We start from the raw sequence: 51201 nt of genomic DNA, 5'->3' as shown, positions 1-51201 counted from the left end.
CCGCAGCAGCGTGGTCTTGCCGCTTCCCGAAGAACCGATGATGGACAGCACCTGCCCCTTCTCCAGGGAGAAGCTGATATCCTCCAGCACCCGGGTCCTCTCAAAACTTTTATTCAGATGTTCTACTTCCAATATCGCCATCATTTCCACCTCCTACCTGAAATAATCCAGCTTTTTCTCCAGCCGTCCCAGAAGCACGGTCAGGATCCCGTTGAAGATCAGATAATAAACCGCAGTGAAGAACAACGGCCAGATCACGCCGGCGATCCCCTGGGATCCCTTCAGGAAGGCCTGTCCGGCCCAGATGATCTCCTGCAGGGCAATGATCCTGGCAAGGGAGGTGTCTTTCACCAGAGTGATGATCTCATTGGACATAGGGGGAACGATCCTCTTGATCATCTGAAGCAAAGTGATCTTGAAGAAGATCTGACTTTTGGTCATGCCAAGCACCAGTCCGGCCTCCTCCTGTCCGTGGGGAACCCCCTGGATCCCTCCCCGGTAGATCTCAGAAAAATAACAGGCATAGTTAAAAATGAAGGCAACAGAAGCCGCCATAAAGCGCCCCGCTTCTCCGCCTCCCCAGATTGGATTGTCCAGCACCAGCCCCGGGAAAAAATAGATAATCAGCAATTGGATCATCAGAGGAGTCCCTCTGATGATCCATACGATGATCCTTGTAAAATAACGCAGTGGCCGGAACCGGGACATGGATCCAAATGAGATGATCAGTCCCAGCGGAATGGCTCCTAAAAGGGTCACCGCAAACAATTTGAGCGTCTGCAGGAATCCCACGTTCAGGGACTGGATCACGATTGGAAATTGTTCTAATATCTGTTCCATGTTACAGCTCCATCTTCCTTTTCTTTTTTACTCATTTATTCTTCTGTGGCATCCATGGCGATCAGGGCTGCCTGCACGCCATACTGCTCCGCGCATGCATCCATGGTCCCGTCCTCATAGCTCTGAGCGAAGAAATCATTCAACTCTTCCGCCAGGTCGGAACCCTGCCGGAAACCAACGCCATACTCTTCCGTGTTCAGGCTGATAGTGTAAGTCAGATCCGCATAGCTGGTTCCTTCTCCGATCATGGCTGCCGCCATCAGAGAATCGATCACAGCCGCGTCGCAGGTTCCGCCTGCCACTTCCATCAGCGCGTCCGCCTGAGCGGTCACCGCCGTATAATTCAGCTCTCTTGCGCTTACTTCCGCCTCGCCGGCGCTTCCCGCTTCAACAGCAAAGTTCAGCTCGCTAAGGCTTTCTTCATCCTGATACTGATCCGCCACGTCCGCAGGCACCACTACCACCTGGGCGTTATTAAGGTAAGCGTCTGTGCAGGCCATGGAACTGGTTACCTCGTCGGTAAGGGTCATGCCGTTCCATACGCAGTCAATAGTCTTTCCGTCCAGCTCCAGGATCTTGTTGTCCCAGTCGATCTCAACGAACTCGGCCTCCACGCCCAGGCTCTCGGCAAATGCCTTTGCCATGTCAGCGTCAAATCCGATCCAGTCGCCGTTCTCATCTTTATAATCCATAGGCGCAAAATCAGTGATCCCGATCACCAGTGTCCCTTTGTCCTGGACATAAGCCTTATCACTCTCACTGGAAGCGTCCCCGCCCTCGCCGGAATCTTTGGAACCACAGCCGGCAAGCATTCCCAGGGTCATTGCGGCGGTAAGCAGCATTGCAAGCATCTTTTTCATAATCGTTTCCTCCTTCACACTCTCAGGTCTCCTGGCGATCTATTCACTGCACCGTTGTAACAATTCATCAATTGATTACTTTACCATGCTAAATCGCCCTGTTATCGTATCATATCCCCTGATTCTTGTCAATCCTGCGATACTCTTTTTTCCAGATTTCCAGCTGTTCCGGTGAAATATCCGGATCTGTGTCCTCATGGATCTTCGCCAGTTCCTCCTTCAGTTTCCGGTCCAGGCTTAAGTACACCGGATTGCCGGAGAGAAGCTTCATATAATCTTCCTGTGGATAAGCCCTGGAGTAACTGTAGAGGAAGGCCTTCATCATATCCCGGTCCTCGCACAGGCTGCAGGCTTCCCGGTAGGCCCCCGCCGCCTCCTCATACAGGAACAGCCGCCCATAGGCCGCTCCCAGATTGGCATACACCCGGGCATAAAAGGTCTTGTCCACCGCCTCATCCTGTTTGCCTCCCAGGATAGACTGATAGGTCAGCACCGCCGCCGAGTATTCCCCCCGCTCCATCAGGCTGTCCGCTTTGTATTTCTGCTTTTCCACCTCCCGCTGGTTCCCAAGCCGCTCCAGGATCCCCTGGATCTTGTTGATCTCCGCGGTGTCGTAGATCACTGATTCTCTTAAGAGGGTCAGGACAAAGTCCTTCTGGGTACAGTCCCCTTCCAGTTCCTCCTGCAGGGCCTGCGCCAGCCGGGGAAGGGAAAGCTCTGTCCCGATCCACTGGCACAGCTGCAGATTCATGATGGTATGGTCAATAAGATACAGATTGTTGCAGACATAGTAGCAGAGCTCTTCAATGGTGTAGACCCGGATATGTACTCTTGTGATCTCATAGGGCTGTTTGGCCCGCTTCTTATGACATAGAATTAAACTGCCCATGGATTCCTCCTAACTGTATGGTCTTCTCCGCCAGGAAACCAGATGGCGGGAAGAATTCCCCGAATCCCACATCCCGGAACGTCATCCGGCAGGTCCGCTCATCCAGGAAGAGAAGTTCGATCCGAAGCCGCAGGGAATAATCCCGACGGTCCGGCAACCCTTCCAGGGAGACGGTCTCTACATGCAGTTCATCCCCTGCCAGCGTCTCCACATGGATCTCGATATCCGAGGTGTCCTCCAGGATCACCTCCCACTGTCCGTCCGCCTCGTACCAGTGAGTCCCCCAGGCCACCACCGGATACCAGCCTTCCTTGCCGGCCACCCGCATGCGCAGGGAGATCTGTTCTGTCATCCGGGTTTCGTCCAGATAGATGGGCCCCTCTTCATATTCCAGTCCTTTGCGCATGGAATGATAACAGGCCCCCCGGCTGTAGAGATTGTCCCCCACAAACGCCCTGCGCCCGTTGCACAGCACCTTCAGGGAAGCCGGATACCAGTTATTTTCAAATCCCTCTCCTGTAAGATAAACAGAAGAGATCACCTTTTTGTCAAACACATTCTGGATAAAAGACTTGAAACTTTCATCCGCATCCTTTGCCTTCTCCGCGTTCAGCACCGGATAGATGGCTTCCAGCTCCTTCATATGGGCGCTGGCCACCTCCTCCACTGTCACAAACATTTCCTTGCCCTTCACATTGGCCGGGTTCAGCTTGTGGAGCATATAAGCCCGGATCCGCTGTCCGTCGCAGAAAAACAGGGCGGATTCATACTGCCACAGTTCTTTTGGCTGATCGAACATATACTGGCAGAAGCTTTCTTTATAATCCTGCACGCAGATCCGGTTTTTGTCGATGCCCAGATGCTGGCCGATGCTTTTCAGCAGCTTTGATGTATCCACATTCACCTCGGGGACCGAAAATGTGATCTCCTCGATCTCCTCAAAAGGCTCCAGCGTCATACGGATGAATTTGGCCAGAAGCCACACCCCGTCGTAGACCTTTCCTGCGATCTTTGCTTTCTCCCGGCGCATGGCCTTCCCCAGGAGATCGCCCACCGTATTTTCCGCCCCGGCGATCTGAAGCCTTTTGGCCTCCCGGCCGTAGATCCAGTGGTCCTTGAAATATCCCAGCACAAGGGGGATCTGGCTTGTCCCGGAGGCTGTCTCCAGCGTCTGGGGCTCGTCTTTCGCCGTATCATAATAACTGATCTGGCAGGTTTTCTCATTCAGGTCATATCCAAGAATACCGCCGTTTTTCATATCTATTCTCCCTCTTTTTGCTTAATATTTCCTGAAGATCTGCCGGGCGGCCGTCTCCTCCTCCTGGAACCGGATCATGGCCTGCTTCCTCCTTGCCGGCATCATCTTGACCATCTCATTAAGCCTGCTGTATTTCCCGCTGCTGGCTCTGTGGGGCGGCCCCACTTTACGAGTCTTTGTCACGTGCCGCTCTTTCCCTTTTATCTCCTGGAAATAATAACTTACCGTCTCGTCCCGGTATAAGACAAACTGTTTCACATACAGGTTCTCATATACCGGCATCAGCGTCTCCTCATGGTATCCCAGTTCTTCCCGCTCTCCCCGGCGGACCTTGTAGAACAGGGTAACTTTCCCCTCCGGTCTCCCCTGGTAGGCCACCATGGTCTTGTCATAGAGCTGCACTTCCCGCAGCCAGGCCTCCCGATACCGGAGATATTCGGGGAAGATCATCTGCTTCTCGCACATCTCGCACAGAGTCGTGTGAAGGACCTCCTCCATCTCTTCCGGGTACTCCCGGTTTGAATAATAGATCAGAAGCGCCGCCTTGCAGATGTCCGGCAGATCTTCCTTCTTCTCACAGTCGTTGGCGATCATCTCAAAGATACAGGGATCCAGCTTTCTCTCCCGCACCACGTATTCCCTGGAGACAAAGGCCAGATAGGCCTGCCGGATCCGGAAATACACATTTCTGGACAGGTAGTAATCCTCGAAGATCTTCTCCTCTCCAAACATATCCTCAGTAAAGACCATCTGCGTGATGATCCTCTCTCCCAGTTTGTCCGAGGGGATCCCGTACTCCCGCAGGGCCTTCCACAGCCGCTTCATATCCGCCGTGGCGCCGTAATAGTAATCTGACAGATAGAGGAGGGTAGTCTTGTCATACTGCCCCCGGCGGAACAGTTCTATGCAGAGGTAGGTAAGGAACTCATCCTCCTCATAATTCTCCTCCCGGATCCGCCTGCTGCACAGCCGGAACACTTCCCGCTCATCAAAGAAATTCAGTCCCTTGCGCTCAAGATTTTCAAAGGTCACCTCTTCTTTGGGCGTCTCTTCTTTCCATCTGCCCACCGCAGCCCCGTATTTCCGGCACATTTCCACAAAATGAGGCTCGTAGAACAGCCGCTTGGTCTCGTAGGGGATGGAATCGGTATAATACCTGCCTTCCTGGGATTCCCAGATGATCCGGGATTCCTTGTCGTACAGGAACACAATGGTCTGTCCCTCTTCTCCGTTGTAGGGCACTCTCTGCTCCACCGCGCCGTCTTTCTCGATCACCAGGACGCACTTCATCCCCGGCACCTTGGTGGTGATGGCATAGGCAAAGCAGATATCCCGCATGGCCTCCATCCGCTCCGCGTCCATCTCCGCTTCGCTGCAGAACCGTTTATACAGAAGCCGGAGAGGCTCTGTGATATGGCGCTTCAGAAGCTGATCCCAGGCAAACGCCGCCATCTGCTCCCGGTAGGCCAGGTACATTTCCTCTCCCCCCACCTCATAAGTCAGAAGATTGGCGTACAGGAACGCCTCCTTTTTGTAATCCAGGTTGTTTCCATGAGAAAAGTACAGGAAAATCGGACGGGGAAGCGGGCCTTTCTGCCGCTCCATGTCCAGGGTGATCATATAGTATTCATAGAGCTCCGCGATCTTAAGCTCCTGGGCCACGCCCTTCTCATACCACGGGAAATACCGCTTCTGAGTCTTATTTCCCTTGATCAGCAATGTACAGATGGTATTCAGGATCATGGGCTCGCTGTACATGGCATAGAGCCGCTCCAGGATCCGGAACAGGTTCTCGCTGTACCGCTTCTGCTGGCTGGCGAAATTGGCGATATAAAGGGCCAGTTCCCTGGTCATCAGCCGGTACTTGGTGGCGAAATTCAGCACCTGCATCTCAAATTTTCCAAGCTTCTTCAGAAGCGTAGGCTTTTCCTGATAACACAGGTAAGCCTCCAGATAGAACAGCACCTGACAGGTGCCGAACTCAAACTGCTGCTCCAGCACCTCCAGCCGTTTATAAGGATTCCGGTAATGAGGATCCAGCTCCAGGATCATATACAGAAGCGCCCAGGAATCCTGCCGGCGCATGTAGGCTTTGCCAATCTCGTCAAGGACCCGGTCCGTGTAGCTCTCCACGCCCCGGATCAGGGCGGTCAGATACAGATAATAGCCGTTGGTCATGGGGTTCTTGCCGATGGCAAACCGGTTATAGTTATAGTTTTCCAGGATCCATTTTGCCTCTTCCTTCTTCCCCCCGGTGAGATAAATATGGGCCAGAAGAAGCTGGTAGAATTCATTCTGGGGATCGATCTGGCGAAGCCGGGTAGCCCGCTCAATGGCGTTCTCTACCCAGGTGTTTTTCTCCACCCGACCTGCCACATAACCGATGTATTCTTTCAGCATCTGGGCGAAAAGAAGCTCCGGGAGATGATGGTCTTCGTCATACTCCTGGTTCTCCATCACTTCCACCTCGTAAGTCAGGGTCTCATAGGGCGTGACAAAGCGGACCGCCCCAAAGTTGCGGCCGCCGTGGAGGAATTCCGGACGGATCAGATACTCCACCTCATACCCGTTGCCCACGAAATCTTCCGTGGTGATCTCCGTACGGGTCACCTTCAGGAAATCCCCTTCCGTCACGATCCGGATGGGCATATATCCCCAGGTGTTCTTCATCAGGGAGATCACGCCCTTGGTGGGTTCGTGGATGTCCTCATAGAGCATTCCCTCCCCGGGAAGGGTCAGGAAGATACATTCCTTCTGCTTGATCCCCACCAGGAATTCTTCCAGGGCCTGCTCGCCCAGGGACCATTTGCGCATATTGTCATAGAGGTAAAAGATCCGCTCGTTCTCATATTTCAGGATCTCATAGAAATCGGTGGAACGGAACAGCCGCCCCGCCTCCGAAAAATCTTTGATCGCCAGCTTGCGGAAGTCATCTGTGCTCTGCACCTTCCCGTAAGTAGTCATCACATAGGGCCGCTCGATGATGGCAGTGAACGCAAGCTCGTACTCCCCGCCGGTGCACACCACGGTAAATTTGCCCTTCTCCACATGTCCGGGCGGAAGCCCTGTCCCGTCATAGGTGAACTCCAGCCTTACCTGCCGGCCTTCGAACCCCGGCTTCTTAAAATGAACACGAAAAGAAGACGGGTAAACCAAGCCCCGCACCGTACTTTCATTATTACTCTTTATCCCCAAACTGCCCCTGTATACTTCCCCTTCTCCGATTATCAGGACCAGATTCGTTTCCTCAAACACGACTTCCGGCTTTGGCTGCCTGAAATCGCCTTTGGAAAATTTCTGAATCTTATTTTTCAAGTCTGACACCTGCTTCTTTCGTTGCTTTTTCAAAAAAACATATTATAATGAATTATAGCATTGAATCCGCGTTCATGGCAATGCCGGAAACGCAAAATCTTCGAAATACGAACGAAAGGAAACCGATTTATGGATAAAAGACCAGAATTTCACGGAAGTGACCTGGAGAAAATTGAAGAATATTATCATATTCCCAAGGAAGAGATCGTCTGCTTTTCTGCCAACGTCAACCCCCTGGGGCTCTCTGAGGCGGTGCGGCAAAAGCTTTGCGATCACCTGGATGTGATCTGCCGCTACCCGGACCGGGCCTACACAAGCCTTCGTCAGACCATTGGCACGTACTGCGGCGCGGATCCCGCCCACATCGTTGTAGGAAATGGCTCCACCGAGCTTATCTCCCTTCTCATCTCCCAGCGCGGGCCGAAGAAAGCGCTGGTGCTGGGGCCCACCTACTCGGAATACGCCCGGGAACTGTCCCTGGTGGGCGGCTCCATGGAATATTATCACCTCCGGGAAGCCGATGATTTCGTTCTGGATATCGATGATTTCCTCTCCCATGTGACCGGGGAAGTGGATATGGTGATCCTGTGCAATCCCAACAATCCCACCTCTTCCGCCATCCCGCGGGAAGATATGAAACGGATCATCGCACAGTGCAAAAAGCAGGGCGTCTTTGTGATGATCGACGAGACTTATGTAGAATTTGCCCCTGACGTACAGGCGGTGAGCGCCATATCCCTGGTGCCGGCCTACGATAATTTCATGGTCATCCGGGGCGTTTCCAAGTTTTTCGCCGCTCCCGGCCTCCGGTTCGGCTACGGCATCACCAGCAATCAGACCTTCCTTTCCGCGCTTCTCACCCATCAGAACCCCTGGAGCCTCAACAGCATCGGGGCTTTCGCCGGGGAGGAGATGCTGAAAGATACCGACTATATTCAGAGGACCCGCGCCCTCGTCTCCAAAGAGCGGGCGAAAATGCTGGCCCGGCTGGCAAAATCCTCCACCTACAAGACTTATCCCGCTTACGCCAACTTCATTCTGGCCCGCATCCAGAAGGAAGGCGTCACCTCCTTCGATGTGTTCGAAAAAGCCATCCACCAGAAGCTGATGATCCGGGACTGCTCCTCCTTCCAGGCACTGGAAGGCGAGTATATCCGGTTCTGCGTCATGGATCCGGCCGATAACGACCGGCTGATGGACTGCCTGCTGGACGTGTAGGAATGCATTTGGGTACACCCCAGATCGCATTTGGGTACAGGGCAAAATGCATTTGGGTACACCGTAAAATTAAATTGAGGACGTAGCCTTTTTAAACTTTGCTACGTCCTCAATTTAATTTACTTTTTCAGGATCAGCGCCACGAACGTCAGATCTTCCGTTCCTTCATTCTTTATTCCGTGTCCGTCTCCATCTTTGCAGAAGAACACATCGCCGGGTTCTGCCGGGATTTCTCTGCCATTGTCATCATAGATTCCTTTTCCTGATAAAATGTAATAAGTCTCTGTCTCGCCATGGTGCTCATGATGGCCCAGCTCACAGCCCGGACATAAGGTTACTTTGCTGAACATCTTACAGTGCTGCCCCAGTTCCTCGCCCGTGATCAGCGCCTCCTTCATGATAAATCCGGCTCCGCCGTTCACATGCTCCACTTTTTCTACCGCGCGTTCTCCCGCCTTTGTCATAATCGTATTCCTCCTGCATTTCTTGATTATAAAAATTCCTATAAAAACAATACATCCCGAAGGAAAAACTGTCAACTGGGTACAGGGCAAAATGCATTTGGGTACACCCCAGATTGCATTTGGGTACAGGGTAAAATGCAATTTAGGACGTAGCCTTTTTAAACTTTGCTACGTCCTCAGTTAATTAATTCACAATCCGGTAATACTCCCGCGCCGTCACCGCGAACACCACCACGTAGAACACAGCGAACACCCCGCCGGTAATGACCGTGCAGGCCGCATACAGCGGCTCGTTTGTCATATTGAAGGTGATCAGCAGTTTTGTGATCACTTTGAATGCCACCGCGATGTGGACAAATGCCACCAAAAGGGGCAGGAAGAACACGGTGAGCACCTGGCTGCGAATGGAGCGCCGGACTTCCCGTTTATCCATGCCTACTTTCTGCATGATCTGGTACCGCTCCCGGTCGTCATACCCTTCTGAGATCTGCTTATAGTAAATGATCAGCACGGTGGCCATCAGGAACATGACGCCCAGGTAGAGGCCGATGAAGAAAATGCCGCCGTACAGCAGGTAGAAGCTCTCCCGGCTCAATTCCCGGCTCTCGCAGTCTACTCCCGGAAGCCCGGAATCCGCAAGCCGCTCTGTCAGTTCTTCCGCCACTGCCGCCTTAGTCTCATCGGAACCGGAAAGGTCGAAACTGTCCACGTATTCCACCTGGGTGATGGATTTAAGGTATTCCTCATCCATGCCGCTGGTGTTATTCTCCCGCACATAGGTAAGCACATCTTTGATCTCCTGCACATCCGGGAAAATGAGATACACATCCTGGGTGGTCTGGGATCTCTCACTCTCTGCCGCCTTTGGCCGTCCGATTTCCTTTCTGACCTTCCAGGTCTTCCCGCCGATCCCAACGGTACCGCTGTCCCAACCGCCCCGGGAGTCGTAGACCAGAACCTCCCCCTCTTCCAGGGTCTCCTGGCTTCCTTCCATCTGGTTATAATCTTCCAGCGGGATCATGTAGGCTTCGCTTATTTCTGCCATGCTGAAATCCGCGTCCGGCCCCGGCGTCGCTTCCAGCACATCTCCTTCTCTGAGGACCGCCGTTTCCCCCACATGGTGAGCGATCTCATGGCTTATCGTCACTTCATATTCCGCCGTCACATCCTGCAGGATTTCCTGCAGATCTTGTTCCTTCCCGGCGTCCGCGGCCATCCTTACGGAAATCTCTCTGGGGAACCGGGTGTGTAGCACATCCTCCATCCCCGCGTACAGAGACACCGTACTGGAGATCACCACCAGCACCATGGTGCTTAAGATACAGATATTGGCAAGCCCCACGCCGTTTTGCTTCATCCGGTAGATCATCCCGGAGACCGTGGTAAAATGGCTGGGCTGATAGTAAAAGCTTTTCCGCTTCTTCAGGAATTTCAAAAGGGCGATGCTGCCTGCCACAAAAAGGGCATAAGTCCCGATGATCACGCAGATCACCGCCACGAAGAAGGTCTGCAGGGCTTCCAGCGGCTCTTTGGTGATCACCGCCAGATAATAGCCGATCCCCACCATGACCAGGCCAAAACTGGCAAGAAGCCACCGGGTCCTGGGCTCTTTCTCTCCCTGGTTCCCACCCCGGAGAAGCTCCACCGGCCGGGCTTTACGGATCTGCAGCAGGTTGTAGGCAAGGGTCATGGCGAAAATCGCAAGAAACAGCGCCAGGGTCTGGACCATGGCCGCCGGAGACACCGCAAAGGACATCCCCACGTCATAGTGCAGGATCTTCAAAAGCAGCAAATACATCAGCTTGCCAAAGACAATCCCCAGCACCAGGCCTGATCCGATGCTCGCAAGCGCCGTAAGAAGGGTCTCCAGGCAAAGCATTTTCCCGATATGCCGCTTCCCCATGCCCAGGATGTTGTAAACCCCGATCTCTTTCTTCCTGCGCTTGATGAGAAAGCTGTTAGTGTAGAAAAGGAAGATCACCGAGAAAAGCGCCATGACTCCCGCCCCAAGACCCAGGCAGGTGTTCAAAGGACCGTCCTTCGGGATACTTTCGCTGCGGCAGAGGGCCCCCATGATGTAGTACATCATCACCGTCAGCGCCCCGGTGAGCAGGTAGGGGAGATAGGTCTTCCGGTTGTTTCTCAGATTGGTCAGGGCCAGCCTTCCATAAATAGAACTACTCAACCCTCTCACCTCCTGTTGTCAGCACCGTCAGCGTATCCGCGATCTTCTGGTACATCTGCTCGTTGGTAAGATTTCCCCGGTACAGCTGGTGGAACACGATGCCGTCCTTGATGAACAGCACCCGCCTGGCGCTGCTGGCCGCCTTCACACTGTGGGTCACCATCAGGATGGTCTGCCCGTCCTGGTTGATGGCGGCAAACAGCCGCAAAAGCTCCTCCGCCGCCCGGGAATCCAGCGCCCCCGTAGGCTCGTCCGCCAGGATCAGCTGGGGCCGTGTGATCAGCGCCCGAGCGATGGCCGCCCGCTGCTTCTGCCCGCCGGAGACTTCGTAGGGGTATTTCTCCAGGATCCCCTGGATCCCAAGCCGCTGGGCGATGGGGACAAGCCTTTTCTCCATCTCCGGGTATTTCCTGCCGGAAAGCACCAGCGGCAGGAAGATATTATCCTTAAGAGAAAACGTATCCAGAAGATTAAAGTCCTGAAACACGAACCCCAGATTCTGCCGGCGGAACGCGGCGATCTCTTTCTCCTTCACCCCCGAGAGATCCCTCCCCTTCAGGTAGACCTTCCCGCCGGTGGGCCGGTCCAGGGCCGCCAGGATATTCAAAAGAGTGGTCTTGCCGGAGCCCGACTCCCCCATGATAGCCACATATTCCCTGGGCTCCACAGAGAACGTCACGTCCCGCAGGGCCTCCACCTGATTGCCGCCAAACCGGGTGGTGTAGATCTTCTTTACATTTTTCACATCCAGTAATGCCATAGTTCTTCCGTCCTTTCCTTGTTGATTTCTCTTTACAAGGTCATTATAGAAAAAGGGAAAATGTACTGCCATCGATTTGGATTACATTTTCCCTTCTAATCTTACAAAACTGTACGGTTCCTATTCCGGGCGAAGTTCCTCCCGTTCCAGACAGAGAAGGACTTTCGTCCCCCGTCCCACCTCCGACTGGATCCGGATCTTATGTCCCAGCCGGTCCAGCACGGACTTGCAAAGATACAGGCCGATCCCGGTGGATTTCTTGTCCCGGCGCCCGTTGTAGCCGGTAAATCCTTTCTCAAACACCCGGGGCAGGTCCTCCGGGGAAATGCCAATACCCGTATCCCGGATCGCCAGCTCGTCCCCCTCCATGTAAATAGAAATGCTCCCTTCCTTCGTGTATTTCAAGGCATTGGACAGGATCTGTTCCAGCACGAAGACCAGCCACTTCTCATCGGTGAGGACGGTCCGCCCGGTTTCCGTGAAATCAAGCCGGATCCTCTTCAGGATAAACATCCGGGAATATTTGCGCACCGCCTGGCGGATCACATCGTCCAGAGAATACTCCCGGAAATCCAGGTCCGAGGACATCTCCTCCATCCTGAGGTAAGCCAGGACCATCTCCACATACTGCTCGATCTTAAAGACCTCCAGCTTCATTTCCCGGATAAAGACAGCGTCCTGCTCTTCTTCCTCCTCCCGGGACTGAAGCAAAAGCCTTGCCGCTGCGATGGGCGTCTTGATCTGATGGGCCCACAACCCATAGTAATCTACCAGCTCCTGCCGGGAAATGCGCCCCTTTGACTCCACTTCCAGCTTCTCCTCATAAAGCCGGCGCAGCAGCTCCTGATAATCCTCCTCGATGAGCGTCGCCGGCTCCGGAAGGCCGTCAAGCTCGGTCAGGATCTTCCGCTCACTCTCCAGAATCGTCTGATGGCGCCGGTAATACCGGGCAAACCCCACGCCGCCGTAGACAAGCACCCACACAAAGGTTAGGAGAAAGGCGTAGCGCACCGCCTCCAGCGGGATCCCGTAGAGATAAAAGACCACCAGAAAAACACCGACGAAACCGGCATACAGACAGATATTTTTGATATGTTCCCTGCAAAATCTTCCCAGTATCCTGATCATTCTTCCTGCCCTTTCAGAAAATAGCCGATCCCCTTCCTGGTCCGGATCAGATCTCTTGCCCCCAGGCTTTCCAGCTTCCTGCGAAGCCTGGCCACGTTGACGGTCAGGGTGTTGTCGTCGATAAACTCATCGCTCTCCCACAGTCTTGCGATGATCTCATCCCTGGGAACGATCTTCTCCGCATTCTCCATCAGGATCTGCAGGATGCGGAACTCATTTTTGGTAAGCTCCAGCCGCTCCCCGACAAACTCCACGGTGGCGTCCCCCAGATTCAGCGCCAGTCCCTGGTACTCCATCCGATTCACCACTCCCTGCAGGGAATAAGCCCGGCGCAGCACCGCCTGCACCTTGGCGGTCACCACCCCCAGGTCAAACGGCTTTTCAATAAACTCATCCCCGCCCATGTTCATGGCCATGACGATATTCATGTTGTCATTGGCGGAAGACAGAAAAATGACCGGCACATTGGAAGTCCTGCGGATCTCCTGACACCAGTAAAACCCGTTATAAAAAGGCAGCATGATATCCAGAAGCACCAACTGCGGGTCAAAGCTTCGGAACTGGTCCATCACATTTTTAAAATCTTCCACACATGCCACCTGGTAATCCCACCGCCCCAGATGGGCGGCCAGCGCCCCGGCGATGGTCCGGTCGTCTTCTACGATCAGGATCCGGTACATTTCTTTCCACCTCCTGCCGGTACATTTCAGCCAAATTTGTCTCTATGGTAACGATTTCTCCCTCATTTGTCAAATACAAATACGAAGGAGCCCGGTTCCTGATCCCGCCCCGGCTAGTGGAAGGAGTGGGCCCCGATCCTTTTGCCCTGGCTTCCCTGATCAAAATACAGACAATCTCCAATGGGATTGGCTCCTGCCAGCGCGTCCTTTGCCGCCTGCAGGGCAGAGTCCGTGTACCCCTCGCTTGCAACCACCCGGTCCAGCCAACCTGTTCCCGCCGGCGTAAACTGTCCCTTCTGATAGATCACCTCCCGCACCGTGTCCGGGAAGGCATCGCTTCGCACCCGGTTCATTACCACCGCACCCACCGCCACCTGGCCTTCATAAGGCTGATTTCCCGCCTCGCAGAAAATGATGGACGCCAGAAGCTTTAAGGTGCTGTCTGAGTACTCCGCCCTCTCCCCAACGTTCGCCGCTTCCTCTGCTGCGGCGAACACTTCCTTTGCCGCAACACTTTCTCCCGCCTCCGTCACCGTCCCGGAAGACACAAGAAGCTGCCTGCAGGCAGCAGGCCCGGAAAGATTTCCCTCCAAAAGAACATCCTGCGCCTGGCCCAAAGTCTCCAGAACGATCACCTCATCCGCCCTGGAAGGATAAAAAAGCTCCGCCCGCCGGGCAAACCCCGCCGTAGATAACACCCCGGCTGAAAACAACAAAAAAGCGGCATACCTTTTTCCACGTTTCCCCATCATATCCCTGAACCTCCTGTCCACTCCCCGCATACGCCGGAAGTATCCTTCCATAGAAGTATATTCAAAAGTTTCAATTCTATTACAAATATTACAGAATTGTTACATTTCAAAAAGGTACAGGGCAGATTGCATTTGGGTACACCCCTTCGCGCATTTTGGTACACCCCGAAACGTAATTCAGGACGTAGCCTTTTTGCAAAAGGCTACGTCCTGAATTTAAAATAAAAAATTAAATCTTCGCAATATCGATCAACGTCAGTTTCTTGATATCTGTGTTCTCCAGGCTGGTGATCAGCGCTTCCGCTGTATCAATGGCGGTCAGCACGTTAACGCCGGTCTCGATGGCGTTGCGCCGGATCAGGAATCCGTCTCTGGCCCGCTCAGCTCCCTGAGGCGGGGTGTCGATAACCAGATCGATCTTATGGCCCAGGATCAGGTCCATAAGGTTAGGCGACTCCTGCTCGATCTTGTTGACCGTGTTCACCTTCACTCCGGCGTCACGAAGAGCGTCCGCCGTGCCTTTGGTGGCGAAGATCCGGTAGCCGATTTCGGCGAACCGCCGTCCGATCTCCACTGCCTCGGGCTTATCTGCATCCCGCACGGTCATGATCATATTCTTATGCTTGGGAAGCTTGATCCCAGCACCCAGGAAGGCTTTGTAGAGAGCCTCGTCAAAGGTCCTGGCAATCCCCAGGCACTCGCCGGTGGACTTCATCTCCGGTCCCAGGCTGATATCCGCCCCCCGGATCTTCTCAAAGGAGAATACCGGCATCTTGATGGCGAAATACTCTGCTTCCTTCTGCAGTCCCGGCGTATATCCCATGTCTTTGAGCTTATGGCCCATGATCACCTTGGCCGCCAGCGGCACAATGGGGATCCCCGTTACCTTGCTGATGTAAGGCACGGTACGGCTGGACCGGGGATTGACCTCGATCACGTACACGTCCTCGCCGCACACGATGAACTGGATATTGATCAGTCCGATCACGTGGAGGGACATGGCCAGCCTCCGGGTATATTCCTCAATGGTCTTCTTTGTCTTCTCGGAAATGCTCTTGGCCGGATATACGGAGATACTGTCGCCGGAGTGGATACCCGCCCGCTCGATATGCTCCATGATACCCGGGATCACAATATCCTCACCGTCGCAGACCGCGTCTACCTCGATCTCCTTGCCCTGGAGGTACTTGTCCACCAGGATGGGGTGATCCTGGGCGATCCGGTTGATGATTCCGATAAACTCGTCGATGTCGTGGTCGTTGATGGCGATCTGCATACCCTGGCCGCCCAGCACGTAAGAGGGCCGTACCAGCACCGGATAACCCAGCCGGTTGGCCACTTCCTTAGCCTCCTCCGCGGTAAATACGGTTCCGCCGGTAGGTCTTGGGATCTCGCATTTCTCCAGGATCTCGTCGAACAGCTCCCGGTCCTCGGCAGCGTCCACATTCTCCGCAGAAGTTCCCAAAATTGGCACGCCCATCTTCATCAGGGCTTCCGTCAGCTTGATGGCCGTCTGTCCGCCAAACTGCACCACCGCTCCGTCCGGCTTCTCCAGATCCACGATGCTCTCCACATCCTCCGGAGTCAGAGGCTCAAAATACAGTTTATCCGCAATATCGAAGTCCGTACTTACGGTCTCCGGGTTGTTGTTGATGATAATGGTCTCATATCCTTCTTTGGCAAATGCCCAGGTACAGTGAACCGAGCAGAAATCGAACTCGATCCCCTGGCCGATCCGGATGGGGCCGGAGCCAAGCACCAGCACCTTCTTCCGGTCTCTGGTCTCCTCCACCTCATTGACACTGCCATAGACAGAATAATAGTAAGGCGTCTCTGCCGCGAACTCCGCCGCGCAGGTGTCTACCATCTTGTATGCCGCATGGATCCCGTACTCATGGCGCATATCATGGATCTGACGCTCCGTGTTGCCGGTCAGCCTTGCGATCACATTGTCCGGAAATTCCATCCGCTTGGCCTCTGCCAGAAGCTCCCGGCTAAGAGGCGTATTCTGCAGCTTCTGCTCCATTTCCACCAGAATGGCGATCTTGTCGATGAACCACAGGTCGATCTTGGTGATCTCATGGATCTCTTCATAGGAAATGCCCTGGCGGAGAGCCTCCGCGATCTTCCAGATCCGGCGGTCATCCACCACCGCCAGGTCTTCCAGCAGCTCCTCCCTGGAAAGGTGGGAGAAATCATAGGACATCAGGCTGTCCACATGCTGCTCCAGGGAACGGATGGCCTTCATCAGCGCTCCCTCGAAATTATCGCAGATACTCATCACCTCGCCGGTGGCTTTCATCTGGGTGGTCAGGGTCCGCTTGGCGCTGATAAATTTATCAAAGGGAAGCCGCGGGATCTTTACCACACAGTAGTCCAGCATAGGCTCGAAGCTTGCGTAGGTCTTCTTGGTCACTGCGTTCTTGATCTCATCCAGGGTATATCCCAGGGCGATCTTAGCCGCCACCTTGGCGATGGGGTAACCGGTCGCTTTGGAAGCCAGCGCGGAAGACCGGCTGACACGGGGATTTACCTCGATCACACAGTATTCAAAGGTCTCCGGGTGAAGGGCGTACTGCACGTTACAGCCCCCGGTGATATTCAGCTCGCTGATGATGTTAAGAGCGGAGGTCCGCAGCATCTGGTACTCCTTGTCCCCCAGTGTCTGGGAGGGAGCCACAACGATACTGTCGCCGGTGTGCACGCCTACCGGGTCGATATTTTCCATATTACATACGGTGATACAGTTGCCCTTGCTGTCCCGCATCACCTCATACTCGATCTCTTTCCATCCGGCGATACACCGCTCTACCAGCACCTGTCCCACACGGGAAAGCCTGAGGCCGTTCTCCAGGATCTCCACAAGCTCATGCCGGTTGTTGGCGATACCGCCGCCGCTTCCTCCCAGGGTATAGGCCGGACGCAGCACCACCGGATAGCCGATCTTCTCGGCGAACTTCACGCCGTCTTCCACCGTCTCTACTACAAGAGAAGCTGCCACCGGCTCTCCGATCTTCTCCATGGTGGACTTGAACTCCAGACGGTCTTCCGCCTTCTTGATGGTCTCAGCCGTGGTTCCGATCAGCCGCACGTTGTTTCTCTTTAAGAATCCATTTTCCTCCAGCTCCATGGCCAGATTGAGGCCAGCCTGGCCTCCCAGGGTTGGAAGCACGCTGTCCGGCTTCTCCTTTAAGATCAGCTGCTCTACCACTTCTACCGTCAGCGGTTCAATGTATACCCGGTCCGCGATGTCCTTGTCAGTCATGATGGTGGCCGGATTGGAGTTTAAGAGCACCACTTCCAGCCCCTCCTCTTTCAGGGAGCGGCAGGCCTGGGTTCCCGCGTAGTCAAATTCCGCCGCCTGGCCGATGACGATCGGACCTGAGCCGATCACCAAAACCTTCTTGATCTCTTTCTGTCTGGGCATGTTTAAACTCCTTTCATCATATCCATAAACCGGTCAAACAGGTATCCGGAATCCTGTGGCCCCGGACACGCCTCCGGGTGGAACTGAACGGTGAAGATCCGTTTCCCCACATAGGACAGTCCCTCGTTGGTCCCGTCGTTGACATTGACAAATGCCTCCTGGGCCACAGACGGATCCAGGGTGGAAGCATCCACCGCGTACCCGTGGTTCTGAGAAGAAATGTAAACTCTTCCGGTGCTCAGATCCTTCACCGGATGATTGCCTCCCCGGTGACCGTATTTCAATTTATAAGTCTTTCCGCCCCGGGCCAGAGCCATCAGCTGATGTCCCAGGCAGATCGCGAAGATCGGAATGTCTGTCTCATAGAGCTTGCCCACTTCCCGGATGATGGAGACACAGTCTGACGGGTCTCCAGGGCCGTTGGAAAGCATGATCCCGTCGGGATTGCTCTTGATGATCTCCTCCGCGGAGGTATCCGCCGGGTAAACCGTCACCTGGCAGCCCCGCTGCTGAAGGGAGCGGACGATATTGTTCTTGGCGCCAAAATCCATCAGCGCGACCTTGGGCCCGTTCCCCGGGAGTACCGACGCTTCCTGGCAGGTCACCTTGGACACCACATCTCCCACCCGGTAAGCTTTCAGTCTGGAGATCACTTCCTCAAGATCAAAGTCCTCCCTGGTGGTGATCATTCCGTTCATGGTTCCCTTCTCTCTCAGGATCTTGGTCAGCGCCCGTGTATCAATCCCGGCGATCCCCGGTATATCCTGTTCTTTCAGGAAATCCTGGATGCTTCCCTCACAGCGGAAATTGCTGGGCATCCGGGACAGCTCCCGCACGATGTATCCGTCCGGCCACGCCCGCTTGGACTCCATGTCCGGCGTAACACCGTAGTTCCCGATCAGCGGATAGGTCATTACCACTGCCTGTCCCGCGTAAGACGGGTCTGTAAGCACTTCCAGATAACCTGTCATGGACGTGTTGAACACGATCTCGCTGATCACTTCCCGCTGAGAACCAATACTGGTTCCGGTGAAGACGGTGCCGTCTTCCAAGATAAGAAATGCATTCATATTTTACGTCTTTCCTCCCTGATTGTATTGGCAGATTGCCGCAAAAAAAGCAGTTCGCGCAAACACGAAACCGCCTCTGTTCCCAGAATCCATCCTGCCGACAAATTCACGTCTGCCTAAATTGTAAAAATTATACTACAAAAGAAAAACCATTTCAAGATTTTCTTCAAAAACAGTTCCAACAGAACCAGACAATGAGCAAAACCTGCTGCGCAGGCAGCAGATAAGCCCCGTCAGGGGCGGGTTTTGCGAATGCCCGACTGGCACGGGCGAATGTCCGGCTGGCGCGCCAGCCGTCCTACCCCACATACCACCTCCACAGCGCCTCTCCCCACCAGCAGGCGATCCCCATCCCCGCCGCAAGAAAAGGCCCAAACGGGATCTCCTCCCTGCCGTACCGCCGGCTGTCCCGGCGGCGCACCACGCAAAAGCCTCCCGCCAGAAGCACACCGGACACAAAGGCCACAGCCGTCCCCGCCGGCCCCAGGAAGATCCCGCCGGCTGCCAGGAACTTCACATCCCCGCCGCCGAAAGCCCCGGGCCAGATCAGGAGAAGAAGAAGGAAGATCCCGGCGCCCGCAAGGGCTCCAAGCGCCCCTTCTCCCAGGACCGCAAGCCCTTCTTCAGATCCCTCAAGGACCCTCCACACTCTCGCAGCCAGTCCAAGAACTGCCAGCGCCTTTACAAACCCGTCCGGGAGCTTTCTCTCCCTCCCGTCCCTCCATGCCGCCGCTGCCGCAAGGAAGCAGAACCCCAGGTTCAGACAATACCTTTCAAACTCCATATCCTTTTCTTATTCGTACTGCCAGTATATGGTGATCTTGTTCTGGCTCTCCTGGTCCAGATAGCGGTAATGCACCTCTGTAAGATCATACCACCTGCCCAGATTGTCCGCCGCCCGTTTGATCAGATCACCCAGGATCCCCTCCCTGGCCTGCTCATAGATCTTCTCATCTGAGAATTTAAACACGGAAGGATTTCCTCCCTCCGAGATCACCTGATTCATTTTCTTCAGGATCTCTTCCCTGTCATAGTCCGTATAATACATTCCATTTACCACATAGTAATTCCAGTCCATGCTGGTGCACCTGGGAAGCTCCACCTCTCCGTCCGGGGTGTGGGTCCGGAACAGTTCCTCCTCACTGCAGCACAGATAATCATAATTGATATAGCCCTGCTGCTCCTCTCCTTCCTCCGACTGGAACACCGGATCTCCCCAGGTGGTATCCACGTAATAGTAATCCCCCTCACAGAGCACCAGATTCCAGGCGTGGCTCTCCCCCTCCCTGGTCTCTCCGGTCACATAGGTACAGAAGACCCCCAGCCGCTCCAGAAGGTACTGGGTAGCCTTGGCATAGCCTGCGCACACAGACCTCCGGTTCACCAGCACACTGTAAATGTTCTGGCCGTCCGGGGCCTCTGCCTCATACTCCACCTGATCCACGATGGTCTCATACACGTACTGGATCTTCTCAAAATCCCCGGCATCCGCCGGCGCCCCGGCAAGCCACTCCCGGGCTTCTTCCTGGATCTCCTGCTCCCGTTCTTTCTGCTCTTCCGCTCCACAGAGATACCGGGGTTCCAGCACTGTATAAGGTTCACCGCCGGAGTAAGCAGTGGCCGTCACCCGCCCGTCGCACCAGAAGATCTCCGGGAAATCCTTCAGCACCAGGACAAACAGCTCATTGGCCCTCTCAGCCTTCTCACAGTGGACATAGATCTCCTCTTTGTGCTCCCTGAGCCCTTCCAGCACCTCCTGATAAGCCTTCTGGTCCTCCTCCGGAATCTGCCCGTAGTAATATTTATCCTCAAGGCTTCTCTCTTCCAGGGAAACCTGCTGATAAGGCACCTCTTGCTCCTGTGCGGGAAGCGCTCCAAAAAACCCTTCCCCTTCCTGCCAGACAAAAAACAACATGGCGCCAAGAAGGACTGTAGCAAGAACTGTCAGCCCCGCCACGGTAAAACAGCTTTTCTTCCTTCTCCTCGGTCTTCGCCTCATGTCGACTCCTTTCGGCTCTTTTCTACATTATAAATCCCGGGCATGGTTTTCTCAATACCGGGCACCCTTTTCCTCCTCCCGCATAGGATAAGGGGAAGAGATTTTTTCTGAGGTGTTTCATGAACGGAACCAATCCTTCTTTGACAGAGGCCTCCGCACGCGGGCGCCTGAAGGTGAATGTCGTCTCCCAGGCCACTTCCCGGCCCGTCCCGGAAGCCAAAGTCTCCATCTCCTATACCGGCGTCCCGGACAGCCTGGTGGAACAGCTTAGCACAGACTCCTCCGGCCAGACTTCCTCCCTGGAGCTGGAGGCCCCGCCTCTGGAATACAGCCTGGAAGAATCCAGTGAACAGCAGCCCTACGCGGAATACACCATCCAGGTAGAGGCGCCGGGTTATGAGCCCGTCAGCGTGGCAGGCGCGGAGATCCTCCCGGACGTCACCGCTCTCCAGAACATCGCCCTCCCTCCCCGGTCCGGTTCCGACCCTGCCGGGGAAGTATTTGTCATTCCCGCACATACATTATATGGGTCCTACCCTGCCAAAATACCCGAGAGCGAGATCAAGCCCGTCACCGAGACCGGCGAGATCGTCTTAAGCCGGGTGGTTGTCCCGGAATACATTGTGGTCCACGACGGAAGTCCCCGGGATTCCACTGCCAGGGATTACTATGTCCGCTACAAGGACTACATCAAAAATGTGGCCTCCAGCGAGATCTACGCCACCTGGCCCGCGGAGACCATCCGGGCAAATGTACTGGCCATCATGTCCTTTACCTTAAACAGAGTATACACCGAATGGTACCGGAACATGGGATATGATTTCACCATCACTTCCTCCACCGCCTTTGACCACAAATGGATCCCGGAGCGGAACATCTACGACACCATCTCTGTCATCGTAGACGAACTCTTTGCCTCCTATCTCTCCCGGCCCAACGTGCGCCAGCCTCTCCTCACCCAGTACTGCGACGGCAGGCAGGTCCGGTGCCCCGGCTGGATGACCCAGTGGGGCAGCAAATCCCTGGGCGATGATGGCTACCGGGCTATTGAGATCCTGCGCTCCTTCTACGGAGAAGACTTGTATATCAACACTGCCCAGTCCATCTCCGGCATCCCTGCCTCCTGGCCGGGATACAACCTGGAGAAGGGCTCCACCGGAGAGAAGGTCCGCCTGCTCCAGGAAGAGATCAACGGCATCCACAAAGGTTATCCCGCCATCCCGGAGGTGGCGGTAGACGGCATCTACGGTCCCGCCACCCAGGCTGCGGTGAAGAAGATCCAGTCTGTCTTTGGCCTGCCCGCCACCGGGATTGTAGACTATCCCACCTGGTATAAGATCTCGGAAGTCTATGTAGGCGTCTCCCGGATCGCCGAGCTGGATTAAAAAAAGGAACATCCCCATGGGATGTTCCTCAGACTGTAGACAAAGTTGGTGCTGGAGCCTAGCTCCAGCACCACTCTTTTTGCCAAAATGCCAACTCCCATATTTTTTTATAAAAGATAAAAAAGAATCCTGATTTTTTGTCCTGCCTTTCCCTTACATCCAGAATCTTTGCCAGCTTTTTCAGATTCATGCACGCAAAGGTCAGCCCGGCTTTCATTCTCATTCGGGCGTTGCCGATATATTGTGTGTAGCGAAATCCATGCTGTTCTTTTGCACTTCCGAACAATCTCTCAATGGTTTCTTTTCTCAACATATAGATCTCTTTGTTCCCGAGAGTATAGCGGATATCCTCGCTGGTTTCCAGATACTCTTCCCAAATGTGGCGGGAGATCGTTTTTATAAGTAAGGATCTGATCCTCCGGACAGATATAGCAGTCATAGTACTCATCGTAGACATACTCATATTTCTTGAAGAATCCATCTTTTGTCATGGGCCTTTTATACGGAAACAGAGGCTGTATCCCGTCTTTTAACAATTCTCGGGCGATTGCTGGAGTCTTATATCCGGCATCCAATACCATCATCTCCATATCCAGGTCTTTCAACTTGTCGTACAAAGGCTTCCATGTCCTGCTGTCATGTTCATTCCCTGGATGCACAGTATAACCTACGATCCACCCGTGCTTGTCACATATAAAGAAAAATGTGCAACCAGTTTCATGGCTGATTTTGTTTTCTGAATCTGTTTGACAGTATTTCCCTGCTGTTATATGATAGAAGAAGATTGAATGTAGCGAGGTGCCTGCCTTTGGCAGGGTAACAGACAAGCTGGGTCAAAAGCCCACACGGTCCCGCCGCTGTAGAGGAAGAATGATGCTTCATGATGTCACTGGGAAACTGGGAAGGCGAAGCATCGTGTTGAAGCCTGAGTCAGAAGACCTACCCGCTGCAGACAGTTTACACGTGGCCGCGAAGGACGGTCAGGTGTCTTTTTTGTGTACCTTTTTTGCACACCCAGAGAATCTTTTCTCTGAGAACGATCAATCTAAAGGAGGAGTTATGATGACTCAAAACCAAAAGAAACTCATTGCCGCATTGGCTGTATTTGCCGCGGCAAACGCGGTCGTTCCGGCCGCTAACGCTATGCACATCATGGAAGGGTATCTTCCGGCAGGCTACTGTATCGCATGGGGGATCTTATGTCTTCCCTTCCTGGCCGCCGGCTTTTTGTCTATCCACAGGACGCTGTCCGAAAACCGCAGGGCTGTCACACTGCTTGCCATGTCCGGCGCTTTCATCTTCGTGATCTCGTCTCTGAAGATCCCTTCTGTCACCGGAAGCTGCTCCCACATGACCGGAACCGGGCTTGGAGCCATTCTATTCGGGCCATGTTCCGTCAGTATCCTGGGGATCATTGTCCTGATCTTCCAGGCAATCCTGCTGGCTCACGGAGGATTGACCACATTGGGGGCCAATACATTTTCCATGGCTGTTGCCGGCCCTCTTCTTACATATGGAATCTACAGACTCTGCCAGAAACCCTCCATAAACCGCAGATTTTCCATTTTTCTGGCAGCGGCTTTGGGCGATCTTTTTACTTATTGCATCACCAGCGTGCAGCTTGGCCTGGCCTATCCTTCTGAGGCCGGAGGAATTCTGGCTTCTGTCGTGAAATTCCTTGGCGTTTTCGCGCCTACTCAAGTGCCTCTCGCGGTCATCGAAGGGCTCCTGACCACAGCCATCGTTGTTTTTCTGGAATCTTTTGCTCTTCCAGAGTTAAAATCCATCGGATACCGAAAGGAGGCGTAAGAAATGGAGACCAAAAACAAGAAATTTGCGGCCGCGCTGATCCTTGCGGCCATCCTGATCGCGGTCATTCCCGTGATCGCCTTGAAAGACGCGGAATTTGGCGGCTCTGATGACGCCGGAAGCGTCATGGTAGAAGAGATCCACGGGGAATATACGCCCTGGTTTTCTCCCATCCTGGAGACATTCTTAGGCGGAGAACTGCCTGGAGAACTGGAAAGCTTGATCTTCTGCGTCCAGACGGGCATCGGGGTAGGCATCATCGCCTTTTTTATGGGACGGCTCTATGAACGGAAAAAGCTTGGGAAAGAGCAGGAGCAGCTATGATCCTGATCGACCAGCTTGCTTACCGCTCTAAACTTTGCTCTGTCAATGGAGAGGAAAAATTTGTTTTCACTCTGCTGACTCTGCTGTTTTGCGTCGTCATCCGTTCCATTCTCCTTGCGGGAATCGTCTTTGCCTCGACAGGGATCCTCACCATCTGTGTCGGCGGGATCCCTGCCTCCCGCTATTTCCGGCTGCTGCGGGTTCCCTTGGTCTTTCTGGCCTTAAGCACTGCCGCGGTGGTGATCAATATTTCCAGGATTCCTCTTGACGGGTTCGCAGTCCCCATGGGAGGCTTGTATCTTACCGGGAGCATCGCTGGACTTACGCGGGGGATACGGCTGTTCACAACGGCTCTTGCCAGTGTTTCCTGCCTGTATTTTCTCTCCTTGAGTACTCCTATGCCGGATCTTCTGGAGGTGTTGAGAAGGTTCCATGTGCCAGATCTTCTGCTGGAGCTTATGCTTTTGACTTACCGATACATTTTCCTGCTCCTTAAGACAGCCTCCTCCATTACCGCGGCCCAACATTCCCGGCTGGGGAACCACAGTCTGTCTGCCGCCCGCAATTCCTTTGCCCAGATGGCCGGCTCTGTGTTTCTGCTGTCATTAAAACGGTCCGGCGCCCAGTATGACGCTATGGAGTCCCGGTGCTACGACGGCGTGATCCGCTGCCTGGCGGAGCATCATCCCGCAAAGCTTCGCGAGATCCTTGCCCTTGTATTCTTTGAAACCGGACTTCTTCTGATCACGATCTTGACTTGGAGGTGAAAATGGTGAATGATATCTTGTTAAAAGCAAAACAGCTCAGCTATACCTACGAAGGCAGCGATGTCCCCGCCCTTAACGGACTGAGCCTGGAGATCCGAAGAGGGAGGAAGGTTGCGTGCATGGGGGCTAACGGCTCCGGGAAATCCACCTTCTTCCTGTGCTGCAACGGCATCCGAAAACCCGACTCCGGCCAGTTGTATTTTGAAGGCCATCCCTTAGACTACTCCAAAAAGGGACTGCTTTCCCTCAGAAGCAAAGTAGGCGTGGTATTCCAGGACCCGGACAACCAGCTTTTCTCCGCAAATGTCCTCCAGGAGATCTCCTTTGGCCCTCTGAATCTTGGCCTTACCCAGCAGGAAACAAGACGGCGGGCAGAGCAAGTGATGGAACGCCTTGGCATCGCCTCCTTCGCCCACCGTCCGGTACACGCCTTAAGCGGAGGGCAGAAGAAACTGGTGGCCATTGCGGATATTCTGGTGATGGAGCCTTCCCTGATCCTGCTGGATGAACCGGCGGCGGCTCTAGATCCTATCCACACCCGGATCGTTCGGGAGATCATCGATGAGATCTCCGCAAGCGGCATCACCGTAGTCACAGCCACCCACGATGTGGATTTCGCCTGGAGCTGGGCGGATGACGTGCTTCTCTTTCATGAAGGACAGCTCTTGGCTTTCGGCTCCCCAAAGGACGTCTTTACTCAGAAGAAACTGCTTGAGACCGCCAGCCTGGAGACTCCTTGCGTACTTAAGATCTTTCAGGCGCTGCAAAAAGGAGGGTTCCTGCCGGAATCCCTCCCTTGCCCCAGGACAATAAACGAACTGGAAAGTCTTTTGTCTTCGCAGCGTCCCATGAATAAATCGCAGCCATAAATCGATCGGCTCTCCGGCAATATCCGGGCATATCTTTCCCCCAAGCCGGATCTTAAGCGTTGTTCCCACGCCGCTGGAACTTGCCTGCTCGACCGTCTCCGGATCATAAATAATCACCGCCGCTACTCCTTCTACCTTTCGCTCCAGAAGACGCCGCAGCATGTGAGTACCGTCACCTGTCGCGCCGGAGCCAGGATTATCAGAAATATCCGCAAACACTACCGGAGCTTCTCCTTTTTCCTTCGCATCGTCAATGGCCTCGTCAATGGTCCAAAAGTTTCGCCGCAGATTCTCTCTATCCTTCCAAATCTCATTCGCAAGTTCACTGCTGATCTTCTGTGCTTTTCCAAGATCTCCATCTGTCACCGCAACCACAGACAGGCAGGTTTCTTCAATATCAGATGCAAAAAAGCCGTGCAGCACATTTACATTGATAATATTTTCTTTTCCTCGCATCGCCTGTGCTTTCGCCACGTACTTTTCCATACATGGTTCGGCGGTAGGCATATAGGAGAGCAGAAAATCCAAAGGCCATACGCCATGACCGGATGAATCCGTCCTTCCAATGTGTCCCACATACATTTGGCCGCCCGAATACCGGCTTCATAGGTGTCTGTATGGGGATAGTAATCATATGGGAAAAACGCGTCCGCATACTTCACCATCTTTTTGGTCAGGTTGCAATGAAGGTCCAGGGAGGCAATGATCGGAACCTCCGTTCCCACTTTGTCTCTAAGCGTCTCCAGCAGCGCTCCTTCTCCATCCGGGTATCCTTCTGCCACCATAGCGCCATGGAGAGCCAGCAAAATACCATCCACACGCTCCTGCTTCTCAATCGCTTCCAGAAGCGCGTCCCGGGCGCTCTGAAATACTTCCCGCGTTACAATTCCTCCTGGCTGCGCATTAAATGCCATCACCGGGACCAGCCGACAATTCTCTATCGGACAAAAATAGTCAAGAATTCCCCCTAATTCGTTTCGAACTCCTTGAAAAACTTTAAAGATTTCTTCTCCAAAGAAATAGTCTCTTGCCATGAATGCTTCCACGCCTGATTTCTCCGGCATAAAACTATTTGTTTCATGCTTAAACTCCCCGACTAAAATTGTCTTTTTCATTTCATCTTGTCTCCTTTTTTGATTTTTTATTTTTTCATCCTCGAATGTCCAAATAGGATAATTATACCATGTGCAGGGAACGCACCGCTTAACTTTCGAGTTGATAAGTAGGGGATTTTTCTTGATAAAAACCGGAAGAATCATTGAAATGTTGATAACTGCAATAGAAAAGCCCCGTTGTAAACCGGGGACTTTGTCTACAGTCTGAAAGGAACATCCCCATGGGATGTTCCTTTGTTCTATCAGAAAAACACTCTCTGAATATCGTTATACATGACAAATACCATCAGCGCCATCAGAAGCACGATGCCTGCCAGGTGCACATACCCTTCCTTCTCCGGGGGCACCCGCTTTCTGCGCACCGCCTCCACCAGGAGAAATACCAGTCTGCCCCCGTCCAGCGCCGGAAGGGGCAGCAGGTTCATCACGCCTAAGTTGGCGGATAGAAGCACCGCCAGGTAAAGAAGCTGGGCAGTCACGGCAAAGCCTCCGTAGACCTTAGCCTGCTGGTAGCTGTCGTCCACCACGTCTACGATCCCCACCGGTCCGGACAGCTGATCCACGCCCACCTGCCCCGTCACCAGCATTTTCAGAGAATCGATGGTGGTGCAGATCCAGAACTTCACTTCGTAAACTCCGTACTGGAGCGCGGTAAGGGGCGTGGCCTCCCGGGCCGGAGAAGAATTAAAGCCAAAGCGGTAATAGCCCAGCTCTTCATCCAGTTCCGGGTCCAGGGTGGCCGTCTTCTCCTCCCCGTCATGAAGGAAGGTGATGGTAGTCTCTTCTCCCTGGTGATACTGATTGTAGAAAGAAATCTCCCGGAAGATATTGATCTTCTTGTTCCCCATCCTTAAGATGGTATCCCCCTCCTGGATCCCGGCCTGCGCCGCCGGGGAGCCGCTGTCCACGCTTCCCACCACCGGGGCGTCGTAGCCGGTCATCCACACCAGGATCACGGAGAAGACAAAGGCCAGAATGAAGTTGAACACCGGACCTGCCGCGATGACAGACATCCGGGCCCACACCGACTTATTATTGAAATTGCCGGGAGAGTCTGTGGCTTCATCGTCCTCCCCCATGGCGCAGAACCCGCCGATGGGGAAGATCCGGATGGAATACCAGGTACCATGGTATTCTCTGGAGAAAATGGCCGGCCCCATGCCGATGGCAAATTCCTCCACATCAACCCCGTTCTTCTTCGCCAGCACAAAATGTCCCAGCTCATGGAAGAAAATGATAAAACTAAAAAGCAGTATTGCCAAAATAATACCCAAGTTTTTCTCTACCTCCTGCTTTCGATCCGCTCATAAGTGGCCGCTTCCGCTTCCAGGATCTCCTCCAGACTGGGGTTGGGCCGGTTCTTGTGGGCCCGCATACAGTCTTCAATGATCTCCATGATCTCCAGATACTTGATCTCCTTCAAAAGGAACTTCTTCACCGCCAGCTCATTGGCTGCGTTAAATACGGTTGGCAGGGTGCCGCCCGCTCTTCCCGCCTCATAGGCCAGAGCCAGGCAGTAGAAAGTATCCAGGTCCGGTTTCCCAAAATCCAGATGGGAAAGAGTCCAGAAATCCAGCCGCTCTCCCGGAAGATACCGTCTGTCCGGATAATACAGGGCATACTGGATGGGCAGCTTCATGTCCGGCGTCCCCAGCTGGGCCATCACTGCTCCGTCCTCATACTCTACCATGGAATGGATCACGCTCTGAGGCTGGATCACCACCTGGATCTGGTCCACGTCCACCCCGAAAAGCCATTTAGCCTCGATCACTTCCAGCCCTTTATTCACCAGCGTGGAAGAATCAATGGTGATCTTGCGCCCCATAGACCAATTTGGATGACGCAGGGCGTCCTCCACCGTCACATTTAAAAGATCCTCCTGCTTCTTTCCCCGGAAAGGGCCGCCGGAAGCAGTGAGAAGGATCTTCTGGATCTTATTTCCCTCATTTCCCTGAAGGGACTGGAAGATGGCGCTGTGCTCGCTGTCCACCGGAAGGATGGACACCTTGTGCTCCTTTGCCAGCGGCATGATGATGTGGCCGGCAGTCACCATGGTCTCCTTATTGGCAAGGGCAATGTCCTTCCCTGCCTTGATGGCCGCGATGGTAGGGCGAAGTCCGATCATCCCCACGATGGCAGTCACCAGGATCTCCGCCTCTTCCAGCACTGCCACCTGGATCAGGCCCTCCATGCCGGAGACGATCTCCACAGGAAGATCCGCCGTGCGGATCCTGAGTTCCCTTGCCTTCTCCTCGCTCCAGACTGCCGCCAGCCGGGGACGGAACTCCCGGATCTGCTGTTCCAGCCGGGCAATGTTGCTCCCTGCCGCCAGCGCGCACACCTCAATATCCTGATTCTCCCGGACTACTTCCAGGGTCTGGGTCCCGATGGAACCAGTGGAACCCAATATGGCTATTTTCTTCATAATGTCTCCTCTTTATTCTATGTCGCCTGCAGGCTTCTCATTATCCAAACTTTTTCTAAAGCGCTCCGCCCAAAGCCGCCGCCAGGTAATAGATCACCGGCGCGGTGAAGATCACACTGTCAAACCGGTCCAGGATCCCACCGTGGCCGGGGATCAGCTTTCCGTAATCCTTGATATCGTGGTTCCGCTTGATGGCGGAAGCCGCCAGATCCCCGATCTGGGAGATCACGCCGCCGGCTCCGCAGATCAGCGCGTAATGGGCCGGATTTACCTGGACGCCGCCCCACTGGTTCATGGCCAGCGCGAACAGCGCTCCCAGAAGCGCCGCTCCTGCCACGCCGCCCACGCCTCCTTCAATGGATTTCTTGGGGCTCAGCTTTGGCGCCATCTTATGCTTCCCGATCAGCATTCCCACACAATAAGCGCAGGTATCGCACCCCCAGGAGCTTAAGAAGATGAGCCAGACGATCACGCCCCCCTCTTCCGGCAGCATCCGGGTCTGATAGATATAGGACAGCATCACCGCCACATAGAACAGGCCGAAAAATACGGTCATCACCTGCTCCGCACGGTATCTGGGGAAAGAGAACACATAGACCGCCATCAGAGCCACCAGGAACAGGATGGTCAGGAGCATCAGATACTCCGTCTCCCCCACGTACAGGAAACGATAATAGAACGCCGCCGCAAGATAGCCTGCGACGCCCAGCAGCGTCTCCCTTGCCTCTACCACCTGATAGAGCTCTGTCATGCCGATCAGGCTCACCGCCAGAAGCAGGGCAAAAAGGACGTTTCCCCCAAGCCCCACGGTGGCGATCAGGATGATCACCAGCACGATCCCGCTCAAAAGCCTTGTCTTAAACATCTTACTCTTCCTCCTTTACCCCGCCGTATCTCCGGTCTCTGGCGTTGTACTGTTCCACTGCCTTCAGAAGTTCTTCCTTGGTAAAATCCGGCCAGGGCACATCGGTAAAATAGAATTCCGTATAGGCCAGCTGCCACAGAAGATAGTTGGACAGCCGCTGCTCCCCGCTGGTCCGGATCAGAAGGTCCGGATCCGGGATGTCGTGGGTATCCAGGTACCGGTCGATCACCTGCTCGTCGATCTCCTCTGCCACAAGGCGCCCGTCCCTGCAGTCCGCGGCGATCCGACGCACCGCCCGGGTGATCTCATCCCGGCTCCCGTAGTTGATGGCGATCTGGAAATTCAGCCCCCCGTTGTCCTTAGTGGATTTCTCCAGCTCCTCTATCCGGCTGCGGATATCCTCGTCCAGCCGGGTGATATCTCCGATCACACGGATCTTCATATCATTCTTCGCCGCCGTCTTAAGACAGGTCTTCATATAATTGCGCAGAAGCTTCATCAGCGCATCCACCTCGTCTTTGGGGCGGTTCCAGTTCTCTGTGGAGAAGGCGTACACAGTCAGGTACTTGATCCCCATCCGCCAGGCCTCCTCACAGATCCGCTCCACGTTTTTGCTCCCCTGGGCATGGCCGTAATTGCGGGGCATTCCCTTTGCCTTCGCCCACCGGCCGTTCCCATCCAAAATAATCGCGACATGCCGCGGCATATTCATAACAATTCCCTCCACATACACACAAAGACAGACCCCTTATCAAAAGGGGGTCTGTCCCCTCCTCATCGTTAAGACCCTCCAGCGTCTGACTTATACCGTCATAACCTCTTTGGACTTCACTTCCACAGCCTTGTCCACCTCTTTGATGAACCGGTCTGTGGTCTTCTGAAGCTCGTCCTCCATATCCTTGATCTCATCCTCAGAGATCTCGGAGCCTTTCAGCTTCTTAAGCATATCGTTGCCGTCCCGGCGGATGTTGCGCACCGCCACCTTGGCAGCTTCGCCCTTCTTCTTTACATCCTTGACAAGCTCCTTCCTTCGCTCCTCGGTAAGCTCCGGGAATACCAGGCGCACGGTGGTTCCGTCGTTGGTGGGATTGATCCCCAGGTCGGAAACCTGGATCGCCTTCTCGATCACCTTCAGCATGCTCTTCTCCCAGGGCTGGATCTGGATCATCCGGGCCTCCGGAACAGATACGTTGGCTACCTGCTGGATAGGCGTAGGTGTTCCGTAATAGTCCACCACGATCTTGTTCAGCACGTTGGGGTTGGCTCTTCCCGCGCGGATCGCAGCCAGTTCTCCGTCCAGATTGGCCAGCGTCTTGGTCATCTTCTCCTCATAGATCTTCAGCTTCTCATGCATAATGATATCCTCCTTATTCTGATACAGTCACTTTCGTTCCTGTGAATGTCCCTGACATGGTATTGACGATACTGTTCTCCTCGTTCAGCCCGAAGACCAGCATAGGCATCTTGTTCTCCAGGCACATGATGGAAGCCGTCAGATCCACTGCCATCAGCTTCTTGTCGATGATCTCCTGGATAGAGATCTCATCATACTTCTTCGCCTGGGGGTTCACCTTGGGATCACTGTCATAGATCCCGTCGATGGCCTTGGCAAGCAGCATTGCGTCCGCCTCGATCTCAATGGCCCGCAGCACCGCTCCTGTATCGGTAGAGAAATAAGGATGTCCGGTTCCTCCCGCGAAGAAGATCACCTTCCCCGCCTCCAGGGCTTCTACCGCCGCATCCTTGGAAAACAGCGTGGTAAAGGATCCGCACACAAAGGGAGTGAACACCTCCGTCTTCATCCCCGCATAGCGGAAGATGTCTGACACGTAGATACAGTTCATCACCGTGGCCAGCATTCCGATCTGATCCGCCTTCACCCGGTCAATGGTCTCGCTGGTCCTGCCCCGCCAGAAGTTGCCCCCTCCGGTCACGATGGCTACCTGGATCCCTTCCTCTGTAAGCTTCTTTACCTGTCTTGCCACGCCCAGACAGGTCTCCTCGTCAAAACCTGTCTTCTTGTCGCCGGCAAGCGCTTCTCCGCTGAGTTTCAATAATACCCTTTTCATCCTGTCATGCTCCTTTCGCATACTTAGGTAAAGTATACCATAGGGATGAAAAAAATGGAATACGCAACTAACATTCCTGCAAAAGCTGCCTGGCCTCCTCTGCCGCCGCCATGGTCCCTCCCTGCTGTTTCACATAGGCCAGATACATACCGGCGCTCTTTTTCTCCCCCAGTCCCAGACAGATCCTGGCCATCCACATGCTGTAGGTGACCTGAGCCATCTTCCAGGAGACAGTACCTGTCCCGGTCCTCCTGGTGGCCTGCAGGAAAAGGAATGCCTTTTCATAATCCCGGTTCTCCACCGCCCGGAACAGGTTGTTGTTGGCACACACCAGGGCAAACTGCTGCTGCCACCTGGGCTTTGGCCCAAGCGCGAGACGGCAGGCCTCCTCCAGAGCTGCCACTTCCCCGCCCCGCCCCTGCTTAAAGCAAAGAGCGCACAGACACTGATAATACCCCGGGATCAGGTTTTTCCGCAGTTTCTGCACCGGAACACTGGCAAGGGTATCCTGCGCCCTGCCATAATCTCCCTGCTGATACTGAGCTATGGCCAGATTGCAGGCCTTCCATCCCGGCTGCAGGAAGAAATGAAGTTTCAAAAGGCAGGCTTCATAGAGAGCCGGATCACATTGCTCCTGATAGACCCGGTTCAGAATCATCCCGCCGCTTTGCTTCACCAGGACGGCTGCCACCGCAAAAAGAGCGAAGACCACATAGGCGCTAAATAAAAGCGCCGTCATCGCCAGCCCTCCCAGTTCTTCCGCCGCAGGACCTTCCAACACTCTGAAGACTATATAGAAGAGATACACGATCCCCACTGCCAGGATCATCCAGGCCAGACCCTTCCGTTTCCGGTAAGCTCTTACCAGTTCTCTTGCCCGCGCTTCCATTTCCATATGCCGCACCTCCGTCTTTTTCCCTTCTCTTTCCCTGATTTTACCACAAAATAGATCTTTAAATCATAAAAATCAAATTAAAAACGGCGCGGATCTCTCCACACCGTTCTGACATCTGGTCTATGCTATGCTTCCCCGAAATATTCCCTGATCTCCTCCATACGCCTGCTCTGGGCCACGCCAAACGGACACCGCCGGTCGCAATGCCCGCAATGAAGGCAGTCGGACGCATGCTTTTCCAGCTTGGCATAGTGGTCGGCAGCCATATCATCTCCGATCCTGGCCAGGTCATAATACTTATTGATAAGGCCGATATTCAATCCGGCCGAACAGGGCGCGCAGTGATTACAATATACGCAGGTCCCGGTCACATCTTTGGGCGTAAATGTGCCCAGCACGGAATAATCCCGTTCCTTTGACGCGGCTTCCAGCCAGGACAGCGCCTCTTTCATCTCATCCAGATTGCGGACTCCGGGCAGTACCGTCAGCACCCCCGGCTTATCCAGCGCGTACTGGAGACACTGAATCTTGGTCAGCGCCCTGCCAAATGGCGAAGTACGGTCATCCAGCAGCTGCCCGCCGGAGTAGGGCTTCATCACAGAGATCCCGACTCCCTCCGCCTCACAGCGGCGGTAAAGGTCCATGCGCTCGCCGGCGCTTCCGGCGGCATATTCTCCATGCTGATAATCATACGCAGGATTGATGGAGAACATCATCTGCTCCACGATCCCACTGTCCAGGATCCTCCCCGCCAGTTCCGGCGTATGCGTGCTAAGGCCAATGTGCCGCACCACGCCTCTTTTTTTCATCTCCAGCAGATAATCCAGCACACCATTTTCCTGATACTGTTCCCAGTCTCCGGCAGAATCCAGGCAGTGGATCATGCCAAAGTCAATGTAATCGGTGTTAAGCTGGGACAACTGCCAGTCTATCTGCCCTTTTACCTTGTCCAGGTCTGTGGTCCACCCATATTCCCCGGTTTCATAGTTCGCCCCGAAATGGACCTGGTAAAGCAATTCCCTTCGCACAGAGGCAAAGGCCAGCCCCGCATAGCGGAAGGTTTCCGCCCCGGCGGTGGCAAAATCCACATAGTTGACCCCATGTTCACAGGCATAGCTCAGTGTTTCCACCGCTTCCCGCTCCGGTGCTTCATAGATGGGCCCGGTTCCAATGCCGATCACACTGATCTTGTCTTTTGTTCTGGGATGAATTCTATATTCCATTCTGACACCTCTCTAGTTTCCCTGCAGACTCTCCTTTAAAATTTCCACGATCTCTTCCAGCTTCAGCACCTTGTAGCCGCCCTCCATGATCAGCGTGCCCTTTGCGATGCCTTCGATCATCTCTTCTGTAACACCTAGGTCCTTAAGGTTCATCACCAGACCCAGCTCTTTCATCCAGTTCTCCATGCCCTTCAGACCTTCCCGGGCCACTTCTTCCTCGCTCTTCCCCGCCGGGTCTACGTCCCATACATTGACTGCAAACTGTTTAAACTTCTCCACGCCATACGGAAGGATATACCGGTAATAGGGCAGAGACACTGCCGCCAGAGTCATGCCGTGAGTCGCGTCTGTATAAGCCCCCACGGACTGCCCCAGCATGTGGACCATCCAGTCTGTAGTCTTGCCCCTGGAGATCAACGTATTGAGCGCCCAGGTGGCTGTCCACATCAGGTTGCTGCGCGCCTCATAATCCTGAGGATCCTTGTTGGCGATCCGGCTGGCATGGAGCACAGAACGCATCAGGCCCTCGCTGATATAATCACTGGTATTGTCATCCTTTCCGGAGAAATACTGCTCACAGATATGGTTGAAAATATCATAGATCCCTGCCACCATCTGATAATGAGGAAGGGTCAGGGTATATCTGGGATTCAGGATGGAAAACCGGGGCATGATCTTCTCATCCGCAAACACATGACCGATCTTCTGTTTCGTCCCGTGATTGGTGATCACCGCTCCCGCATTCATCTCAGAACCGGTGCCCACCATGGTCAGCACGCAGCCCACCGGCAGCGTCTCGCACTCTGGTTCTTCAAAACGCAGATAATATTTCTCCCAGGGATCTTCCTCACAGTTCACGGAGACAGATACTGCCTTGGCATAGTCGCAGACGGAGCCGCCTCCCACTGCCAGCAGAAGATCCGCCTTGTGGTCCCGGGCGATCTTCACGCCCTCATACAGCTTATCTACAGTGGGATTGGGCATAACCCCCTGGATCTCGGCCACATTTTTTTCATTCTCCTTCAGGATACTCATCACGTCGTCATAGATCCCATTCTTCTTGATGGAACCGCCGCCATAGATCAACACCACATTTTTCCCGTACCTGGGAAGTTCTGTGTTCAGATAATTCAGAGAGTCCTCTCCAAAGTAAAGTTTTGTCGGGTTACAGTATGAAAAATTTCCAAGCATGCTAATTCCTCCTTGATTAAGTTAACTGTCTTTACACACCCAGCAGTTTCCTGGTCTCCCCATAGACAATCTCATATACCGTCTGCTTCCGATAAGAGATCCCCGCCTCATCCATGGCCCGGCGCTGCTTATCCGTCACCACCGTATAAGGATAGACGCCAAACAGGAAGGGGAAGAACAGATAGAGAAAATCCTGCCGCTCCTCTTCTGTCATCTCCGGGAAAAACTGTTCCAGGCAATTCCCCACTTCCGCAAGCGCCCTGCCATAGACCACCTTGAACTCCACCAGCCGCTCAAACCGGCAGTTTTCCTCCAGGTCGTAGAGATTCATGGAAAGAAGCTTCAGAAGCTGCTGCCGCTCCTCCAGAGAGCGGGCCAGTTCCCCGGCGAACTCCTCCCGGCTCATCCTCTCATGGTCTTCCCTTGCTTTTTCCAGCCGGGCGGTCCACCGCTCATATTCCCGCTGCAGAAGGGCCAGAAAAATCTCTTCCTTGGTCTGAAAATAATTGTAGATGGAAGCCCGGGTAAGGGAGATGGCCGAACTGATCTCCTTCATGGTGATCTCCTTAAAGCTTACGGTCTCATACAGCCTGGCGCAGCCTTCTATGATCTCCTCCCTGCGGGCGTTGGTCAATGCTTCCGATCCTTTCGGCACAGGATCACCCCCTCGCTTAGATGATGTCTCCTGTTACCTTCCCGTGAAGGAGCTTTCCGGCCTTGATGTCAAGCCCTGGATACTGCTGCTGCAGGCTTCGCACTGCCGGCTCCAGACGGCTGCCCCCGGAGGTGGCGAAGACCACAATCTCTTTCCCGGCAAGGTCGTTATTCTCTATAAAGGTATTCACCGCATGAGGCGCCACAGCCCACCAGATGGGGAACCCTACGTACACTCTGTCGTAGCCGGAAAGATCCGTCTTCTCCTCTGCCAGTTCCGGCCGGGAGGCGGGATCATTCATCTCCACAGAGCTGCGGCTTTTGCTGTTGGTCCAGTCCAGATCCGCCCGGGAATACTCCCTGGCCGGCCGGATCTCGTGGAGGTCCGCTCCCACCGCCTGGGCAAGCTGCTCTGCCGCCCGCTTTGTCACACCGCTTGCAGAAAAATACGTTACCAATCGTTTCATCATAAATCCCTCCCGAAAAAAATATTCTGACACCGTGTCAATTTTTTACGTCCCTATTTTGACACAATGTCAGAATAAATTCAAATACTTTTTTTACATATCTTTCCATGCCTTTTGGGCATAAAAAAGTCCTCTGGCGCCGATTGCCAGAGGACTCTCTTTTTCGTCTGCTCTATTTTGCTTCGGATCCCACACCCAGACTGTCGATGATGGTGATAACCAGCCCCCGGATGCTGTTTTCCGTGGTCCGGTAAGGCGCAATACGCAAGGTATAGTAGCGCCCATTCATGGCTGTCACCTCCCGGTCAATAGGTACCAGGTTCTTCAGTACGTCTTTCGCGTCTTTGATGATGTCTTCCTCCGGGAAGCTGTGGGCAAAGATCTGGAAGGAACGTCCCACATCATGCTCCATCAACTGGAACTCTCTCCCCACATATTCAGTAAATTTCCGGATATTCAGATTGCTGTCCACAAACAGGATCCCGATCATCGTGGAGGACAGGAAGTTGGACAAATCGTTAGTCAGCATCGTCAGTTCATCCAGCTTCTGCTGATACTCTGTATTCACTGTGTATAATTCTTCGTTTACCGACTGCAGCTCCTCATTGGAACTCTGAAGCTCCTCATTGGCTGTCAGCAGTTCCTCGTTAGCTGCCTGCAGCTCTTCATTGACCGTCTCCAGTTCTCCGATGGTGGATTTCAGGTCGTTCTGTGACTCATGAAGCTCCTGCTCCAGATCTGCGATCCTTCTGGCCGCCGTAGTATCCACGTCATATTTCTCAGTCACTCCCTGCAGCTCGATCTCACGATTCTCGTTAAACAGTACCGCGATCAGCCCGGTGTCCTCCCTGTCCCTTCCGGAAATCGGGCTGACTGTCAGATCAATGGTCCTGCGGCCGGAGACACAATCTACCGTAATGCCGGTGTAAGTAACTGCAACATGCTCAGACCTGCACCGGTTCAGCGCAGTGGATGCCACAAGACTGATATCCTTATTGACCATACTGAAGAAATTAAAGGTCGCTTTCCCCGGCGCGATAGCCAGATACTCCTGATAATCTCCAAAGAAATGGATCACCTGGTTCCCCTCGTTGACCACAACCGTCGCCGGGAGGAACTGCTCCAGGAAATGCACATATGTATTCTCCAGTGTATAATCTACTGCTTCCCGGTCCGCCGCGCTGGCAGTCCTGGGCAGGACTGTCTGTACGTTGGGAATGTGGAAAGCAGGCGGTAAAAACTCATCCACCTTTCCTTCTCCTTTGTGAACATAGATTTTCTCCAAATTGCAGACTGGCGTGAACACATTCACATATTCGCCTGCCGTCTCGCTCTTGCCAAGGAACAGATAGCCTCCGTTCTTCAGTGCGGAATGGAAAATCCCAAACAACGATCTTTGCAGTACCGGCTGGAAATAGATCATCACATTCCGGCAGCTGATCAGATCCAGCTTGCCAAACGGCGGATCTGAAAGCATATTATGGGGAGCAAAGATGATCATCCGGCGGATCTCCTTGGAGATCATATACTGATCGTTTTTCTTGGTAAAAAACCGGGCCAGACGCTCGCTGGAAACATCATCCAGGATACTCTCTGTATAGATGCCCTTTCCTGCCTGTTCAATGGCCTTGGTATCCACATCTGTGGCAAAGATCTTGATATCCCGGTGTACATTCAGCTCCTCCAGTACCTCCCGGAACAGGATCGCCAGAGAATATGCCTCCTCCCCTGTGGAACAGCCCGCGCTCCAGACACGGATAGGCTCTTTTTCTTCTGCCCGCTCTACGATTTCATAGATCACTGTGGATTTTAATTTCTCAAAATATTCCGGATCCCGGAAGAAATTCGTCACTCCGATCAGGATTTCCTTCACCAGGATATCTGCCTCTTCGATCTGATGTTCCAGAAGATTCACATAACCCTGGAGATTCTGGCTGTGGGTGACCACCATCCGGCGTTCGATCCGCCGCAGCACCGTAGTCCGCTTATAATTGGTGAAGTCAATCCCGCTTGCCTTCTTCAGGATGGCGTAGATCCTGGGAAATGTTTCCTCGTCTGTGAAAAACTCTTCCTGCTCCTGAGGCTGAAGCAACGTAGGATAATTGGAGAAGTTCAGGATCTCATCTACGATCTCTTCCGGAGAGAGGACAAAGTCCGCAAGCCCGGTATTGATGGCGCTTCTTGGCATCCCGTCGAACTTCGCCGTCTCCGGGCGCTGAATGATAACCAGCCCGCCGTTTTCCTTCACCGCCTTGATCCCGCTGGTCCCGTCTGAACCCGTTCCTGACAGCACCACTGCGATGGCTTTCTCCTTCTTCTCCACGGCCAGCGACGCGAAAAATATATCGATGGGGTGATTCAGGGTCCCCTGGACATAATCTACCAGCATCAGCTTTCCCTGCCGCAGGATCAGATTTTTCTTGGGCGGGATCAGATATACCGTATTTTCCTGGACTTCCATCTCGTTTTCTGCCTGGATCACCATCATTTCCGTATGTTTCCCCAGGATATCCGCCATCAGGCTCTTATAATCCGGAGACAAATGCTGGATCACAACGAAACTCATCCCGCTGTTTCCCGGCATATGCTGGAAAAACTGCTGAAGCGCCTCCAGCCCTCCGGCAGAAGCGCCGATCCCCACCACAAGCGGGGATTGCTGTTCTGTCTCCGGGGTATATTCCATCCTGTTTTCTTCCGACATCTTACAATACCTCCTCCGCATTTTCCTTACTTTTCTCTAACTCAAATATTGCTTTTCAAATTCCTGGGACGACAGAGGTCTGGCATAATAATACCCCTGTCCGTAGATACAGCCCGCGGCCAGAAGCGCGTCTCTTTGCTGAACGGTCTCTACTCCTTCCGCCACACATTTCATATGGAAATTCTTACAGATCTCCGTAATGTTCTGCACCAGCATCCCACTGATCTCATTTCCGGGAAGATCGTTCACCAGACTGCGGTCCAATTTCACGGTGCTGAACTGGATATTGCTGAGTACCGACATATTGGCATATCCTGTACCAAAATCGTCCAGTTCAAACAGGATCCCACAGTGTTCGAAATCCCGCACGATCTGTGCCAGGGTGGCATTCTCCATATCTCCGGCCGTCTCTGTGATCTCCAGTTCGATCTGATCTGCCGGGATCTCCGGATAGCGGCTCTGGATCGCCAGTACGGAAGCCAGCGCCGTGGGATTAAACAAGGTAATCCGGGATATATTGATGGAAACTTTCGGCAGAGGAATGCCTCTTCCCTTCCAGTCGCTCAGCTGCTTCATCACCGCTTCCAGCATGAAAAGATCCAGTTCCCGCACAGAACCCGTATGTTCCAGTTCCTCGATAAACTGGGCCGGCACAAGGATCGTTCCATCCGGGTCCACCCCTCTTGCCAGCGCTTCCGCGCCGGTCATCTGGCCGCTTCTCATATCGATCTTCGGCTGGAAATAGGGAACGAACCGGGTATTGGCATACTCCTGATCCTCCAGGGTAAGCCCCTCGTCCGCATTTGCCGTCCAGTCATCGGCTTCCAGCCCATTCTTGTCGTTTATCATGATCTTCTGGGCTTCCCGCACCATATTGCTGGCGGAAAAGATCCCTTCAGCCCAGACATAACCCATCCGCACTTTTCTCGGATATCTGCGCTGGATCACAGTCCGCAGTCTGTTGCAGCGGGCTCCGAACACTTCCTGGGTGGTATTGGGGAAAAGCACCACAAATTCCGTATCCCAGGTTCGGAAGATATAAGCTCTTCCGAAGATCTTCGCCAGCATCTCAGACAAATACAAAAGAAGCCTCTTGCCGTATTCAAATCCAAACCGGTTGTTAAGATCTGTAAAATACGGCACATCCATAGCCACCGCCCCCATGGAAGTATAAGAATCTGAATTCAGGGAATAGATCACATCCAGATAAGAACTCAGATTGGGCAGACTGGTAAGGGTATCGTGATCCGGGATCGCCGCCCGCTCTTTCTGAAGCTGGAACCGCCGCTCTTCATTCTGGATATAGGGCACCAGGGTCTCCAGAAGGGTAACATCCCCATGCAGTTTCTGAGGATTCTCCACACAGAGGAACCCTTGTGTCTCTTCATCCCGCCTGATCGGGAACGCGATGAAATGCCACCGCCTGTTGACGCCGCCTTCTTCCGATGCCAGATTCGGCGTGTCTGTGGAGATAGCTTTTCCCTCTTTCAGGCATCTTTTCAACAGTGGGATGTCATTTACCTTCATCCCGGACATAATATTACGGATACTCTGCTTGGAATCACTGGTCCACTCATGAGCCATTGTCAGTGTCTGTTCATCTTCTCCCAGTACCAGGAAATACACTCTGGAAGCCTGATAATATTCCCCAATGGAAGAAAGCGCGCTTAAAATGGACGCCTCCATGGTTCCCGCCGTCAGCATATCGGTCACACAGTGGAAGGCAGTATTCTGCTCTTCTTTCGTAAGTGGGCGCTCTGGTTTTTCTTTCTGCACCTGGATCTCTTCCTCTTTGTTCTCCCTGCGCAGCCCCACCCAGCTCCAGTCTTCATCTTTGCCGGGAAATACCACGGTATCCACCGCCACATCCTTCCAGACCTCACACAGATATCCGGCCTTAAGCCTCAAAATCTCGTAATCCACTTCATTCATCTGGCCCGCCACGGTTCCTGCCACAAAACGCGTGGCCACAATGTCGATAATATTTGGCATGGAGATCCGCAGATAAGCAAAAGCATCTTCGATTCTTCGCTTCCCATCAAACTTCGTCCCGATCTGAGGGAAGAAGACCATCATGGAATCCTGCCGGTACTGCCCCAGGATACAGTCGGCTCCAAGAGCCAGGGACAAAGCCGCTGCCACAAACTGCCGGAGATCTCTGTTCTTCTCTTCGTCATTCCACGGCTCTCCGATCATACGGATCATCGTCAGCGCACAGTTCCCCTGCCCGCCTCCCTGGAGCAGCTTCTCCACGATCCTGGCAAAAGTCTCTTCGGCATAGAGCCCGCTTACCGGATCCCTTTTCACCGGCTCTTCCGCCATCTTCTCCCAGTCGTGCCGCTTCTGCATATCACACAGACAGGCGTACATCCGAATATCTTCTGTCTTGGAATCTTTCACAAGGTTAACGGATGCCGACATCCAGCGGATATTTCCGCCTTCATCCACCCTCTGATAATCTGTTCTCGACCAGTATTCTCCCCGGTCATACGCCGCCAGCAGATTCTCCCGGTCAAACTGTTTCCCAAACTCCTCTTCCTTGGTTTTGGTAAACATCTGGATCTGACCGGCATGTAAAAGTTCTGAATAGGTCTTTCCCCACGTCCACGCCGTTTGATCGATCCCGCCGATCCAGACTTCATCCATAGAGTCCGCGGTAAGATTGACCTTCATCCTAAGCAGAAGACTTCCAAATACCGCTTCCGGCAGCGGGCGCCTCTGGATCGCATCGCTTCCAAGTCCCGCCATGCTGGGAAGCTTTGACTGCACGCCGATCGCCTTCACCGGAAGCCCGTCCCGGTCGTAGGTCATACGGTAGGAAAGGGACACCCATCCATAACAGTTGTTGACTCTGTCCCGTATGATGAAATTCCCGCTCCCCGCGGCCTTCCCTGCCAGCAGATTCTCTGCGAAATCACGAAAATCCGCGGCAGAATCCGTATGAATGATCCCCTGGTCCAAAAAAGACCATGGAAAATCTTCAATCCCGGTCTCCTCCAGACAACATTGTTTTTCCACATTATAGGTGTTAAATGTCCGGGTTCCCAGATCCACCTCCCACAGGATATGCGGCATCTGCCGGAAGGCGACCCGCAGTCTTTCGTTGCTCTCCTGAAGCTGCCTGTCTTTCTCGATCACTTCTGAAATATCGGTGGATATTTCCAGCATAACAGGATACAGACTTCCGGGATATGCCACTTTTGTCAGACGAACATGACGCCAGCGCCAGTGTTTTCCATCGCCTGACGCCCGGTGAACGTGATCGGAGGGCTCTTCCTTCTGTGCGCCCTCCCGGATCATCCGGATATAATCCTCCCTATAGTCCGGATGAATTACCACCTGATCCAGATCACAGGGCAGAGATAACTTCTCCGGTTCGATCCCCAGCATATGATAAAAACCCTGGTTCGCATAGATCACTTTGATCTCCGGTCCAACCTCCAGAAGACTGACGCCCCCGTCCAGATATTTCAGCAGCGTATCCAGAGAGATCGGCTCGCTCTTATGCCGCCCCCCTGCCCTATCACTGGCGCCAGCTTCCGATTGATCCGTAAATACACAGGAACTCCCCCTGCCATTATTCTTCGCTTCATAAAGAGCCGCGGCCGCCTGGCCAAACAATTTCTCAAATGTTATCTCATCACCGGAAGCCACATAGGCCCCCACACAGGCAGTTACACAAACCTCTGACTTTTCTCCCGTTTCAAACCGGACTCCTTCACAGATCTCCCTGGCCTTTTCAGTTGCATCCTTTACAGAAAATCTTCCTGACATAAAAGCCAGAAATTCCTTTTCTCCGATCCGGCTCACAAGATCCGAGGCCTTAAAAAAGGCCGAAAGCCGCTGTCCGGCACAATGCGCCAGATGCGCTTTCTCCTTCTGTCCCAGTTTCTCCTTCGCATTATACGTATCGTCAAATTCGATCATAAATACAGCGCAGAGATCTTTTTCCGACATCTGCTCCAGGCACCATGTAATATGTTCCCGGATCGACGGACCATCCAGAAGCTCTGGCTGTTTATGTCTGTATTTGGGTGTCAGACTCTTTGTGCTGCGCTTTCCGGCTTCTGGTCTCATTCTCTCGCTCATTCCTTTTTACCCCCTCCCCTCCAAATTTTTACAGGGGTGCTTATTGACATGTTAATGGCTGGTATATTCTATTGTCCATTATAGACCTATTTTTCAGTATATTCAACAAAAGACCGTTAAATTTTCAACAAAAAAAAGCCACTATGCGTGGCTTTTTTCTCCCTTTATTCCGTCTCCTCCGCCTCCATGCTCTTTCCATGGCTGCTCTCATTTCCCAGATCATATTTCTGGCTGTATTTTGTAAAATAAGAATAGTATTCCATGCCTTCTCCGGCGTAAACCCTGGAATCGTGGATATGGATATCCTCTCCGTCCTCCCCGCTTTTCTCCATAGCCGACACAATGCTGGCACAGTGGGCTGCGATACGGGTGAAACTGTTCAGGATATCATTGAAGACCGTGCCTTCTTCCAGGCCGCAGGCTCCGCTTCCCAGCCGGATCACATGGTTGTGCTTCAGTTCGTCGCACAGGTTGGTGATCACCACGCCCAGAGGCGATACCTTGGCGCCCTCATTCTGATCTTCTTCTGTAAATGCTTTGGCAGTGATGTTCATAACCTCCCGCACGGCCCCCATTACCACGTTCAGCTCATCCATAGCTTCTTCCGAGAAGGTCAGCCTGCTTTCCTGCATCTCATTGGACAAATGCGCAATATAAGACGCATGGTCCCCGATCCTCTCAAAGTCGCTGATGGTACTAAGATAAAGGGACATCCGCCGGGACTGGGCCGTAGTCAGCTCTTTCTTCGTCAGCCGCATAAGATAGGCCCCCAGCCGGGTCTCATATTTATCGATCAGGTCTTCCTTGCGCAGCACTTTCTCAAAGCGGTCCTGGTCGTACTCATTCAGAAGATTCATGGCCCGGTTTACATTTTTACGCACCTTCTTGGCCATTCCGGATATAACGCGCTGGCACTGGCCCATGGCAAGCGCCGGATAAACTACCAGACGCTCCTCCAGAAGCTCCAGATCCGCCTCTTCTTCCATCTCTTCCTTCGAATCCTTCACCAGCATGCAGACCAGTTTCTCCAGCTTGGGGATAAACGGGAACAGCACGCACACCGTGGCCACACGGAAAATGGTGTTGATAAATGCCACTGATACCGGCGTCATGATCCGGTCCATAAACCCAAAGTGCAGGAATCCATTGGCAGCATAAAAGACGATCCCCCAGAAGATCATCCCAAACAGGTCGTTGAGAAGATAGATAAGAGCCGTCCGCTTCCCGTTCTTATTGGCGCCGATCGAGGAGATCAGCACCGGGCAGGCCGCTCCCACGCCGATTCCCAGCACAATGGGAAATGCGCTGGCAAAGGTCAGAATCCCGGTCACAGACAAGGCCTGCAGCACACCTACCGCCGCCGACGCGCTCTGCAGCACTGCGGTAAATGCGATCCCCACCAGGATTCCCATCAGAGGATTGGAGAACATGGTAAGCATGCTGACAAAAAATTCATTTTCCCGCAGAGGCTCCACCGCCCCGCTCATGGTCTGCATCCCCATCATCAGGATGGCGAATCCCAGCATGATATTGCCGATATTCCGATAGACGGGTCGCTTGCCGAACATCCGCAGCACAATACCCACAACCGCCACGATGGCCGAGATGGTCGCCGTGGACAGGATCGTCGCCCATCCTCCGGAACCCTCGATATAGGAAAGACACAGGATCCATCCTGTGATACTTGTCCCGATATTGGCTCCCATAATGATACTGATGGCCTGCCGCAGCTTCATCATCATGGAATTGACGAAACCGATCACCATCACCGTCGTGGCGGAGGAGGACTGGATCACGCAGGTCACCCCCGCCCCCAGGGCAACCCCCTTCAAGGGTGTATTGGTCATCTTATACAAAAATGTTTCCAGCTTGTCACCGGCCACCATCTTCAGTCCGTCTCCCATCAGAAGCATGCCATAGAGGAACATGGCTACGCCGCTCAAAAGAGCCAGGACCATTGAAAATATTTCCATAACTTTTTCTCTTTCGTTCTGTGTCCCCGCATCCGGGGTGTGAAATAAAAGAACCTTATCCGTATAGACTCACGGATAAGGTTCTTCTTCGTTTTCTGTCGCGCTTATTCTACGGTTCATCTTCGTCCTGTGGACTTGATTCGCCTAGTTTCCAGCCATCTGCGCCGCAACCTCAGCCGCGAAGTCCTCGTTCTTCTTCTCCAGGCCCTCGCCGGTCTCATAGCGGACGAATTTCTTAAGAGACAGCTTGGCGCCGGTCTCTTTGGCTACCTTCTCTACATATTTGCCAACGGTCAGGTCGCTGTCCTGTACATAAACCTGATCCAGCAGGCAGATCTCTTTCAGCTCTTTGTTGAGACGGCCAACCAGCATCTTCTCGATGATGTTGTCCGGCTTCGGCTTGCTGCTCTCTTCGTTTTCCTTCTTGGCCTGAGCCATCAGGATCTCTTTCTCGTGCTCAATGTAATCCTCCGGTACTTCCTCGCGGGATACATACTTGGGATACATTGCTGCAACCTGCATTGCCACGTTCTTCAGGCAGGTTCTGATCTCGTCGTTCACTACGTCAGTCTCAGCCTCTACCAGAACGCCGATCCTTCCGCCGCCGTGGATATAAGATACGATGCAGCCGTCAGATACGATCTTCTCAAATCTGCGGATGCTCAGCTTCTCGCCGATCACTGCGATCTTCTCGGTCAGAGCTTCCTGAACAGTCTTGCCTGCTTCTGCATTCCAGCTCTCAGCCAGGAACGCATCCATGTCTTTTGCGTCAGATGTCATCGCCTGAGCTACTACATCCTTAACAAATGCCTGGAAATCAGCATTCTTTGCCACGAAGTCTGTCTCAGAGTTTACTTCTACGATCGCTGCGGTCTTGTCGTCTTTGACTTCTGCCATTACGATACCTTCTGCCGCGATACGTCCGGCCTTCTTCTCTGCCTTTGCCTGGCCGTTCTTTCTCAGATATTCGATAGCCGCGTCCATGTTGCCGTCAGTCTCGCTCAGAGCCTTCTTGCAGTCCATCATGCCCGCGCCGGTCATCTCTCTTAACTCTTTTACCATACTAGCTGTAACTGCCATGATCCTTCTCCTCCAAATTTCCTTTTACTCTTCTGTCTCGACAGCTTCAGAAGCCTCAGCCTCTGCTGCTTTCTCGGCAGTCTCCTCGCCGTAAACTTCCTCGTCTGCGCCGGTCATTCCCTGATTAGCCTCTACCACTGCGTCCGCCATCTTGGAAACGATCAGTTTTACTGCACGGATCGCGTCATCGTTGCCCGGGATCACATAATCCAGTTCCTCCGGATCACAGTTGGTATCAGCGATACCGATCAGCGGGATTCCAAGGATATGAGCTTCCTGAACACAGATTCTCTCCTTCTTCGGGTCAACTACGAAAATCGCGTCCGGAAGTCTCTTCATCTCTTTGATACCGCCAAGGTTCTTCTCCAGCTTCTCCCACTCTTTCTTCAGCTGGATCACTTCCTTCTTCGGCAGAACATCAAAGGTTCCGTCCTCAGCCATTCTCTCGATCTCTTTGAGACGTCCGATCCGGCTCTTGATGGTCTTGAAGTTGGTGAGCATTCCGCCCAGCCATCTCTCATTTACATAGAACATTCCGCAGCGCTCTGCTTCTGTCTGGATCGCGTCCTGGGCCTGCTTCTTGGTTCCTACGAAAAGGATGGTTCCGCCCGCTGCCGCGATGTCGGCAACTGCCTGGTAAGCCTCGTCAACTTTGCCTACAGACTTCTGCAGATCGATGATGTAGATCCCGTTTCTCTCCGTGTAAATGTACGGAGCCATCTTGGGGTTCCATCTTCTGGTCTGGTGTCCGAAGTGAACACCTGCTTCTAAAAGCTGCTTCATTGAAATAACACTCATGTTTCTTTCCTCCATTTTGGTTTTTTCTTCCGCATGTCCGTAAACCCTTGAAACCGCGGCTTTTCTGCCATCGGCACCGTCTTGGGCAAAGACAGGCGTGTTTTTTTGCGACTTTTGTATAATAGCACAAAACCCTTGCGATTGCAAGGGTTTTGTAAGGATTCATCTCATTCTGTTTCTACCAGTATCTTCTTACCGCCAGTACAGTCCGGTAACCGATGGAAGAAGTCTTGATGCCTCCCGCCGGATAAGGCTTTTCATTGGAAGCATGCACGATGGTATTATTGCCGATATAGATGGCCACGTGGCCGCTGTAACAGATCACGTCTCCCGGCATCCGGTCCGCGTAAGCAACGGCTTTCCCGCCGCTGCGGATGGCGCTGGATGTTCTGGGAGTAGAGATCCCGAACTTGGCATGGATCTGCTGTACAAATCCGGAACAGTCGATACCGTTGGTCAGGCTGTTCCCGCCGTACACATATTTATTTCCTATGTATTCACATCCCTTGTTGGCGATCTGCTGTCCCAGGGAAGCATTGCTCGGTTTGGAAGAAGAAGAGCTTCCGCCGGAAGGCTTGCTGCTGGCATTGCCGGAGGGCTTGCTGTTAGACGGCTTATTATTGGAAGGCTTGTCGTTGGAAGAACTGCTGTCGGAATCTCCGTCGCCGTTATTCTCCGCCACCGACTGGATCACATCGTCCGCCGCCGAAGTATCGCCGTCGTTCCCATTGCCCATCTCCTGCAGCTGTGCAGCCGCTTCCTCTTTGGCTGCAGCAAGCTGGGTGTCAAAGTCTGCGATCTGCTCCTCCATCTGGGTCAGGGTGCTCTGCAGGTTGGTCTTCTGACTCTCCATATCCTGAGCCATCACTTCCATATCTCCCTGTCCGGCTTCCAGATCCAGCTTCAGATCCTTGATCTCATTCTTCGTAGCCACGTATTCATCCAGCATATCCCGGTCATATTTGTTGACCTTCTGCACATATTCCGCTTTGTTGACAAAATCGGTAAAATCCGTTGCGGAAACCAGAACAGAGATAAAAGAGCCCTCTCCGTTCTCATACATATATTTGATCCGCAGCTTCATATCTTCATACTGCTGCTTTTCTTTCTCTTCTGCATCTTCCAGATCTTTCCCTGCCTGGTCGATCTTCTTCTCCTGGTTCTTCATATCCTGCTGGAGCGCTTCATACTCCACCAGGAGATCCACCAGATCCTGGTTCACGCTGGCAGCCTGGGCTTCCGCCTGGCTCTTCTGACTCTCCAGTGATTTCACTTCATCCTGAGGCGCCGCATAAACAGGCGCTACAATCAAAGAACTCACCACAGTACCCGTGATGAGTGTTCTGATCAAACGTCTCTTCATAAATCCTCACCCATCCTTATTAATTGTACTTTACTCATACGCCCCCGCATACTTGTGTTTAGAATACAACATTTTGTAACATATTTCAATGTTTTTTAACAAATTACCAAAAATCCCCGGTAAAAACCGGGGATTTCCACTCAAACTTTATTATTTTTTACCAATAACGTCTGTACCAGGGTGAACCATATACGGATGCAACCTTTACCACATCACCCGGCTTGGGCGCATGGATCATCTGGCCGCCGCCGATATAGATCCCTACATGGCCGGAGTAACATACCACGTCACCCGGTTTGGGGCTGCTGACCGCCTGGCCGCCGCCGCCCTGGGCTCCCGAGGTACGTCCCACGCTGATGCCCGCCACTCTGTGACAGTACTGCACAAGTCCGGAACAGTCAAGTCCCTTGCCCGGTGTAGAGCCGCCCCATTTATAGGGAACTCCCAGCTGAGAGTAAGCTGCGCTGACAATCTTCTGAGCTACAGCGGTATCACCTTTGCCTACATAATTGCTGCTGGAACTGTTTCCGGAACCGTTGCCGCCTCCGTTGCCGCCGTTGCCACCGTTTCCGCCGTTATTCTGCTCCTGAGCCTGCTGCCGTCTTCTCGCTGCGGCCGCAGCCTCGGCTGCCTCCTGGATCTGTGCATCCAGATCCTCGATCTCGCCCTGCTTCTCCTCGATGGTAGCGTTCAGAGACTGCTCCTGCTCCTCATACTCAGACTGCATGGACTCCATGCTCTTCTGCTCTTCTTCCAGCGTTGTCTTAAGAGTCTCTACTTCCTTCTTGGTAGCCACATATTCGTCCAGCTTCTCTCTGTCATAAGAATAAACATTCTGGACATACTCTGCGTTGTTTACAAAATCAGTAAAGTTGTCGGCGGTCACCAGCGTCTCCAGCATGCTGACATCGCCCTGCTCATACATATATTTAATACGAAGCTTCATGTCTTCGTACTGCTGCTTCTCTTTTTCTTCAGCTTTCTTAAGATCTTCCTCTGCCTGGGTAATCTCCTCGCCCTTCGCGATCAGATCCGTCTCCAGTTCATCCAGCTTCTCCATGGTAGCCGCCAGCTGATCCTTCAGAGAATTCACCTCAGTCTGGACTGCCGCCTTATCGTCTTTCAGATCACTTACGGATGGTGCCGCGAAAACCGGCGTAGCGATCAGAGAACTTGCCGCAACCGCCGCCAGAAGTCTTATCCCAAATTTCCTCATTATCATCATCCTTTTACAAAAAATTGACATAAATATTAACAATAAAACCTTATATTGAATAGATTATATCCCATCCCCAACACTTTTGCAACATTTTTTAATAAATTTGTAACATATCCCCCCCAGTTCAGCAATACAGCTGTCGGGAAAGAAACCATGCTCGCATGAGTTTCTGACCAGGCAGCTGTATTGAGTGAGCGCCGTCTTATGAGCAAAACAGCGGCGTATGCCGCAGTAGAGCCCCGCAAGGGGCGGGTTTTGCGAATAGGCGCGGCTGAACTGGGCATACGCTTACACCCGCGCCGCCGATCCTTCTCCCGCATCCGGCAGATCCGGCTTCTCCTCGATCCGCTGGATAAACAGATACATGGAAGAAGCCACCGCCGCGCAGACCACCGTGATCACCCCTGCCCGCATGGGTTCCTGGAGCAGCCAGTCAAAGAGGTGGAACTGAGTGGCGAACACAGACAGAAGGTTCACCGCGATATGGGCCGCCACCGGCGCCTTCACGGAACCATATTTCTCATAGATGTAACAGAATACCATTCCCAGCAGGAAACCGTAGATCATCTGGATCATGTTCATATGAAGGAAGGCAAATACGGCGGAAGCATAAAGCGCTGCCTGCCAGAAGGGAGCCCGCTCCCGCAGCCGCTTGAACATCAGGCCCCGGAAGACAAGTTCCTCGCACATGGGGACCAGAACCCCAAGGCAGATGATCTGCGCCGCAAAGGGAGCCGCGTAAAGCAGAGATATGGTCTGCTCATAGGCTGCGTCATAGCTGGACAGGTTGCCGATCAGCACCAGGTTGTTAAATCCTAGGGAGATCCCCAGCACCATCAGGATCAGGGCAAAATATTTCCACAGAGGCGCTTTCTTATTGGGCACGATGCCTGCCATCCGCTCCCGCAGCCGGTCCTTGTGGAACATCACAAGAAGCACAGGGATGGTCACCAGGGCCGCCACTCCTTCCACGATGGTAGTCACCTGCAGGATCTCTCCCATCAGCTGCTGGTAGAGATCACTGATCTTACTCTGGTCCATGGTTGCCTGGTTCACCAGATCCGGATTCTTGGCC

General features: G+C 53.4%; 42 protein-coding genes, 2 pseudogenes and 1 riboswitch. Of the genes and pseudogenes, 6 read left to right on the top strand and 38 right to left on the bottom strand.

The annotated features are described in order from the left end of the window. The 6 genes from ACML7B_RS04680 to ACML7B_RS04655 form a co-directional block, all read right to left on the bottom strand. Window positions 1–141 (bottom strand): ATP-binding cassette domain-containing protein (locus tag ACML7B_RS04680; RefSeq protein ID WP_418539487.1); only part of this gene is annotated, 141 nt, incomplete at its 3' end. A gap of 12 nt (window positions 142–153) precedes the next feature. Then, complete coding sequence (locus ACML7B_RS04675; RefSeq protein WP_106788598.1) at window positions 154–840, bottom strand: amino acid ABC transporter permease; 687 nt, start codon at window positions 838–840, stop codon at window positions 154–156. 35 nt (window positions 841–875) lie between these two features. Beyond that, the gene (locus ACML7B_RS04670) at window positions 876–1700 is read right to left on the bottom strand and encodes a transporter substrate-binding domain-containing protein (RefSeq protein WP_418539485.1); all 825 of its coding nucleotides are present in this window, start codon (window positions 1698–1700) and stop codon (window positions 876–878) included. A gap of 109 nt (window positions 1701–1809) precedes the next feature. Then, on the bottom strand, window positions 1810–2589 hold the full coding sequence (locus tag ACML7B_RS04665) for a hypothetical protein (RefSeq protein WP_418539484.1): 780 nt from the start codon (window positions 2587–2589) through the stop codon (window positions 1810–1812). Beyond that, on the bottom strand, window positions 2564–3847 hold the full coding sequence (locus ACML7B_RS04660) for a DUF5716 family protein (protein ID WP_346708663.1): 1284 nt from the start codon (window positions 3845–3847) through the stop codon (window positions 2564–2566). Before ACML7B_RS04660 ends, ACML7B_RS04665 begins: the two co-directional genes overlap by 26 nt. Before the next feature lie 21 nt (window positions 3848–3868). Continuing rightward, window positions 3869–7171: a DUF5717 family protein gene (locus ACML7B_RS04655; protein ID WP_418539483.1), complete on the bottom strand. Its 3303-nt coding sequence runs from the start codon at window positions 7169–7171 to the stop codon at window positions 3869–3871. Between the two features lie 120 nt (window positions 7172–7291). On the opposite strand from ACML7B_RS04655, the gene ACML7B_RS04650 reads away from it, so the two are divergent. Beyond that, window positions 7292–8380, top strand: coding sequence for a pyridoxal phosphate-dependent aminotransferase (locus ACML7B_RS04650; RefSeq protein WP_418539482.1), 1089 nt, complete (start codon window positions 7292–7294; stop codon window positions 8378–8380). A gap of 119 nt (window positions 8381–8499) precedes the next feature. Here ACML7B_RS04650 and ACML7B_RS04645 read toward each other — a convergent pair whose 3' ends face one another. The 10 genes from ACML7B_RS04645 to ACML7B_RS04600 all read right to left on the bottom strand — a co-directional run bounded on the left by ACML7B_RS04645 (window position 8500) and on the right by ACML7B_RS04600 (window position 20845). Beyond that, complete coding sequence (locus ACML7B_RS04645; RefSeq protein ID WP_346708666.1) at window positions 8500–8844, bottom strand: cupin domain-containing protein; 345 nt, start codon at window positions 8842–8844, stop codon at window positions 8500–8502. 184 nt (window positions 8845–9028) lie between these two features. Next, window positions 9029–11029: an ABC transporter permease gene (locus ACML7B_RS04640; protein WP_418539481.1), complete on the bottom strand. Its 2001-nt coding sequence runs from the start codon at window positions 11027–11029 to the stop codon at window positions 9029–9031. Next, window positions 11022–11789 carry an ABC transporter ATP-binding protein gene (locus tag ACML7B_RS04635; RefSeq protein ID WP_346708668.1) on the bottom strand — a complete coding sequence of 256 codons (768 nt, stop codon included), beginning with the start codon at window positions 11787–11789 and terminating at the stop codon, window positions 11022–11024. Before ACML7B_RS04635 ends, ACML7B_RS04640 begins: the two co-directional genes overlap by 8 nt. Window positions 11790–11909: 120 nt before the next feature. Then, window positions 11910–12917, bottom strand: a complete 1008-nt coding sequence (locus ACML7B_RS04630) for a sensor histidine kinase (RefSeq protein WP_418539480.1) — start codon at window positions 12915–12917, stop codon at window positions 11910–11912. Then, window positions 12914–13597 (bottom strand): response regulator transcription factor, encoded by a 684-nt coding sequence (locus tag ACML7B_RS04625; RefSeq protein WP_418539479.1) that lies wholly within the window; start codon window positions 13595–13597, stop codon window positions 12914–12916. Before ACML7B_RS04625 ends, ACML7B_RS04630 begins: the two co-directional genes overlap by 4 nt. Window positions 13598–13710: 113 nt before the next feature. Further along, window positions 13711–14349, bottom strand: coding sequence for a cell wall hydrolase (locus tag ACML7B_RS04620; protein ID WP_418539478.1), 639 nt, complete (start codon window positions 14347–14349; stop codon window positions 13711–13713). A gap of 229 nt (window positions 14350–14578) precedes the next feature. Continuing rightward, window positions 14579–17776: a carbamoyl-phosphate synthase large subunit gene (carB, locus tag ACML7B_RS04615; RefSeq protein ID WP_346708672.1), complete on the bottom strand. Its 3198-nt coding sequence runs from the start codon at window positions 17774–17776 to the stop codon at window positions 14579–14581. Between the two features lie 2 nt (window positions 17777–17778). Next, window positions 17779–18846, bottom strand: coding sequence for a carbamoyl phosphate synthase small subunit (locus tag ACML7B_RS04610; protein ID WP_418539477.1), 1068 nt, complete (start codon window positions 18844–18846; stop codon window positions 17779–17781). A gap of 298 nt (window positions 18847–19144) precedes the next feature. Then, window positions 19145–19630, bottom strand: coding sequence for a prepilin peptidase (locus ACML7B_RS04605; protein ID WP_418539476.1), 486 nt, complete (start codon window positions 19628–19630; stop codon window positions 19145–19147). A gap of 9 nt (window positions 19631–19639) precedes the next feature. Then, entirely contained in the window at window positions 19640–20845 is a 1206-nt protein-coding gene (locus ACML7B_RS04600) for a transglutaminase domain-containing protein (protein ID WP_418539475.1), read from the bottom strand. 119 nt (window positions 20846–20964) lie between these two features. On the opposite strand from ACML7B_RS04600, the gene ACML7B_RS04595 reads away from it, so the two are divergent. Beyond that, window positions 20965–22230, top strand: coding sequence for a peptidoglycan-binding protein (locus ACML7B_RS04595; protein ID WP_418539474.1), 1266 nt, complete (start codon window positions 20965–20967; stop codon window positions 22228–22230). 58 nt (window positions 22231–22288) lie between these two features. Here ACML7B_RS04595 and ACML7B_RS04590 read toward each other — a convergent pair. Further along, a pseudogene (locus ACML7B_RS04590) lies at window positions 22289–22922 on the bottom strand (transposase); the annotation flags it as partial. A gap of 87 nt (window positions 22923–23009) precedes the next feature. After that, a riboswitch (cobalamin riboswitch) is annotated at window positions 23010–23192 on the top strand. A gap of 100 nt (window positions 23193–23292) precedes the next feature. Between ACML7B_RS04590 and ACML7B_RS04585 the strand changes: the two are divergent. Genes ACML7B_RS04585 through ACML7B_RS04570 form a run of 4 tightly spaced genes read left to right on the top strand, consistent with a single transcriptional unit; the run spans window position 23293 to window position 25999 of the window. Further along, window positions 23293–24039 (top strand): energy-coupling factor ABC transporter permease, encoded by a 747-nt coding sequence (locus ACML7B_RS04585; RefSeq protein WP_106788612.1) that lies wholly within the window; start codon window positions 23293–23295, stop codon window positions 24037–24039. Window positions 24040–24042: 3 nt separating this feature from the next. Beyond that, the gene (locus ACML7B_RS04580) at window positions 24043–24363 is read left to right on the top strand and encodes an energy-coupling factor ABC transporter substrate-binding protein (RefSeq protein WP_143930345.1); all 321 of its coding nucleotides are present in this window, start codon (window positions 24043–24045) and stop codon (window positions 24361–24363) included. Further along, window positions 24360–25130 carry a cobalt ECF transporter T component CbiQ gene (gene cbiQ / locus ACML7B_RS04575; RefSeq protein WP_418539473.1) on the top strand — a complete coding sequence of 257 codons (771 nt, stop codon included), beginning with the start codon at window positions 24360–24362 and terminating at the stop codon, window positions 25128–25130. Before ACML7B_RS04580 ends, cbiQ begins: the two co-directional genes overlap by 4 nt. Window positions 25131–25132: 2 nt before the next feature. Continuing rightward, the gene (locus ACML7B_RS04570; RefSeq protein WP_418539472.1) at window positions 25133–25999 is read left to right on the top strand and encodes an energy-coupling factor ABC transporter ATP-binding protein; all 867 of its coding nucleotides are present in this window, start codon (window positions 25133–25135) and stop codon (window positions 25997–25999) included. A 9-nt stretch (window positions 26000–26008) separates the two neighbouring features. Here ACML7B_RS04570 and ACML7B_RS04565 read toward each other — a convergent pair. The 21 genes and pseudogenes from ACML7B_RS04565 to ACML7B_RS04465 form a co-directional block, all read right to left on the bottom strand. After that, window positions 26009–26485: pseudogene (locus tag ACML7B_RS04565) on the bottom strand (MlrC C-terminal domain-containing protein); the annotation flags it as partial. Further along, entirely contained in the window at window positions 26425–27114 is a 690-nt protein-coding gene (locus tag ACML7B_RS04560) for a M81 family metallopeptidase (protein WP_418539471.1), read from the bottom strand. The gene ACML7B_RS04560 and the pseudogene ACML7B_RS04565, both read right to left, overlap by 61 nt. 242 nt (window positions 27115–27356) lie before the next feature. Continuing rightward, window positions 27357–28388: an RIP metalloprotease RseP gene (gene rseP, locus ACML7B_RS04555; RefSeq protein WP_418539470.1), complete on the bottom strand. Its 1032-nt coding sequence runs from the start codon at window positions 28386–28388 to the stop codon at window positions 27357–27359. Window positions 28389–28396: 8 nt separating this feature from the next. Next, window positions 28397–29539: a 1-deoxy-D-xylulose-5-phosphate reductoisomerase gene (gene dxr, locus ACML7B_RS04550; protein ID WP_346708676.1), complete on the bottom strand. Its 1143-nt coding sequence runs from the start codon at window positions 29537–29539 to the stop codon at window positions 28397–28399. A 55-nt stretch (window positions 29540–29594) separates the two neighbouring features. Beyond that, window positions 29595–30404, bottom strand: coding sequence for a phosphatidate cytidylyltransferase (locus tag ACML7B_RS04545; RefSeq protein WP_346708677.1), 810 nt, complete (start codon window positions 30402–30404; stop codon window positions 29595–29597). Window position 30405: 1 nt separating this feature from the next. Then, window positions 30406–31116, bottom strand: a complete 711-nt coding sequence (locus ACML7B_RS04540) for an isoprenyl transferase (RefSeq protein WP_418539469.1) — start codon at window positions 31114–31116, stop codon at window positions 30406–30408. A gap of 90 nt (window positions 31117–31206) precedes the next feature. Further along, entirely contained in the window at window positions 31207–31758 is a 552-nt protein-coding gene (gene frr / locus ACML7B_RS04535) for a ribosome recycling factor (protein ID WP_106788621.1), read from the bottom strand. A 13-nt stretch (window positions 31759–31771) separates the two neighbouring features. Then, window positions 31772–32473 carry a UMP kinase gene (pyrH, locus tag ACML7B_RS04530; protein ID WP_346708679.1) on the bottom strand — a complete coding sequence of 234 codons (702 nt, stop codon included), beginning with the start codon at window positions 32471–32473 and terminating at the stop codon, window positions 31772–31774. 67 nt (window positions 32474–32540) lie between these two features. Beyond that, window positions 32541–33368: a hypothetical protein gene (locus ACML7B_RS04525; protein WP_418539468.1), complete on the bottom strand. Its 828-nt coding sequence runs from the start codon at window positions 33366–33368 to the stop codon at window positions 32541–32543. A 125-nt stretch (window positions 33369–33493) separates the two neighbouring features. Continuing rightward, entirely contained in the window at window positions 33494–34591 is a 1098-nt protein-coding gene (locus ACML7B_RS04520) for an aldo/keto reductase (RefSeq protein ID WP_418539467.1), read from the bottom strand. Window positions 34592–34603: 12 nt separating this feature from the next. Continuing rightward, window positions 34604–35782, bottom strand: a complete 1179-nt coding sequence (locus tag ACML7B_RS04515) for an iron-containing alcohol dehydrogenase (protein ID WP_418539466.1) — start codon at window positions 35780–35782, stop codon at window positions 34604–34606. 31 nt (window positions 35783–35813) lie between these two features. Then, on the bottom strand, window positions 35814–36437 hold the full coding sequence (locus ACML7B_RS04510) for a TetR family transcriptional regulator (RefSeq protein WP_418539465.1): 624 nt from the start codon (window positions 36435–36437) through the stop codon (window positions 35814–35816). 16 nt (window positions 36438–36453) lie between these two features. Next, window positions 36454–36906, bottom strand: coding sequence for a flavodoxin (locus tag ACML7B_RS04505; protein ID WP_418539464.1), 453 nt, complete (start codon window positions 36904–36906; stop codon window positions 36454–36456). A 169-nt stretch (window positions 36907–37075) separates the two neighbouring features. Continuing rightward, window positions 37076–39604: a CheR family methyltransferase gene (locus ACML7B_RS04500; protein ID WP_162298239.1), complete on the bottom strand. Its 2529-nt coding sequence runs from the start codon at window positions 39602–39604 to the stop codon at window positions 37076–37078. A 36-nt stretch (window positions 39605–39640) separates the two neighbouring features. Continuing rightward, window positions 39641–43693: an EAL domain-containing protein gene (locus tag ACML7B_RS04495; protein WP_418539463.1), complete on the bottom strand. Its 4053-nt coding sequence runs from the start codon at window positions 43691–43693 to the stop codon at window positions 39641–39643. Between the two features lie 164 nt (window positions 43694–43857). Beyond that, the gene (locus ACML7B_RS04490) at window positions 43858–45666 is read right to left on the bottom strand and encodes a Na/Pi cotransporter family protein (protein ID WP_418539462.1); all 1809 of its coding nucleotides are present in this window, start codon (window positions 45664–45666) and stop codon (window positions 43858–43860) included. 144 nt (window positions 45667–45810) lie between these two features. Beyond that, on the bottom strand, window positions 45811–46749 hold the full coding sequence (gene tsf / locus ACML7B_RS04485; protein ID WP_418539486.1) for a translation elongation factor Ts: 939 nt from the start codon (window positions 46747–46749) through the stop codon (window positions 45811–45813). Between the two features lie 21 nt (window positions 46750–46770). Continuing rightward, a complete protein-coding gene (rpsB, locus tag ACML7B_RS04480) occupies window positions 46771–47544 on the bottom strand; it encodes a 30S ribosomal protein S2 (protein ID WP_418539461.1) in 774 nt (257 codons plus the stop codon). Between the two features lie 178 nt (window positions 47545–47722). After that, a complete protein-coding gene (locus ACML7B_RS04475; RefSeq protein WP_418539460.1) occupies window positions 47723–48907 on the bottom strand; it encodes a coiled-coil domain-containing protein in 1185 nt (394 codons plus the stop codon). Window positions 48908–49064: 157 nt separating this feature from the next. Beyond that, window positions 49065–50123: an NlpC/P60 family protein gene (locus ACML7B_RS04470; RefSeq protein ID WP_346708687.1), complete on the bottom strand. Its 1059-nt coding sequence runs from the start codon at window positions 50121–50123 to the stop codon at window positions 49065–49067. Between the two features lie 291 nt (window positions 50124–50414). Next, on the bottom strand, window positions 50415–51201 hold a 787-nt coding region (locus ACML7B_RS04465), incomplete at its 5' end, for a lysostaphin resistance A-like protein (protein WP_418539459.1).

The organism is Massilistercora timonensis (genome assembly GCF_048354975.1).
GTDB lineage: Bacteria > Bacillota > Clostridia > Lachnospirales > Lachnospiraceae > Massilistercora > Massilistercora timonensis.
This window is presented reverse-complemented; position numbering and strand designations above follow the sequence as displayed.

What these genes read in the sequence shown, in the direction of transcription:
- ACML7B_RS04675 (WP_106788598.1), bottom strand. Translation starts at nt 840, where the DNA reads ATGGAACAGATATTAGAACAATTTCCAATCGTGATCCAGTCCCTGAAC.
- ACML7B_RS04670 (WP_418539485.1), bottom strand. Translation starts at nt 1,700, where the DNA reads ATGAAAAAGATGCTTGCAATGCTGCTTACCGCCGCAATGACCCTGGGA.
- ACML7B_RS04665 (WP_418539484.1), bottom strand. Translation starts at nt 2,589, where the DNA reads ATGGGCAGTTTAATTCTATGTCATAAGAAGCGGGCCAAACAGCCCTAT.
- ACML7B_RS04660 (WP_346708663.1), bottom strand. Translation starts at nt 3,847, where the DNA reads ATGAAAAACGGCGGTATTCTTGGATATGACCTGAATGAGAAAACCTGC.
- ACML7B_RS04650 (WP_418539482.1), top strand. Translation starts at nt 7,292, where the DNA reads ATGGATAAAAGACCAGAATTTCACGGAAGTGACCTGGAGAAAATTGAA.
- ACML7B_RS04645 (WP_346708666.1), bottom strand. Translation starts at nt 8,844, where the DNA reads ATGACAAAGGCGGGAGAACGCGCGGTAGAAAAAGTGGAGCATGTGAAC.
- ACML7B_RS04635 (WP_346708668.1), bottom strand. Translation starts at nt 11,789, where the DNA reads ATGGCATTACTGGATGTGAAAAATGTAAAGAAGATCTACACCACCCGG.
- ACML7B_RS04630 (WP_418539480.1), bottom strand. Translation starts at nt 12,917, where the DNA reads ATGATCAGGATACTGGGAAGATTTTGCAGGGAACATATCAAAAATATC.
- ACML7B_RS04625 (WP_418539479.1), bottom strand. Translation starts at nt 13,597, where the DNA reads ATGTACCGGATCCTGATCGTAGAAGACGACCGGACCATCGCCGGGGCG.
- ACML7B_RS04620 (WP_418539478.1), bottom strand. Translation starts at nt 14,349, where the DNA reads ATGATGGGGAAACGTGGAAAAAGGTATGCCGCTTTTTTGTTGTTTTCA.
- carB (WP_346708672.1), bottom strand. Translation starts at nt 17,776, where the DNA reads ATGCCCAGACAGAAAGAGATCAAGAAGGTTTTGGTGATCGGCTCAGGT.
- ACML7B_RS04610 (WP_418539477.1), bottom strand. Translation starts at nt 18,846, where the DNA reads ATGAATGCATTTCTTATCTTGGAAGACGGCACCGTCTTCACCGGAACC.
- ACML7B_RS04605 (WP_418539476.1), bottom strand. Translation starts at nt 19,630, where the DNA reads ATGGAGTTTGAAAGGTATTGTCTGAACCTGGGGTTCTGCTTCCTTGCG.
- ACML7B_RS04600 (WP_418539475.1), bottom strand. Translation starts at nt 20,845, where the DNA reads ATGAGGCGAAGACCGAGGAGAAGGAAGAAAAGCTGTTTTACCGTGGCG.
- ACML7B_RS04595 (WP_418539474.1), top strand. Translation starts at nt 20,965, where the DNA reads ATGAACGGAACCAATCCTTCTTTGACAGAGGCCTCCGCACGCGGGCGC.
- ACML7B_RS04585 (WP_106788612.1), top strand. Translation starts at nt 23,293, where the DNA reads ATGACTCAAAACCAAAAGAAACTCATTGCCGCATTGGCTGTATTTGCC.
- ACML7B_RS04580 (WP_143930345.1), top strand. Translation starts at nt 24,043, where the DNA reads ATGGAGACCAAAAACAAGAAATTTGCGGCCGCGCTGATCCTTGCGGCC.
- cbiQ (WP_418539473.1), top strand. Translation starts at nt 24,360, where the DNA reads ATGATCCTGATCGACCAGCTTGCTTACCGCTCTAAACTTTGCTCTGTC.
- ACML7B_RS04570 (WP_418539472.1), top strand. Translation starts at nt 25,133, where the DNA reads ATGGTGAATGATATCTTGTTAAAAGCAAAACAGCTCAGCTATACCTAC.
- ACML7B_RS04560 (WP_418539471.1), bottom strand. Translation starts at nt 27,114, where the DNA reads ATGAAAAAGACAATTTTAGTCGGGGAGTTTAAGCATGAAACAAATAGT.
- dxr (WP_346708676.1), bottom strand. Translation starts at nt 29,539, where the DNA reads ATGAAGAAAATAGCCATATTGGGTTCCACTGGTTCCATCGGGACCCAG.
- ACML7B_RS04545 (WP_346708677.1), bottom strand. Translation starts at nt 30,404, where the DNA reads ATGTTTAAGACAAGGCTTTTGAGCGGGATCGTGCTGGTGATCATCCTG.
- ACML7B_RS04540 (WP_418539469.1), bottom strand. Translation starts at nt 31,116, where the DNA reads ATGAATATGCCGCGGCATGTCGCGATTATTTTGGATGGGAACGGCCGG.
- frr (WP_106788621.1), bottom strand. Translation starts at nt 31,758, where the DNA reads ATGCATGAGAAGCTGAAGATCTATGAGGAGAAGATGACCAAGACGCTG.
- pyrH (WP_346708679.1), bottom strand. Translation starts at nt 32,473, where the DNA reads ATGAAAAGGGTATTATTGAAACTCAGCGGAGAAGCGCTTGCCGGCGAC.
- ACML7B_RS04525 (WP_418539468.1), bottom strand. Translation starts at nt 33,368, where the DNA reads ATGGAAATGGAAGCGCGGGCAAGAGAACTGGTAAGAGCTTACCGGAAA.
- ACML7B_RS04520 (WP_418539467.1), bottom strand. Translation starts at nt 34,591, where the DNA reads ATGGAATATAGAATTCATCCCAGAACAAAAGACAAGATCAGTGTGATC.
- ACML7B_RS04515 (WP_418539466.1), bottom strand. Translation starts at nt 35,782, where the DNA reads ATGCTTGGAAATTTTTCATACTGTAACCCGACAAAACTTTACTTTGGA.
- ACML7B_RS04505 (WP_418539464.1), bottom strand. Translation starts at nt 36,906, where the DNA reads ATGATGAAACGATTGGTAACGTATTTTTCTGCAAGCGGTGTGACAAAG.
- ACML7B_RS04500 (WP_162298239.1), bottom strand. Translation starts at nt 39,604, where the DNA reads ATGTCGGAAGAAAACAGGATGGAATATACCCCGGAGACAGAACAGCAA.
- ACML7B_RS04495 (WP_418539463.1), bottom strand. Translation starts at nt 43,693, where the DNA reads ATGAGCGAGAGAATGAGACCAGAAGCCGGAAAGCGCAGCACAAAGAGT.
- ACML7B_RS04490 (WP_418539462.1), bottom strand. Translation starts at nt 45,666, where the DNA reads ATGGAAATATTTTCAATGGTCCTGGCTCTTTTGAGCGGCGTAGCCATG.
- rpsB (WP_418539461.1), bottom strand. Translation starts at nt 47,544, where the DNA reads ATGAGTGTTATTTCAATGAAGCAGCTTTTAGAAGCAGGTGTTCACTTC.
- ACML7B_RS04475 (WP_418539460.1), bottom strand. Translation starts at nt 48,907, where the DNA reads ATGAAGAGACGTTTGATCAGAACACTCATCACGGGTACTGTGGTGAGT.
- ACML7B_RS04470 (WP_346708687.1), bottom strand. Translation starts at nt 50,123, where the DNA reads ATGAGGAAATTTGGGATAAGACTTCTGGCGGCGGTTGCGGCAAGTTCT.